This is a genomic window from Sphingomonas sp. 28-62-11, from assembly GCF_002278865.1.
Lineage (GTDB): Bacteria > Pseudomonadota > Alphaproteobacteria > Sphingomonadales > Sphingomonadaceae > Sphingomonas.
In genome coordinates this window covers 1-45,667 of the sequence record NZ_NCGB01000021.1, presented here as the reverse complement: position 1 = coordinate 45,667, position 45,667 = coordinate 1, and the positions used below count along the sequence as shown (strand labels likewise).

Sequence of the window (45,667 nt, the reverse complement as noted above, 5' to 3'; positions counted from 1 at the left end):
AAGACTTTCAATCTAGAATGCTCGCCAAAACCTAATTTCATAGAAAAAATAGCTGCGTTGAGTTCTTGCTGGATTTCAGCCTGTTCATCAAAACTGCGGCCTGCGTCCAGGTTATCACGCAAAAACCTCAAGGTAGGTAGCGCCACTTGTTTCATATATATTTCGTAGCATGAAGCTCTATACGACAATAAGAATGCTGCTAACTTTGTGGGATTGTTGATAATCTCAGCCGCTCTGAAAGTGATTGTATCATGAAATGAGCAAAATCCTCGAAAGGTAGATGCAGAATTTATACCGATTAATTGCAAATCATCTGTGTTAGTTCGTGGATTTGAATTACGTCCCGATAGAACGTGACCATTTTCGGCTATTTCTAAAAGGCCGGTACGTTTTTGAATTGTGTGGGCACGAATTGCACCTCCTGAGCATTTTTCGGGAGCATCTGGGTGAAAGCAGATGCCCGTTACCTTTGCCTCATTATAAAACTTTGAATGAAGGACTGGTAGCGGCAGTTGAACTTGATGCTCGCGAATTGCGTGGCATCTTTTCCATTTCTTGCCCGATGTACACCAGCAAAATTCGTTGCGCCTCATTTCTCGAACCGGCTGCAAAGGCTTATATTCTCGAAAAGGCGATCCGCTAACATACATGACTTATAGCTGCGACCCGATCTACGTTAAGTCAATGAAGACAACGTTGGGGTTACGATAACAGTTCTATAAATGCCCAAATTCAGATCGGTATCGGTCTGGGCTTCAATAATGATACCGGCACTGCGCCACCTGCAGCGTCTGCGCGTCCCCACTACCCGCCACCCGGTACACCAACCGGTGCTCCTGACTGATCCGCCGCGACCACCAGCCCGACAGGTTTCCGCCGAGCGGTTCCGGCTTGCCGGTGCCTTTGAACGGGTGACGGCGGCATTCCTCGATTAGCGTGTGGAGCTTGTCGAGCATTTTGGCGTCATGCGCTTGCCAATGGCGGTAATCCTCCCACGCCGTCGGCCAGAACGTCACGTTCACGGGAACGCGATAGCCTCGGACTCGCCGCCAGCTTCGAACCCACGTACCGCTTCCAGCAGGCGCTCAGCGTTTTTCGGCGAAGACAGCAGATAGAGCGTTTCCTCGATCGACGCCCATTCGCTTGCCGAGATCAGCACCGCGCCCTCGCCGCGCTGGCGCGTGATGGCCAAGGGTGCACGATCGGCGACGACCTTGTCGATCATCGCCTTCAAATTCTCACGCGCTTCGGAATAGGAGACAGCTTGCATCGAATTGATATGTACAAAGTTCTGTCCAATGTCAATGTATAGGCCACGCCCCATCTCGCCCACATCGCCCTTCTCGTCCGCGATTATGACGAGGCGCTCGCCTTTTACATCGGCAAGCTCGGTTTCACCCTCGTCGAGGACACCGATCAGCCCGAACAGGCGGCAGCAATAGGCAACCAAAGCAGCGGCCGCGTCTTCCTGTTCCTCGCCACCGATGATTTCGCGCGCGATCATGCCGCCTTCACGGCCGCCGGGGTGCACTTCACCAAAAGCCCCCGCCACGAACCGTACGGCACGGTCGCGGTGTTCGAAGATCTCTACGGTAATTTGTGGGATTTGATTGAGTACGCAAGGCCCGATTAATCGTGGTCCTATAAATGTCGCGCGGCATCCATCGCGCTGTGCAGGATGCGGCGGATCACCACCGCGTCCCCCTCGATCACATAGAATATCCGGTGCCGCTGGCATGCCATCGACCGAACCGACGGCGTGAGCGTCGGATGCAGGCTGCCCGTCTTGGGAAAATCGATGAGCAGACGAAATGCATCCTCGATGCCGTCCAGATACAAAATTGCCCGATCGATCCCGAACTGATCGACGCTGTAATCCCGGATATCAAGCAGATCGGCTTCGGCGCGGCGGCTGAGCTCGAGCCGCATCGGCGCTCTCGCCACGCTCCCTCAAGCCCGCGCGCAATTCGTCCAGGTACACAAAGGGGTCGCGCTCACTCACCCCAGAAGCCAACCCCTCATCGATTGCCGCCTGCAGCGCTTTCAGCTTCCGGTCATAGTCCCGGTCGCGCCGCACCAGATCGCGGACATAATCGCTGGTGCTGCTGTAGCTTCCCTCCGCCACGCGCGCTTCTGCCCAGCTTTTCAGCGCTTCGGGGATCGAGATGTTCATCTGTGCCATGTGCGCCTTATACGATTCTGCGCTAAATTTGGCAACGGCAGCGCGCCGCGTCACCCCGCCATCTTCTCCGCCAATATCGCCACCCACACCGCCAGCGTCATCGTGCCCCCAATCGCAGACGTCATCACCGCGCGGCGGAGCAAATGGCTTTGCGCATCGATCGAGTGGACAAAGGCGGCGAACAGGCGGCGTTGCAGCCGTGCCGCGTCGCCAGCGGTCGGATCGGCATCGGTGCTGGCACCCTCCAGCCCCTCGGTATCGAACTCCTCGCCCAGCAGCAGTGCGCGCAGGCACAAAGCGCTGGAGAAGATCAATGGCGCAATGCCCACCAGACTCGCGATCGTCAGGCCCGGCTGGGTCGCCGCATCCACGCTCAGCGGCGCGCCGGGGCTCGCGGAAATCGGGTGCGTGCCGATCGTCACCATCAGCGCATTGAACGCCAGCATCCCGCCGATCCGCACCGACAAGTCGAGATCGCGATTCTCCAGAAACTCCAGATCGGCAATGAAGCCGGGAGCGGGATTGTCACCCCGCATTGCCTGGAACGCGCGGAGGCGAGAGCGAAAGGAAGAGTTCAGCATGAAGGGGTGATATCGCGAGGCATGGGCAATCGCCAAGCGGCGATCGCCGGGCCTTGTCACCCGTTACGCATGACTTTCCTACAGCTACGGCCTTGTGCGATAACCCGCCGATGCAGTTTCGCCGATCCTCGCCGCCGATGTCCTGCGCTTATGGCCGCACCTTATGGGCTGCAGCCATAACGGCACCTGTCGTCCGGTATCAGCACAAGCTATTGGCTTTGCATGTTTTTAGATCTCGCCAATATAGCGCGAGACCCGCAACTTCCGCAACTTCGCCGCGCGCGACGGTGCGGTCAGATCGTCGCATCGCTCCCTCAGCTTGACGTTACCTCGTTCAGCGTCTCTGCTTCTGCGCATCCAGCCGGGGGAGAATCGGTGATGCGCCTGTCCATTCGTGCCGTCGCTACCCGGTTCGCTATTCTATCCGCTATCCTGCTGCTGGCCGCCTGCGCCGGCCATGTCCTGCCCGCGAGCGACCAGTTCATTGTGCCGCAACAGGCCGATCCGGCAACGGCGCGCGATGCGGCAGTGTTTGTCGATGCCAATGGCAGCTTCTATCCCAGCGGTTGGTGCAGCCAGGTGCTGAGCCCCAAGAAATGCGCCGCCACGCCGTTCAAGCCGCCGCGCCAATTGCCGGGGGCCAGCCTGCTCAACTTTGCCGATGGCCGCTGGATAAAGGGCGGCGGCGCTGCATTCCGCGCCCGGATCGACGCTGACGAGACCCGCCAGCTCGATGCGATTGCCGCCTTTGCCGCGAACAAGCAGCGCATTTACGTCTTGGTGCATGGGTTCAACAGCACCGTGGCGGAAACCGACCCGTCCTTTCAGGCGATCGAAGACCGGCTGGCGATCGGGCCCGGCGATGGCGTGATCCGATTTTACTGGGACGGGCTGACCGGGTCGGGGCTGGGGGCGCTGAAAATCTGGTTCAACGCGGCCGGCTATAGCCAGGTCGCGGGCTCGCGTGGTCTGCGGCGGGTGCTTGATCGGCTTCCGGGCAAATCGGTCTATCTGATCGCGCATAGCCGGGGGGCGTCGGTGATCCTCTCCGCGCTCGGCAACCCGGTCTATGATCGCCAGTTCAAGGCGGATACCAATGCCGTCTCCGCCGGGTGGAAGCTGCCGATTACCCGCCTGCTCGAACCCGATCCGCTGAAGGAACAGGGCAGCAAAATCCATGTGCTGTTAATGGCCGCGGCCGTCGGGCGGATCGATTTTTGTGATGCGCGCGAGCAGGAACGGTTCGATGTCGCGACGATCGTGCCGCGCAGGCGCCTGCTCGCCAAGGCGCCCGTGATCAAGGATGATGATGAACGCCCCTGGATTGGCTGTGTCGAACTGCGGCGGTTCAGCGATCAGCTGAAATCGATCCGCTATGTCGTCAACATCGCTGATCCGGTGCTGAAAAAGGGGGTCGGCTTCCAGTATCGCTTCAATCCCACCACGCTGGGGCTGGAGCCCGAAGTTGGCCGGGCTATTGCGCAGGAGGGTGGTTACCCGATGACGCCCTATTTCACCGATCCGCCGCGCAGCAAGCATGATTTCCTCGATTATGTGCGGGATCCGAGCTTTTTTCGCATGCTGTGCGATGCCGGCATTCTGCGACAGAACCTGAAGGGGCGGGCAGGGCGTTGTGAACAGCGGACGGAGCCGTGATCGCCTTGTCGTTGGGCAAGCAACAGTCGAATAGGGAAGGCAGCGGAGGCCGCATGGACGGTATGGAGCATCGAATGTCACGAAAAGCGGCAGGCATCGCCCTGGTATCGAGCGTGTTGGCGATTGGCGGCTGTGTACCAATGCCGCGCATCGAGCGACAGGCCCCGGCTCCGCGCTTTGCCGCGACCGAATTCTTCAATGGCCGCACCGAAGGGCGCGCGACGTTGAAAGTGATCATGCGCCAGGCCAAGCCCGTGGCGGTGCACGGCATGGGCCGGATGGAGCGCGATGGGACGTTGGTGCTCGATCAGATCGTCGAGGAAGGCGGCAAGCCGCCCAAGAAGCGCCAATGGCGGATCCGCGAGACGACGCCCGATCATTATGTCGGCACACTCAGCGATGCGACCGGCGGGGTTACTGGGGTCACCAAAGGAGATCGCCTGGTGCTGCGCTTCACCATGAAGGGCGGTTTTCGGGCAAAACAGTTCCTGACGCTCCGGCCGGACGGCAAATCGGCGCATAATGTGATGGTCGTGCGGAAACTGGGGATGAATGTGGCCGTGCTCGATGAGGTGATCACGCGCGAGCCGATCGTCCTGGAATCGGTCACGCGAGAGGCGGTAACGGGGGAAGCGATCAGCCAGGCTAAGCCCTAACGCCCCGCCATGCGCCGTTTTGCCGATCTGCTCGATGCGCTCATCTACACAAGGTCGCGCAACGCCAAGCTGAAGCTGATCGCCGATTATGTCCGCGCCGTACCGGATCCCGATCGGGGCTGGGCAATGGCGGCGCTGACCGGTGATCTCGATATTCCGGCGGTGAAACCGGCGATCATCCGCGCGCTGATCGAGGCGCGGGTCGACCCGGTGCTGTTCCGTATGAGCCGCGATTATGTGGGGGATACCGCCGAGACGGTGGCCTTGCTCTGGCCGGTTTCGTCGGGGGACAGAGCCGATCTGCCCCCACTGACGCTGGGCGAGGTGGTCGATACGCTGGCACGGGCGAGCCGGGCGGAAGGGCCGGTGGTGCTCGCCGCAATGCTCGACCGGCTCGATGCAAGCGAGCGCTTTGCCTTGCTCAAGATGGCGACCGGGGCGCTGCGGATCGGCGTTTCGGCCCGCCTCGCCAAGACCGCGCTGGCGCAGGCTTTCGCGCTCGATGTCGATGCGGTGGAGGAAGTCTGGCACGGGCTTGCACCACCCTATGCGTCGTTGTTCGTCTGGGGAGAGGGGCGTGGTCCCCAGCCGATCGCCACCGACATGCCGGTGTTCCGATCCTTCATGCTCGCCCATCCGCTGGAGGATCTGCGCGTCAGTCTCGACGATTATGTGGCCGAATGGAAATGGGATGGCATCCGCGTCCAGATCGTCCATGTCGGCGGCGAAACGCGGCTCTACAGTCGGGCCGGCGACGATATCACCGCGAGTTTTCCGGACGTCGCACGCGCCTTTGTCACCCCGGGCGTGGTCGACGGCGAACTGATGGTAAAGGGCGATGAGCAGGGCAGCGCCGTTGAGGGCGGGGCGGCGGCGAGCTTCAACGCGTTGCAGCAACGCTTGGGGCGCAAGGTCGTGTCGGCCAAGATGCTGGCAGAGTATCCGGCCTTCGTTCGGCTCTACGATATCCTGTTCGATGGCGTGCAGGATGTGCGCGAGCTGCCATGGCATGCGCGCCGTGCCCGGCTGGAGGCGTTCGTTCCGGCACTCGACTCCGACAGGTTCGACATCAGTCGGATTATCGACGCGCCCGATTTTGATGCGCTTGAGGCGATTCGCGGTGGAGCACGCGATGCCGCGATCGAAGGCGTTATGCTCAAACGCCGCGATTCGCCCTATGTTACGGGGCGCCGGACGGGGCTGTGGTATAAATGGAAACGCAACCCGCTCTCAGCCGATTGTGTGATGATGTACGCCCAGCGCGGCAGCGGCCGCCGCTCATCCTTTTATTCCGATTACACCTTTGGCTGCTGGACGGGGGATCCGGCGGCAGGGGGCGAATTGCTGCCCGTAGGGAAAGCCTATTCTGGGATTACCGACGAGGAGCTGAAGGTGCTCGACAAGTTCGTGCGCGATCACACGACGGCGCGCTTCGGCCCGGTGCGCGAGGTGGAAAAGACGCTCGTGCTGGAGATCGCGTTCGATTCGATCCACGCCTCAAAACGCCACAAATCGGGCGTCGCGATGCGCTTTCCCCGGATCGCGCGGATCAGGATCGACAAACCGGCGGCCGAGGCGGATACGATCGAGGCGGTGAAACGGTTGATCAGCTAAGCGAGCGCGCGAGTACGACGAAGCCGAGCACGTCGGTCCGCGGCAGGCCGAACCGCTCGTCACCATAGGGAAACGGGCGTTCTTCACCGGTCAGCCGGTAACCGCGCCGCTCGTAATAAGCGATCAGTTCGGTGCGCTGGCGAATCACCGTCATTTCCATCCGGGTTGCCCCCAAATGATCGCGCGCAAAGGCCTCTGCAGCGGCGATCAACTGCCTGCCGAGCCCTTTTGCCTGACCCTGGGGTGCCACCGACAACAGTCCTAGATAGGCAAGCCCTTCACCGTGATCGGCAATCTCGACACAGCCGAGTAGCGCGCCATCGGCGCCTTCGGCAACCAGCAGATGTTGGTCGGGATCGACAAGGATATCGGCAAGTCCGGCTGGGTCGATTCGTTGCCCGTCCAGCAAATCAGCCTCATGCGTCCAACCGCGGCGGGCCGTATCGCCGCGATAGGCGCTTTGGATCAGGGCATTTAGCGCGGCGATATCGCCGGCGACGGCGGGACGGATCAGGATCTGGCTCATCGCTGAAGGCCTTACATTATCAAGCGAGGTTGCAACGAAAAAGCCCGGCACGCAGGCTGCGTACCGGGCTTTTCGAACATCCCAGGCAAGTGCCGGGATGAATTACTGCATCGGCGCCAGATTGACGGCCGCGAACTTGCCGCGACGATCGACCTCAAGCTCGAACTCAAGCCGGTCGCCTTCGTTCAACGTTGGCATCCCGGCACGCTCGACGGCACTGATGTGCACGAACGCATCGGGCTGGCCATCATCGCGCTGAATGAAGCCGAAGCCCTTCATGGCGTTGAAGAACTTGACCGTCCCGGTTGCCTTTTCGCCGGTCAGCTGACGCTGCGGGCCACCCGCACCACCGCGCGGTGCGCCGGGGCCGGCGTCGCGGTCACGCGGCGGGCCACGGTCTTCGACTGGCAGTGGTTCGCCGTCGATTTTCAGGTCGGTCGCCGAAATGCGGCCGCCACGATCGACCAGCGTGAAGCCGAGCGGCTGACCTTCGGCCAAACCGGTCAGGCCAGCCTGCTCAACGGCACTGATGTGAACAAACACGTCTTCGCCGCCGTCATCGCGAACGACGAAGCCGAAGCCCTTTTGACCGTTGAAAAACTTGACGACGCCGGTGCCTTCACCAACGACCTGGGGCGGCATGCCGCGCCCGCCGCCACCCGAAGGTGCACCGCCAAAGCCGCCGCCGCTGCGGAAACCGCCGCCGCCGCCGCCACCGCCACCGAAGCGGTCACCGCCGCCACCAAACCGGTCGCCGCCGCCGCCGAAGCGGTCCCCACCGCCACCGAAGCGATCACCACCGCCAAAGCCGCTATCGAAACCGCCTTCGCCAAAACCATCGCGCTTGTCTTTGCCGCGCCCGCCGCGATCCCCGCGGCGCCCTTTATCGAAACTCATGCCCTGTTCGTCTTCCTGGTTCGCCCGTCATAGATGCTAGAATCCGAGCGTCGGACGACAAACGCAGGTTTCCGGGCGCTCCTCTGCTCGCGCCTCCCCTTGTGCATAACTCAAAAACTGCCTTGCTGCGAACAAATTCGTCGCGGCACGACTTCTGCTTGCCGCCAGCCGTAGAATCGCCATTGGCGGCAACAACGGGCTGTTGAAAAAGCGTGCAAAGCATTGAGCGTCGCCGCGTTCAGGTCTAGGCGACGCTGATGACCGTTTATCTCCACGAAGAAGATCTGCCCGCCAACGTCTTTGCGCCGGGCCAGTCGATTGCCGTCGATACCGAAACAATGGGTTTGATCACCCCGCGAGACCGGCTTTGCGTGGTCCAGCTATCCGATGGCGGGCCGGACGAGCATCTGGTGCGCTTTGCCCCTGGCAGCAATTATGCGGCGCCGAACCTGCGCGCGCTGCTTGCCGATCCTGACCGATTGAAGCTGTTTCATTTTGCCCGATTCGATCTCGCAGCGATCAGCCATTACCTTCAGGTAACCGCGACGCCGGTGTATTGCACCAAGATCGCGTCGCGGTTGGTGCGCACCTATACCGATCGGCACGGGCTGAAGGAGCTGGTGCGAGAGCTGCTCGGCCAGGAAGTATCGAAGGCGCAACAGTCGTCGGACTGGGGATCGCCAATATTGTCCGATGCGCAAAAGGATTATGCTGCCTCTGATGTGCGCTATCTTCATGCGATGAAGATCGAGCTCGACCTGCGGCTGGAGCGCGAAGGCCGGATGGCGCTGGCGCAATCATGCTTCGATTTCCTGCCCGCTCGGGCCGAACTCGATCTGGCTGGCTGGCCCGAAATCGATATTTTTGCGCATGCCTGATACTGATGACTAATCCGATCCCCCGCGCGCGCACCGATCGGCAGCGCTGGGCTGCGCCCGGCAGTCCGCATGATCGTGTGGTCGCCACATCCCGGTTCGTGTTGCCGGTATTGATTGGCGTGCTCGCGGCCTTCCTTGTCACCGCACCATTGACGATGAGCGGGGACGTGAGCTTCCTGCTCGACAAGAACAAGGTTGAGGTGGCCAAGGAACGGCTCCGGCTCCAGTCAGCGCGCTACCGCGGCGTCGATGCACAGGGCCGTCCATTTTCGCTGCGCGCGGGCTCTGCGGTGCAACAGAGTTCCGCCGAGCCGGTCGTCAAGCTGACGACGCTGGCGGCGGATATGACGCTGGCCGACGGCCGGGCAACGCTGCGCGCCAATAGCGGGCGCTATGATCTCGGAACCGAAAAGGTAAAGGTTGACGGGCCGATCCGTTTTACCGCTGCCAACGGTTATGATTTGAAGACGAGCGATGCGACGCTCGATCTGAAGACCCGCAAGCTCAACAGCGGCGGGGCTGTCACGGGCCAGGTACCGCAGGGGAAGTTCAGCGCAGCACGCATGTCGGCCGATCTCGATTCGCATGTCGTTACCCTGGACGGTGATGCCCGCTTGCGGATTGCGCCGCGAAAGACGAGATAGGCGCGCATGGATATGATCCGCCTTGCCGTCGTGCTGGCCGCCAGCACCCTTGTCGTCGCCGCCGCGCCACTGATCGCGCAGACGCGGCATGATTCGGGCGCCCCGATCGATTTCGGTGCTGATCGCATCGAGCTTCAGGATAAGGCCAATCGCGCCGTTTTGTCTGGCAGTGTGTCGGTAAAGCAGGCCGAAATGACGCTGAACGCGGCACGGATGACCGTCGCCTATACCGGTCAGGTCGTCGATGGCAGCCCGCAGGTGTCGCGGCTTGATGCATCGGGTGGCGTCTCCGTTACCCGGCCTGATCAATCAGCGCGCAGCCAGTTTGCCGTTTATGATCTGCAGCGGCGCGAAATCATCATGATCGGTAACGTCATGCTTGTGCAGGGCGGCAACCCGGTTAGCGGCGGGCGGCTACGAATCGATCTCGATTCGGGCAAGGCGTATCTTGATGGCGGCGGCGCGGTGGGCGGTGCTGGCGGCACGACATCGAACAGCGGTGGCAGGGTAACGGGGCGCTTCACGGTGCCCAAGCGCGACAAATAGCATTGATTTCGCGTGGGGTGCCCGGTGCCGGGCTTCCCCCGGCGATGGCGATCGTGCAAAAGCCATGCACGAAGCTTGCCAATTGCCTTTCTTCAACACGCCATTAACCATTTCCTGCAAGCATTGAGGCTGCATTATGGACGATGTCACCACCCTTTCGGCGAAGCCCGCCCCTGCCAGCGTTGCCACGACGGCGACGATGGGCAGCGGCTTGTCCGTCGTCTCAATCGCCAAGGCGTATGACAAAAGGCCGGTGCTGTCCGATGTATCGGTGTCGGTTGGGCGTGGCGAGGTGGTCGGGCTGCTCGGCCCCAATGGTGCGGGCAAGACGACCTGTTTTTATTCGGTGATGGGGCTGGTGAAGCCCGATTCGGGCCGGATCATGCTCGATGGCGACGACATTACCGGCTTGCCGATGTATCGCCGCGCGATTCTGGGGCTTGGCTATCTGCCCCAGGAAACATCGATTTTCCGGGGACTTTCGGTTGAAAAGAACATCCTGACCGTGCTCGAACTTGCCGAGCCTGATGCTGCCAAGCGGCAGGTTCGGCTCGATCAGCTGCTCGATGATTTCGGCCTGACGAAGTTGCGCGACGCCCCCGCCATGGCGCTGTCGGGCGGTGAACGTCGCCGTGCGGAGATTGCCCGTGCGCTTGCCGCCGATCCGTCGATCATGCTGCTCGATGAGCCCTTTGCGGGGATTGACCCGATATCGATCGCCGATATTCGCGATCTCGTCCGCGAACTGAAAAAGCGCGGGATCGGCGTGCTGATCACTGATCATAATGTGCGCGAGACACTCGAAATCGTCGATCGCGCCTATATCATCTATGACGGCCGGGTGCTGTTCACCGGATCGCCCGACGAACTGGTGGCCGACGCCAATGTCCGCCGCCTGTATCTGGGCGAGGGCTTTTCGCTCTAGCTGCGATGGGGTTAGGCCCGCGCCTCGATCTGCGCCAGTCGCAATCGCTGGTGATGACCCCCCAGCTGCAGCAGGCCATCCGGCTGCTGGCGCTGTCCAACCTCGAGGTTGAGGGTTTCATCGCGGAAGAGATTGAGCGCAACCCGCTGCTGGATGCCAGCGCGCCCGATGATGATGGACCGACGATCGACCGGGAGCCAGCACCTGAACTGCCAAGCGAACCGGCCAGCGCTGATGAGCTGATCCTGGGCGGTGACCATGCCGGCGAAGCGTCGCTCGATGTCGATTTCACGGCCGAGACTTTCCACCATGACAGCGCTTCCGATGGCGCCGGGATGGATGGGTCGCTCGGGCTGAACGGCGCGAGCGGCAGCGGCATGGCGGGGGAGGACGGCCCCGACTTCGACAGCTTCGCGGCCGCCGACATCAACCTGGCCGACCATCTGCTCGCCCAGGCCGGGCCAGTGCTTAGCGGTACCGATTCGTTCATCGCCGCCCACCTGATCGATCAGATCGATGAATGCGGGTATCTGACAGTGCCGTTGCTGGAGGTTGCCAATCGGCTCGGCGTGCCGCTCGCGCGGGTGGAGGCGGTGCTCGGCGTGATCCAGACTTTCGATCCGACCGGGGTGGGTGCGCGTAATCTTGCCGAATGCCTCGCGCTGCAGGCCAAGGAAGCCGATCGCTATGATCCGGCGATGGCGCGGCTGATCGACAATCTCGATCTGCTGGCCCGCGGCGAATTGGGGCGGCTCAAGCGGCTCTGCGGCGTCGATGACGAGGACATGGCCGACATGATCCGCGAGCTGCGCGATTATGATCCCAAACCCGGCTGTCGCTATGGCGGGGAACCCGCCCAGGCGGTGGTGCCCGATATCTTCATCGCGCGGCGCAAGGGCGGCTGGGCGATCGAGATCAACGCCGCGACCCTCCCGCGGCTGCTTGTCAACCGCAGCTATTATACCGAGCTGGCCACCGGCGCGCAGGACAAGAACAGCAAGGCCTGGCTGTCGGATATGCTCGCCAGCGCCAAATGGCTGGTCAAGGCGCTCGACCAGCGCCAGCGCACGATCATCAAGGTCGCGACCGAGATCGTGAAGCAGCAGGAGCCGTTTTTCATCCACGGTGTCGCCCACCTTCGGCCGATGACGCTGCGCCAGGTCGCCGATGCAATCGAGATGCACGAATCGACCGTCAGTCGGGTAACCAGCAACAAATATCTGAGCTGCGATCGGGGGCTGTACGAACTCAAATATTTCTTCACCAGCGCGATCCAGTCCGCTGATGGCGGTGATGCGGTGTCGGCAGAGGCGGTGAAGAACGCGATCAAATCACTGATTGCGCAGGAGGATGCCAAGTCGATCCTCTCCGACGATACTCTTGTCGATCTGCTGAAAGAGAAGGGGTTCGATATCGCCCGGCGGACTGTGGCCAAATACCGAGAGGCGCTGGGCATCGGCAGTTCAGTGCAGCGTCGCCGCGCAAAGGCGCTTGAAGGCGCCTGATAACGGTGCCCCCTTTTGCGATTTGGCAACAAATTGGCCTTATCTGGCACCGCATGAACGCTTTCTTTTCTATCCAGGCTGATCCCGCCCGTGATCTCGTGAAGATCAAACTCAAGGGATTCTTCACCCCCGCTGCGCTTCAGGCCTTCAAGGATGAGCGGCGGATTGTGCACCAGCAGTTGCGCTGCGGGCCCAACCAGCATCTGTCGCTCGCAGATACCCGCGAAATCGGTATCCAGTCGCAGGAGATGGTGGCGCAGTTTCACGGGATGCTTGCTGATCCCTCCTATCGCTCGCGCAAGCTTGCCTTTGTCGTCGCCTCGTCGCTTGCGCGGATGCAGTTGATGCGGGCGATCGGGTCGCGCACCGCGCAATGCTTCACCGATCCCGTGGAAGCTGAAGAGTGGCTGCTCGCCGAGGATGATCAGCGGATCGCATCGGTCGCCTGAGTCTTCGGCCGCCACGCCAGCGGATCAACCCCCGCCTGCGCGCCTGCCACAATCTTGGCGATCCGCGCCGCGCGCGTTTCCGCCCGCCGGGCAGACCCCAAAAATTCCAGGCAGCGCTTACGTGTCGCGAGCGACAGCGCCGTAAAGCCCTTGTCTGCGCCGGCCGCTGCTAGTGCCGCCGCCAGATCGGCGGGTGGATCGCCGGTTTCGGGCGCCCTTAACCGATCCCAGGAGCCGTCCGCCCGCGCCGCCACCACGATCGCCAGCCCCGCTGCTGCCATCTGCCCATCTGCAATCAGCCGTTCGGCCCGTTCGCGATTGGCGGCAGACCAACCGCTCCCCGGCTTGCGGGGACTGAGCAACAGCATCGTGCGCAGATCATCGAGCTTGCGCGGCAGGCTGTCGATCCAGCCGAAACACAGTGCCTCCTCAACGATCGCTCCATAGGGCAGGTACCGATCGCCCGCCGCCTGCTTGTAGGTGACGAGCCAGATCGGCGTTGCCTGGCCGTGGTTGGCGGCAAGCCAGGCGCGCCAGTCGGCCCGACTGGTCACCTCCACGCGTTCATAGTCGTCCTTCAATCGTCCTCGTCCTCATAGCCGCTGAGCGCCAGCGCGCGGGCCTTGATCTGGCGGGTCATGCACCAGTGCACCAGTGCCTCCTCGCGGCCATGCGTTACCCAGACTTCCTTGGGCGCAATCTCGGTCAGGGTGTCGGTCAGCTCATCCCAATCGGCATGATCGGAGAGGATCAGCGGTAGTTCCACCCCGCGCTGCACCGCGCGCTGGCGCACCCGCATCCAGCCGCTCGCCATCGCGGTGATCGGATCGGGCAGGCGACGCGACCAGCGATCCTGCAGCGCGGAAGGGGGAGCGACGATGATGTGGCCCGCCATTTCCGCCTTGTTCGCCACCGTGGCGGGGCGCAACTCGCCCAGGTCGACGCCGTGCGCGACATACAGGTCGCACAGCTTCTGCATCGCGCCGTGGATATAAATGGGGTCTTGGTGCCCCGCATCACGCAGCTCGCGGATCACGCGCTGCGCCTTGCCGAGCGCATAGGCCCCCACCAGTACGCAGCGTTCGGGGTTGGCGTGGAGTGCGGCGAGTAGTTTCGCGATCTCGCCTGGCGTGTCGGGGTGGCGAAAGACGGGCAGGCCAAAGGTCGCTTCGGTGATGAAGACATCGCATTTAACCGGTTCGAACGGGGCGCAGGTGGGGTCAGCGCGGCGCTTGTAGTCGCCCGAAACGATTACGGTTTCGCCGCGATGGGTGAGCACGATCTGCGCCGAGCCGAGCACATGGCCTGCGGGTACAAAGCGCACGCCGACATCGCCAAACACTAGCTGCTCGCCATACGCCACCGCGGTGCCCGCCTGCGGGCCGTAGCGTACGCCCATGATCGCCAGCGTCGCGGGCGTCGCCCACACCGCGCCGTGGCCGCCGCGCGCATGATCGGCATGGCCATGCGTGACGAGGGCGCGGGGCGAGGGGCGCGACGGATCGATCCACACATCGGCGGCGGGCACGTAGATGCCGTGGGCGTGCGGTTCGATCCAGTCGCCGAGTTTGGTCATGACAGCGATATGGGGCGGGATGGCGGATGGTTACAACCGCCACCGACCGCGAATCAGCGATCGACCAAATCTTCAGTGAACTGCGCGATCAGACCCACCTGCGACTTTACCCCGGCCTTGGCGTACACGTTGGTCAACTGCGCGCGAACGGTGCCGGCTGCGGTTGCCCTGAGCGCGGCAATTTCGGCAATGTCGCAGCCTTTCAACGCAAACAATGCGACATCGGCTTCGGCAGCCGTCAGCCGCCACTCGGCAAAACGCAGTCGGATCAAATTGGCCATCGCGCCGCGCGCCGTCGCCACAGCGGTTTCGTCATGGCGGGCTTGCCGGATCAGCCAGCGTATTTGCAGTGCGCCGAACACGACCCCGGCGAGCAGCGCGATCGAAACCGCTGCTTCGATGATCAGGTGCGCGCTGATCCGCTCCCCGCGCCAGTCGCCGACAACATCACCCAGGAAAAACAATGTGGCGAGCAGCTGCAGGACCACGACAACCACCGTTATCATGGTCCTGCGTTTTAGCGCGCGCCGTCGGTCGATCATCGCCAACGCTTAGCGTGGCCCCGGTATCATCGCCATCACGATATGGCGTCCGCTCCGCCGACTTTCGAAGATGACGCCGGCGATGTGGAGAAGGATCAACAGGTAAAGCACGTTGACCGCCATTTCATGAACCTCTTCCAGCAGCTCTTCCTGGTCTTCGCCCTGTTCGCTGCCTTCGCGCTCGCCTGCTTCATCGCCCGACTCGGTTGCGACCATTGCGCTGGGTGACGCAATCGTCCGCAGCGTAGCAGTGTCGGGAAGCCCGGCCATCGCGATGCCGCTTGCGATTACCACCCCAAGCGTGCCCCAGATCGCGTAGACCATCAGCGCCCCCAACGGGTTGTGCGAAGCATGGACGGGCTTTCGGCCCGCGACGATATCCCCGATATGCGCCACCGCCCGCCCGGGGCTGGGCGGAAAGGCAGTAAAGCGCGCTGGCTTGGGCCCGATGAACCCCCAGATCAGCCGCACCGCCAGAACAGCAACCAGCGCATAGCCGACCCAGACATGCGCGCCCGATCCTTCCTCGACGATCAGCGCATTGACCAGAATCGCCGCCGCGATCGACCAGTGGGTTACTTGAACGACCGCGTCCCACCGCCGGGGGCGGGCTTCAATCGCGGTCATCGTTATCGCTCCCCAACCGATCATCGGTCTGACCTTCGGAACGCTCGTGGTGCCGCTCGTTGCGTTCATGCTCGTGGCGCTTCCGCTGTTGCTTTGCGTGCCGCGGGGGCTTGGCGCGGTTTACCGTGGCGGCAGTGGCAGTGGCACTGGACGGCTTGGCTGTCGGCGTCGATTTTGCTTCTTCGGCCGCCGCTGGCACGGCGATCATGATGGCGAAAAAGCTGGTCGCGCGCGTGGTGAACGTTGGTGTGAACATGAAACATCTCCCTTGCTTGAGGTGCACGGGAGATGTCGGCGATGGCATGGCCATACCATTGGCGATTGGCTTAGGTGCGGCGAGACAAGCAGATGCTTATGGCGGAAACAAACGGCATTCCCGGTTGATCAGTCGTTCGCCGACGCCAATCGCGCTGAAGCTCTGCCGCCTGCCGCCGCTGCGGCGATCTTCGTGCCGTAGGACAGCGCGACATAGCCCCAGGGAATCGCCCCGCCTGCCAGTACCGCGATCAGCGGAAGATCGATCACGGCATAAGCGATGCCCACCGCCGCGCCTGCTTGCCAGCCCGGCAGCTCTCCGCGACGTCGCGCCGCCAGCCAGCCGCCGATAAACAGCAACGGCATACCGCTGGCGATGCCGATGACCGGCGCGATACGCATGGCATAGGCCTGATAAAAACTTTCCCCCCGGCCTGGATCGATCATCTCGGAATAGATCGTCACCCAGATGACAACGAAGATAACACCGAGCGCTAGCGCGAGTAGCGCGAGGCCGATCGCGCGGATCAGGAAACGTCCGGTCATTGAAATGCCCCCAGGTCTTGCACCGCAGCCAGTGGTACGCCGCCGCCAGCTGCCTATACAAGCCGGATGATGCCGCCGCTGCCCCAACCCTTGACTGACTGGTTCGCGGACAAAGGTTGGGCGCCCCGGCGGCACCAGCTCGACATGCTCGCGGCGGGGCGTGCCGGTCGGCATGCGCTGCTCGTCGCGCCGACGGGGGCGGGGAAGACGCTGGCGGGGTTTTTGCCGACCCTGGCCGAACTGATCGAATCGCCCGCTGAGGGGCTGCACACGCTTTACGTCTCGCCGCTGAAAGCGCTGGCGGTGGATGTGCAGCGCAACCTGATCACGCCGATTGCGGAGATGGGCCTCGATATCCGGGTCGAAACGCGCACCGGTGATACCCCAAGCGATCGCAAGCTGCGCCAGCGGATTAAGCCGCCGCAGATCCTGCTGACCACCCCTGAATCGCTGTCTCTGCTGATCAGCTATCCCGACTCGTTCCTGATGTTTGCCAATCTGAAGACGATCGTGATCGATGAGGTGCACGCCTTTGCCACGCAGAAGCGCGGTGATCTGCTGTCGCTCGCTATGGCGCGACTGCAGGCGATATCGCCAGGGATGCGGCGCGTGGCGCTATCGGCGACCGTGGCCGATCCCGATGGCTATCGTGCCTGGCTCGCGCCCGATGGCGATATCGATTTGGTGACGACGGTGCAGGGGGAGCCGGGGGCGGACCCCGATATCTCGATCCTGTTGCCGCAAGGGCGCGTGCCCTGGTCGGGCCATTCGGGGCGCTATGCCGCCGAACAGGTGATCGCCGAAATCGAGACGCATCGGACCACGCTCGTCTTTTGCAACACCCGCGCGCTCGCCGAGCTGATCTTTCAGGATCTGTGGAAGGCGAATGACCTGCAGCTGCCGATCGGAATCCACCACGGATCGCTGTCGCTTGAGGCGCGGCGTAAGGTGGAAAGTGCGATGGCCGACGGCAAATTGCGAGGTCTCGTCTGCACCGCCAGCCTCGATATGGGCATCGACTGGGGGGACGTCGATTGCGTCATCCAGATGGGCGCGCCCAAGGGGGCATCACGGCTGCTCCAGCGGATCGGTCGCGCCAATCACCGGCTCGACGAGGCGAGCGAGGCGATCGTCGTGCCGGGCAATCGCTTCGAATATCTCGAGGCACGCGCGGCGCTCGATGCGGTGGCTGACCGCGAGCTCGACGCCGATGATTTTCGGGCAGGCGGTCTCGATGTGCTGGCGCAGCATATCATGGCCTGCGCCTGTGCAGCACCCTTCGACGAGGCGGCGATGCTGGCCGAGGTGCGATCCGCGCTCCCCTATTCGGCGCTGACCGATGATCAGTTCGCCCGGGTGCTGGGGTTCATCAGCGACGGCGGCTATGCGCTGAAAGCCTATGACAAGTTCAAGCGGCTGGTGCGGGATCCCGATGGCACCTGGCGCATCAGCCATCCCAAATTCATAGCGCAGCACCGGCTGAACGCCGGGATCATCGTCGAGGCGACGATGCTGAGCGTGCGGTTCCGCAATGGGCGGCAATTGGGGCGGGTGGAGGAAGGGTTCGCGGCGACCTTGTCAGTCCGCGACACGTTCTTTTTTGCCGGGATGAGCCTTGAGGTCGAGAAGATCGACAATGAGGACCTGATCGTCCGCGCCACCTCCCGACCAGCGCGTATCCCCAGCTATGGCGGCGCGCGGATGCCGCTGACCACCAATCTGGCGAACCGGGTGCGAGGTTTCCTCGCCGATCCCGGCGGCTGGCACCGCTTTCCCGATGATGTCCGCGAATGGCTCGACATCCAGTCGAAACGATCGATCATGCCGCAGCCGGGGCAATTGCTGGTCGAAACCTTCCCGCATGAGGGGCGGCATTACATGGTCGCTTATTGTTTCGAAGGGTGGAACGCGCACCAGTCGCTCGGCATGTTGCTGACCCGGCGAATGGAGACCTTGGGGCTGAAGCCACTGGGGTTCGTGGCGAATGATTATGCGCTGGCCTGTTATTCGCTCGATCCGGTGATGGAGCCCGCCGCACTGTTCTCCGCCGACATCCTGGAGGATGAGTTCGTCGACTGGGTGCAAGGCTCGCACCTGTTGAAGCGCGCCTTTCGCGAAGTCGCGGTGATCGGTGGGCTGGTCGAGCGGCAACAGCCGGGCAAACGCAAGACCGGCAAACAGGTGACCTTTTCGACCGACCTGATTTATGACGTGCTGCGCCGGTATGAGCCTGAACATCTATTGCTAAAGGCCGCCTGGGCCGATGCGCGCGCGAAGATGACCGATGTCGGGCGGCTTGCCGATCTGCTCGATCGCGCGGCGGGGACGATGTTGCACGTGGCGCTCGACCGCGTGTCACCGCTCGCGGTGCCAGTGCTGGTGATGATCGGACGGGAAAGCGTGCCCCAGGGGCTGGCCGATGATGCGTTGCTGATCGAGGCCGAGGCGCTGGCGGTGGAGGCGATGCGGCTCGATTGATTCCTTGTCGAAACGAAGGCGCAGGCATATTCCGTGCGGCATGCGTAACGTGATCGGCCCGATGTTCCTGCTATTGCTGCTGATATCCAGCCCGGCATGGGCCCAGCCTGTGCCGAGCGATGTGCGAGCACAGGGACCCGCCCCCCTCACCACCGAAAGCGTGATCGCACTGGGCAGCGACATTCCGGGGCGAATGACGGTGCCGGTAACGATCGGCGGCGAAGGGCCCTATCCGTTCACGATCGATACCGGGGCCGAACGATCGGTGATTTCGAGCGAACTGGCCGCGCTGTTGAAACTCGCGCGCGGCAAGACGGTGCGGGTGACGACGATTACCGGTGCGGTCAACGCCACCACGGCAGTGATGCCCCAACTCCGGGTGAGCAACGTCGAGATCGCGCGGATCGAGGCGCCGACCTTTGGTGGCTATGATCTCGGCGCACCGGGGTTGCTGGGGCTTGATCTGCTTGCCGGGCATGCGATTCGGATCGATTTTGAAGCGAACGAGATGCGATTGGTCGGTGCGTCGGCCCGGCCCGCCAATTTCGGCGACACCCCCGACGAAATCGTTATCCGGGCGCGCAGCCAGTTCCGCCAGCTGGTTGTCACCGACGCCTATTTTCGGGGCAAGCGGATCCGGGTGATTGTCGATACCGGTACAGCGGTGTCGCTGGGCAATCTGGCGATGCTTCAACTGGTCGGCGGCAAGCGCGAGCAATCGGCGATGATCACGCTGACCAGCGTGACGGGCGCCAAGCTGGAGGCCGAATATGCGGTGGTGAAAGATGTGACGATCGGCGGGGTGGTGTTCCAGACGCTGCCGGTCGCATTTCGCGATGCCGCGCCGTTTTCCGTATTCGGCCTGCGCAAGCGACCGGCATTGTTGCTCGGCATGGATGCGCTGCGCCAGTTCCGCCGGGTCGACATCGATTTCGCCAATCGCGAAGTGCGCGTGTCGCTGCCGCGCCGCCGCCGCTGATCGGTTATTGCCAATCGTCGGCAAAACCGATCTACATCGGGCTTGGTCACCAGACAGGATGGGTATGGCGATGCGCGGCACGAACGGCGGAATGAAGTTGGTCAAGGCAGCGTTTGCTGGCGGGGTGGCGCTGGCGACGCTTGCCGTGCCGGTTGTCGCGCAGGCCCAGTCGCGCCCCGATCAGCAGGCATTTTTCGGTCTGTACAAGGAACTGGTTGAGACCAACACGACGCTGTCATCGGGCAGCTGCACCCAGGCCGCGGCGCAGATCGGCGCGCGGATGAAGGCAGCGGGCTATGCGGATAGCGATATCACCTATTTCAGCGTGCCCGATCATCCCAAGGACGGTGGCCTGGTCGCGGTGCTGCCGGGTACCGACAAGAAGCTCAAGCCCATGTTGCTGCTCGGTCATCTCGACGTGGTTGAGGCCAAGCGTGAGGATTGGGTGCGCGATCCGTTCACGCTGATCGAGGAAAACGGCTATCATTATGGCCGCGGGACGATGGACGACAAGGCGCAGGCCGCCGTCTGGGCGGACAGCATGATCCGCTTCAAAAAGGATGGCTATAAGCCCAAGCGCACGATCAAGCTCGCGCTGACCTGTGGCGAGGAAACGACGTTCGCGTGGAACGGCGCGCAGTGGCTCGCGCAGAACAAGCCCGATCTGATTGCCGCCGAATTCGCGCTCAACGAGGGCGGGGGCGGGCGCTATGACGCCAGCGGCAAACGCCAGTTGCTCGCGATGCAGGTCGGGGAGAAGGCGTCGCAAAACTACACCTTCCTCGCCACCAATCCCGGCGGGCACAGTTCGCAGCCGGTGCCCAAGAACGCGATCTATGAGCTAGCCGATGCGATCAAGGCGGTGCAGGGCTATGAATTTCCGGTGAAGTTCACCGATACGACGCGCGCCTTTTTCACTGCGACGGCAGCGGCCACTGGCGGCGCGATCGGCGGGGCGATCACCCGTTTGCTCGCCAACCCCCTTGATACCGAGGCTGACGCGCTGATCAGCCGAGACAAGGCGATGCATTCGACGCTGCGCACGACCTGCGTGACGACCATCCTGACGGCGGGCCATGCCGAAAATGCGCTGCCCCAGCGCGCGACCGCCAATGTGAATTGCCGGATCTTCCCCGGTGAAACGGTCGAGCAGACCCGGCTGAAGCTGCAGGAACTGGCGGGACCATTGGTGACGGTAACGGCGAATGCGCCGGTTCGCCCGACCGCCATCCCGACCAAGCTCGATCCCAAGATCATGGATCCCGCGCGAAAACTGGCGGCGAAGCATTTTCCCGGCGTGCCGTTGCTGCCGCTGATGTCGACGGGTGCCACCGATGGCATCTTCCTGCAGGCGATCGGCATTCCGGTATACGGCGCCCCGGGCATCTTCATCGATCCGGACGGCAATGGCACTCACGGCCTGAACGAGCGGCTGAAGATCGAATCACTCTATGCCGGCCGCGATTACCTGTTCGATCTGGTGAAGCTGTACGCGGGGTAAGGCGGGTCAGGCGCGCTTTGTCCGTCGCCACCGTGCAATCCAGCCAAGCCGTTCGGGGATCAGGACGATGCCCGATACCAGCAAGATCAGGCTCGATCCGACCGCAAGCACGAGCAGCCAGCTGTTGAAGTTTTCGTGCTCCTTGATGTCGAGGATATGCAGGCCCCACAGGAAATCATACGCGCGCCACAGGTCGGATCGGCGCGCAGTGACAAGACCGGTATCGGCGGCCACATAGATCGACAGGCCGGTATCGCCTTTCAGACGGACTTCCCAGGCGGGCAATGCGCCGCGATATTCGGGCGAGTTTTGCGTGATGGCCACGACGCGGTCGACCGCAAAAGCCCCGCGATAATCCTGCCGCGCGATGGCTGTTGCCGTGGCCGAAGACACGGGGTTGATCTGCACACCCGAGGCGAGATCGAAAAGCTTGGGTCGATCTTTGCCATGGCTCACCAGCGCCACGGGCTTGCCAAGCAGCATCCGGAGCTCGATCCTGTCGGCTGTGCCGATGCCTTGATCGGCGAGCCGTTTGAGGCCCGAGGCGGCGGTGGCAACCGCCATCGACTGGACGGGTTGGCGCGCCATCAGATGCTCGCTGCGGACCTGCTCGATCGGTGACAGGGCAAAGAACAAGCCGCTGCCGAACCAGAAAAGGATCGGCAGCAGCAACACCAGAGCAAGCCATTTATGAACCGTGCCGGCAAGGCTGGTGATCGACATATCGCTCTTTCTGCTCCGGAATCGGCCACAGCCACGCAACGCGTTACGTCAGACTGTCACCTGCTCGCCCAGTTCGAGCACCTTGCCGGGCGGGATGCGCAGGAAATCGGTGGGGTCGCTCGCGTTCCGTTGCAGGAACATGAAGATGCGGTCCTGCCATAACGGCATGCCGACTTGGCCCGATGCCTTCAGCGTGTTGCGGCCGATGAAATAGCTCGTCTTCATCGGGGTGATCGCCAGCTGCACGGTCAAGTCGTGCGGCACATCGGGGGTTTCCATAAAGCCGTATTTCAGCACGACGCTGGTGAAATTATCGTCGATCCGCGCCACGGTTGCCCGCTCCTCGACCGGGATGACCGGGCGATCGGCGGTGCGCACGCTGACGATGAGGTTGCGTTCGTGCAGCACCTTGTTGTGCTTCAAATTATGCAGCAGCGCGCCCGGTGTATTGTCTGGATTTGCCGTCAGGAATACAGCCGTCCCCTCGACGCGCTCAGGCGGGCGCTTGGCAAGCGCGGCGGCGAGATCGGCAAGCGGAATGCTCTGGCGGGCCTCAAACGCATTGACGATCGCCTTGCCGCGCCGCCAGGTCGCGATGATCAGGCCGATCGCCGCCGCCACGACCAAAGGTACCCAGCCGCCTTCGATCACGCGCAGGATGTTCGATCCGAAAAAGATAAGGTCGAGCGCCAGAAACGGCACGATCAGCAGAGTTGCCTGCACGCGGCCCCAGTGCCAGTGATGCCGCACCACCAGATAGGCAAGGCACGTCGTGACCACCATCGTTCCCGTCACCGCGATGCCGTAAGCCGCGGCCATCGCGGACGAGCTGCGAAACTGGGTGACAAGCACCAGCACACCGATCAGGAGCAGCCAGTTGATCGCTGGCAGATAAATCTGGCCCGAATTGTCCGCCGATGTCTGGCGGATGCGCAGGCGGGGTAAAAGCCCCAGCTGGATCGCCTGTTGCGTGAGCGAAAACGCGCCGGTGATGACCGCCTGGCTCGCGATGATCGTCGCCAGCATCGCCAGCAGCACCATCGGGATGCGCAGCGCCCCCGGGACCATCAGAAAGAACCAGTCCTGATTGGCAAAGGGCTGGCCCGCAGCCGTCGCCGCGTGGAGCGCGGTCAATGCGAACGCGCCTTGCCCGAGATAGTTGAGCACCAGTGCCGGGAACACCAAGGCGAACCAGCCGAGCTGGATCGGGAAGCGCCCGAAATGGCCCATATCGGCGGTCAACGCCTCCGCCCCGGTCACCGCCAGAAACACGGCGCCGAGCACGAACAGCCCGATCACTCCGTGCTGGAGGAGGAAGGCGATGCCATAAAAGGGGGAGAGCGCTGCCAATATGCCCGGCTGGCTGGCGATATGATACGCGCCAAGCCCGCCGATCGATACGAACCACAGCACGCAGACCGGGCCGAACAGCTTCGATACACTGGCCGTGCCGCGTGACTGGATAAAAAACAGGCCGACCAGAATGGCGATGGTCACCCCCAGGATGACCGGCTCGGTAATGAGCTGGCCGACACCGGGAATGGTCTTCAACCCTTCGACCGCCGATAGCACCGACAGGGCAGGGGTGAGGATGGCATCGCCGTAAAACAGCGCCGCGCCCGCCGCCCCCAGCACCAGTGCGATCGTGGCGCGCGTGCCGATGGATCGCCGCGCCAGTGCCGTCAGCGCGAGCACGCCGCCCTCGCCCTGGTTATCGGCGCGCATCAGGAACAGCACGTATTTGAAGGTGACGACGATAATCAACGCCCATATCGCCAGGGACAAGACGCCCAGAATCTCGCTTGCATCAATGCCGCCCGCCGCCGATTGGCCGAGCGCTTCGCGAAACGCGTAAAGCGGGCTGGTACCGATATCGCCGAACACCACGCCGATCGCGCCGATCGCCAACATCAACGTGGCGCGGCTGGTTTGGCGGGTATCCTCAGGCACAGTGTCAACAGCGGACATAGATTGGGTGCTCTTTGCGGAACGGCGCGCTTTACGCCTGTGGTTGGCTGGCGCAACCGATTTGTTGCAGTCGCGAAGGTTGCAGGGCAATCCGCCATTGCTCGCCTCGCTTGATCACGGCATAGCAGGGCCATGGTTCCCTTTTCGTTCGCCGACCATGCGCTGTTTGCGCTGCCGCAGGGCGCGCTCTTCTGGCCTGCCCGGCGCGCGCTGCTCGTGGCTGATCTGCATTTCGAAAAGGCGAGCTGGTTCGCATCGTTCGGGCAGATGCTGCCGCCCTATGACAGCATCGCCACGCTGAGCGATCTGGCGGCAATCGTCGACGCCGTGGAACCAGCGGAAATCTGGTGCCTGGGGGATAGTTTCCACGATTCGGCAGGATCGGCGCGCTTGCCGCCGCGCGCCCAGGCGTTGTTAAGGGCGCTCACGGCACGCACACGCTGGACTTGGGTGACGGGCAATCACGATCCTGCGCCTGCCGATCATCATGGCGGTGCGGTGGTGGACGAAGCACTGGTCGATGGCATGGTGCTGCGCCATGAAGCCGATCCGGCCGAGCCACGCCCTGAGCTATCGGGACATTTCCACCCCAAATTGCGGGTGCAGGTGCGCGGGCGTCACGTCTCGCGCCGGTGTTTCGTGGCGAGTGCGACCAAGATCGTGCTGCCCGCCTTTGGGGCGCTCACGGGCGGGCTCGATGCAGCGCATCCGGAAATTACGCGGGCGATGGGATGTGCGGGCGAAGCGCTGGTGCCGGTGGAGGATCGGTTGTTACGGTTTGCGCTGGCGGCGTGAGGGTTCCTGCCGCCGTGGTGATCATTCTTTGAGTCAGCACATCCGTTCGGGCTGAGCGAAGTCGAAGCCCTGCCTTGTTCTTTGGGCGGCATACGCTGTGGCACGAAGAAAAAGCAGCCCCCTTCGACTGCCTGCTTGCAGCAGTCGCTCAGGACAGGCTTCGACTTCGCTCAGGGCAAACGGGATAGAGAGGGAAAACGTAAGGCGAACGGAAGCGGTGGCGTAGGTTGATCCGACCTACAGACCCTAGCGCGCTATCCCGGGAAACGCCGCCTTGAACGCCGCGACCTTGGGCTTGTCGAAGCGCACGATATAGGGGTGATAGGGGTTCTGGCGGAAGAAATCCTGGTGATAGTCTTCGGCCGGGAAGAATTTGCCCGTCTCGATCCGCGTCACGATCGGCTGGCCGAACGCGCGGGTTTTCTGCAATTGCGCGATATAGGCGGCAGCGACCGCCTTTTGCTGGGCATTTTGCGGAAAGATCGCCGAACGATAGCTGGGGCCGGTATCGGGGCCCTGCCGGTTGAGTTCGGTCGGGTTGTGCGCGACCGAGAAATAGACCCGCAGCAGCGTGGCATAGCTCACCACGCGAGGATCATAGACGATCTTGATCGCCTCGGCATGGCGAGTCGTTTCCGAACTGACGATCTCATACCGCGCGGTTTCTGCCGTGCCGCCGGCATAGCCCGACGTGACTGATTGCACGCCCTTGATCCCTTCGAACACGGCTTCCATGCCCCAGAAGCAACCGCCGGCAAGCACCGCGGTTTGCATGCCCGCTGTCTTGGGCACGTCCTTCAATGCGGCCGGAATAATGACGGCACGTTCGGCATTGGCGCTGCCGCCGGCAAAGGCGATCAGGGCAAGACCGGCGAAACCGGCAGCGGCGATGATCATTCGGGTCATGAGAGTCCTCTTGGTGGTCATGCGCTGATTACGTGGCGCGACCCGCCATGGTTACACATCGAGACGGATCAGCCGTTGAAAGGCGAAATTGCCGCAACCTGACTGGTCAGCGTACGTGTAGCCTCGGCCGGCTGAAATGTAATGATGCCGAGCGTGCCGAGCACAAAGCCGCCCAACACTTGCCACAGCAGCGACGATTTCAAAACCTTGGTCATCAACCTGATCCTTATGGGTTCGGCGCAGGGAAGGAGCGCCGGAACGAGCCGTTCAGATCGGGGCGATCCGTGCTCGATCAACCCCAAGATTTACTTGGGGGCGATGAACCCGTGCTGGCCGATCCGTTCAAGATACGGCGGCGCAGGCGGTTTGGATACGTTCGCAGGCTTCAATCAGCACAGATTCTGATGTCGCATAGCTGATCCGCATCGCGGGCGAGAGGCCGAACGCCGCCCCCTGCACCGCAGCGACTCGTGCTTCGTCGAGCAAATACGCCACAAATGCTTCGTCGGTATCGATCACGACGCCCTTGGGCGTGCGCTTACCGATCAGCGCCGAAATCTCCGGATAAACGTAAAAAGCGCCGTCTGGACGCGGGCAGGTGATGCCGTTTGCCTGGTTGAGCATAGCAACAACGAGATCGCGGCGCACTTGGAAGGCAGCAGCGCGATCTTTTAGGAAGCCCTGATCCCCGTTCAGCGCGGCAACCGCAGCGGCCTGCGCGATCGAACAGGGGTTGGAGGTCGATTGCGACTGGAGCTTGCCCATCGCCTTGATCAGCCAGGCAGGTCCGCCTGCAAAGCCGATCCGCCAGCCGGTCATCGCATAGGCCTTTGAACAGCCATTCACGGTCAGCGTGCGATCATAGAGATCGGGGCAGACCTGCGCGATCGTGGCGAATTCGAAGCCGTCATAGAGGATATGTTCGTACATATCGTCGGCAAACACCCAGACATGCGGGTGACGCCGCACCACTTCACCCAGCGCGCGCAGTTCATCGGCGGTGTACGCGGCGCCGGTGGGGTTGGACGGCGAATTGAGGATCACCCATTTGGTGCGCGGCGTTATCGCTGCTTCGAGTTGCTCTGGCGTGATCTTGTACCCCTGGTCCGCACCTGCCGCGACGATCACGGGCACGCCGCCGGCGAAGAGCACGACATCGGGATAGCTGACCCAATAGGGCGCGGGGATGATCACCTCGTCCCCTGCATCCACGGTCGCGACCATCGCGTTGAACAAGGTGTGCTTGCCGCCGACATTCGCGGTGACCTGATTGGTTGCGTAATCGAGCCCATTGTCGCGCTTGAACTTGGCGACGATCGCGGCCTTCAGCTCGGCGGTGCCGTCGACAACGGTGTACTTGGTTTTGCCGTCGCGAATCGCCTTGATCGCGGCTTCCTTGACGAAATCGGGGGTGTCGAAATCGGGTTCGCCCGCGCCGAGGCCGATCACGTCGATCCCCTGCGCTTTCAGCTCGAACACGCGCGCGGTGATGGCGAGCGTGGGTGACGGGCTGATCCGGTCGAGCGCGGCTGATGGATGCATGATTTGCCCCCTGATGCGTGAATGCCGAAAGGCTATAGGCGCGCGCCTTGCTGCGGTGCAACCGGAACGGTGGCCAGACGCGCCGGAATTAGTCCGCGCAGCGCATTGCCGATGAAGAAACCGTCGGTGAGATCATCGATGGTCAGCGCGCCTTCCACCGCCTCGCCGCGCGCGAGCAATTCGGCCCGCAGCACGCCGGGCAGCAGCCCGGTGTCCGACAACGCGGGGGTTATGAGCGTGTCGCCGCGCTTGATGAAGATTGAGGTGAAGCTTCCCTCGGTCAGCAGGCCATGGGCATCGACGAAGATAACCTCGAACGATCCCGCCGCCTGCCGCGCCGCGTCGTAAAAGGCCCGGTCGCTCGTTTTGTGGCGCAACCGGAAATCAGCCGAATCGACCGGCAGCGGCGTAACCGCGACCGTGACAGGACCGGCGGGCACATCCGGCATGGGTGCCGACTCGATCGCAATCGCGCCGCTGGGGGCGAGCAACAGCCGCACCCGGCTGGGGTCTTTCAAGCGAAAGGTCGCGGCCTGCAGCTCGTTGCGCGCGGCGTGCCGATCGAACGCAAAGCCGAACCGGTTGGCGCTAGCCTTCATCCGCACCAGGTGCCGGTCGAGCAGCGCGATGCCGGTTTGCGGGTGAAACGCCATCGTCTCGATCAGATCGAAACCGGGCTGGCGGTCGTTCAGAAACGCACCCTTGGCGCGCGCTTCATCCCATTCCTCGTCGGCGCGCGAATCCGCGACGATCCCGCCACCGGCGCCGAACAGCGCGCTATCGTCGCTGCCCCGAATCGAGAGCGTGCGGATCGCGACGTTGAACATCGCATTGCCAGACGGGTCGAACCGCCCGATCGCGCCGGTATAGGGCCCGCGCGCACTCTGTTCGATGGCAGCAATCGCCTGCATCGCGCGAATCTTGGGGGCGCCAGTTATCGAACCGCAGGGGAAGAGCGCGGCCATCACGTCGACAGCGTCCTTGCCGGGCGCCAGATCCGCAGTAACGGTGGAGACCATCTGGTGGATTGTCGGATAGGTTTCGACCGCGAACAGTTGCGGCACCGATACGCTACCCGCCACCGCGACCCGCGACAGATCATTGCGCATCAGATCGACGATCATCAGATTTTCGGCGCGCTGCTTGGGATCGGCGGCGAGGGCAATGGCAATCGCTTCGTCCTGCGCTTGCGAATCGCCACGCCGGGCGGTGCCCTTCATCGGCTGGCACCGCAACCTGCCGCCTTCCAGCGCGAAGAACAGCTCGGGTGATAAGGAAAGCAGGATGTCGTGCCCGGTGCTCACCACCGCGCCATAGCCCGCGCCAGCGCGGGCCCGCAGCTGGGCATAGATGGCGAGCGGGTTGCCCTCGACCGGCACGGTTGCGGGGAAGGTGAGGTTCGTCTGGTACAGATCCCCAGCGGTGATCAGTGCGAGTATCTCAGCCAGTTTCGCATCATACGCGGCGCGATCAATCAACGGGTCGGGCGCGCCGATCCACGCCCCGGCCGGATCGGGCAGCAGCGCAGGCACATCTGCGCTCGCGATCTCGGTTAAGCCGTCGAATAGGCCGAACCATAGCAGCGGGCCGATCATGCCGTGCGGTTTGCCCAGCGCCGGTTCGAACGCGGCTGCGGCCTCATAAGCGAGATACCCGGCGGCGTGCTGGCCGGCCTGGGTTGCGCCGCGAATTTCGGTGAGTGCGGGGATGACGCCCGCAATGTCGTACACCTCGATCACCCGCGTTGGCGCCTGATACAGGCGTGCAGGCGCGCCACCCGGCCGGGCATCGTCGAGCAGAACAAAGGGTGCGGTGAAATCGGGCATCGGCTCTGTGCCAAATGCATCGCGCGACAAGGCGGGGCAACCCCGTGCGTTCAACCGCTGCGCTTGTCTGTCTGCGCAAGCCGACATATTTGCCGGGGATGACCAACTCTGCCACTCCGCCGCTGCGCGCCGCGACCGTGCCCGTCACGCCGCTCCAGCAGAATTGCACCTTGTTGTGGTGCACCGCGACGATGCGCGGCGCGTTCGTCGATCCGGGCGGCGATCTGCCCAAATTGCGCGCGGCGATGGCGCATCACGGCGTGACGATTGAAAAGATCATCCTGACCCACGGTCATATCGACCATTGCGGTGAAGCGGGCGTGTTGGCGAAGGAACTCGGCGTGCCGATCGAAGGGCCTCATGAGGCTGACCGGTTCTGGATTGCGCGGCTCGCCGATGATGGCCGGGCCTATGGCATCAACGGCGTGGTGTTCGAACCTGATCGCTGGCTGGTCGAGGGGGATCGAGTGACTGTCGGCAATCTGGTGCTCGACGTGTACCACTGCCCCGGCCACACGCCGGGTCATGTCGTATTCCATCACGCGCCATCGAAGCTTGCGCTGGTGGGGGATGTGCTGTTCCAAGGCTCGATTGGCCGCACCGATTTCCCGATGGGCAATCACCAGGATCTGCTCGACGCGATCGTCGCCAAGCTATGGCCGCTGGGGGACGATACCAGCTTTGTCCCCGGTCACGGCCCGATGAGCAATTTTGGACATGAACGCCGCCACAACCCGTTCGTAGGGGATGCCGCGCTGGCGGCTTAATTCAGCGCGAACGGGTCAGATGTTGTGGTGAGCCAATTCGTGGCCGCCCATCACCCTGTCGGCTGCTGGACCGTGACCGGCACGACTTTCACTGGATCAGCGAAGGTCAGGAACGGGATCGTCAGCGCATAAATGCCGAGCCCCAGCATGGTGAACAGCGAGATCAGCGTGCCGCCCATCCGCCCCGGCAGCCATCCATCCATCCCGAGCCCGTGGCCAACCCGGCCGAGCAGGTAGAGCACGGCCACAACCCAGAGCCACGCCGAGCTGCCCTGGCTCAATTCAATCGCGCCAATCAGCACGAGGACGATGGGGGTATATTCGATGAAGTTCGCCTGTGCGCGCATCCGGGCGATCAGGGTCATATCGCCGCCGTCGCCAATGCTAACCTTGGCCGCACGGCGGACATTGCCGACGCGCATGGCCAGCCAGAAGTTGACAAGGGCCGCGCCGCCGGCGGCCACCAGGGTGATCGGTAAGGTAACCAACATGTGAATTCCTCTGGCTTACGGGACGTGCAACGCGCCTTGGCAGGCGCATTTGCGTCTGACAATGCGCTGCCTTGTTTTGCTACGCTTGCAAGCGGCGGCGAATCCGCTATAGCGCCACGCTTCGCGATGCGTCTGGCCGCTGGTGGCTTCGGCGGCCCCGTGGCCGTTGATTTGTGCTCCAATTGCCCGGTTTATCGTCGTCATTCACGATTTTCATAGCTTAAGGTGCCGAAATGGCCGTCCCCAAAAGAAAGACTTCGCCGTCCAAACGCGGCATGCGCCGCAGCCATGATTCGCTGGCAGTAGAGGCGTATCAGGAATGCCCGAACTGTGGCGAACTGAAGCGCCCGCACATCATGTGCGGATCATGCGGCCATTATAATGGCCGTGAGATTCTGTCGGTCGAAGGCTGACAAAAGCACCGAGCCCAGAACGTCAAGGGGGCCTTCAGCACGTGCCGATCAATTCGTGCATCGCCATCGACGCGATGGGTGGCGATGAAGGTTTATCGGTGATGCTGGCAGGCGTTGCGCATGCGCGCCAACGCTTCGATACTCTCCGCTTTTTGCTGGTAGGCGACGAATCGGCGATCAGGGCCGAGCTGCAACGCTATCCGTTGCTCGCCGATTGCACCGAAATCGTCCACGCGCCTGACATCGTCACCGCGAGCGAAAAGCCCAGCCAGGCGCTGCGCCGCGCCAAGACGACGTCGATGGGAATCGCGATCGATCTTGTGAAACAGGGGCGGGCAGGCGTTGCCGTTTCATCGGGCAATACCGGCGCGCTGATGGCGATGGCCAAAATCGCGCTGCGCACATTGCCGGGCATCGACCGGCCCGCACTCGCCGCGCTGATGCCAACGCTCGGCAAGAACGATGTCGTGATGCTCGATCTGGGCGCGAATACCGAATGCGACGCCAGCAATCTGGTGCAATTCGCGGTGATGGGCGCCGCCTATGCGCGCACCACCTTTGATCTGGCAGCGCCGCGAGTCGCGTTGCTGAACATCGGCACTGAAGACATGAAGGGTACCGACAGCATCCGCGATGCCGCAGCGATGCTGAAGGCGGCAACGCATCTGCCAATGGTGTTTTCGGGTTTTGTCGAGGGCAACCGCCTGTCGCAGGGTGATCTCGACGTGATTGTCTGCGATGGCTTCACTGGCAATATCGCGCTCAAAACGGCTGAAGGCACGGCGAAGTTTGTTGGTGATCTGCTCAAACGCGCCTTTCGAAGCTCGTTCCGGTCAAAAGTGGGCTTTCTGATCTCGCGCCCCGCTACTCAGTTGTTGCGCGATCATCTCGATCCCAACAATCATAATGGCGGCGTGTTTCTGGGGCTGAACGGCCTGGTGGTGAAAAGTCATGGCAGCGCGAACGCGATTGGCGTGGCGCACGCGATTGAGGTTGCGGCCAAGATGCTGCGGGACGATCTGACTCGCCGGATCAGTGACGATTTGCGCAATGTCGAGGATAAGGCCGCGTGATTCGTGCGGTGATCACCGGCACGGGATCGGCGCTGCCGGTACGGCGGGTTTCAAACGCCGAACTCGCGCAGACGGTTGATACGACCGATGAATGGATCGTCGAGCGCACCGGTATCCGCTTTCGCCATCTGGCCGGGGCGGGCGAGACGACGTCTTCGTTGGCGACCGAGGCCTGCCGCAAGGCGCTCGCGGCAGCCGGGCGCGATGCGCGCGACATCGATTTGATCATCGTGGCTACGGCCACTCCCGATCAGACCTTTCCTGCCACCGCGACCATCGTCCAGGCAGCGCTTGGCATCGATGATTGCGTCGCCTTTGATGTGGCGGCGGTGTGCTCGGGCTTTCTCTATGCGCTGCAGGTGGCGGACAGCATGATTCGCACGGGCAACGCACGGTGCGCGCTGGTGATTGGCGCGGAAACCTTCAGCCGCATTCTCGATTGGGACGATCGCACCACCTGTGTGCTGTTTGGCGACGGAGCCGGCGCCATCGTGCTTGAGGCTGAACAGGATGGCGATCGGGGCATCCTTTACAGCCGCCTGCACGCCGATGGGCGTCACAACCAGCTGCTCTATGTCGATGGCGGCCCCTCCACCACGGGTACTGTTGGCAAGTTGCGGATGAAGGGGCGCGAGGTGTTCCGCCATGCCGTCGTCAATCTGGCCGCGGTGATGGAGGAAGTGCTGGCAAGCGCCGGCTTTACGGCCGCGGATGTCGACTGGGTCGTGCCGCACCAGGCAAACGCACGGATTCTGGACGCCACCGCACGCAAGCTGGGCCTGCCCGGCGAAAAGGTGATCATGACGGTTGATCAGCATGCCAACACATCGGCGGCGTCGGTGCCGCTCGCGCTTGATGTCGCCGTGCGCGATGGTCGCGTGAAGCGCGGTGACCTCGTCGTGCTGGAGGCAATGGGTGGCGGCTTCACTTGGGGTGCGGCACTTGTGCGCTTTTAGGGGTGTTTCCGGGGGTGCGTTGCATGTTTTGTGTTGATGGGGATTTTAGGCTGTAACAGTTTCGTTACATTCTGCTTTTGATCTTTCGGTTGCCTGTGATAGGCAAAGTTTCGGCCAAGCAAACGGGGAGGGGTGCATGGCAATTGCAGGTACGTTGACGAGAGCTGATCTGGCGGACGCGTTGCATCGCGAGGTCGGGTTATCTCGGATGGATTCAGCCAAGCTGGTTGAACAGATTCTCCATCACATGTGCGAATCACTCGCCAATGGCGAAAATGTGAAAATCTCTGGTTTCGGTACCTTCGTTTTGCGCAGCAAAGGCGAGCGGATCGGTCGCAATCCAAAGACTGGCGTCGAAGTGCCGATCGCGCCGCGCCGCGTGCTGACGTTCCGCGCCAGCCAGATGATGCGCGAACGCATTGTCGGGGCGGGCTGAACGCGATCATGCCGGTTCCGCTTGAAAAGGCGGCCGGGGCCTTCCGAACCATTGGCGAGTTATCGCAGGAACTCGGTATTGCCCGGCATATTCTTCGCTACTGGGAGACCCGCTTTACCCAGCTGCGGCCCCTGCAACGGGCAGGCAAGCGTCGATATTACCGGCCCGAAGACGTCGCGCTGGTCAGGCGGATCAACACGCTGCTGAACCATGAGGGTTACACGATTCGTGGTGTCCAAGCGCTGCTCGCCGCCGAACGCAAGCAGCCACCACCGCCCGCCGATTTGGCAACGGTGAGGGCTGTACGTGATATGCTGGTCGATGCCCTGGAGCATGATTCGGTGTGACGGGGCGGCGATGGAGCGATCGGGCCAAAGTCTTGACGCCTGATTCTTCAAGGCAATTCGTTGCTACCGGCCAATCCCGCGCGCGAGCAGTTGCGCTACCGCGTCGGCGACCAAATCAGGGCTGACATTGTCGTCCCACACGCCGTAGCGAAGGCCCAGAAACACGTTCATGCCCATAATCGCCCAGGCATGGACTTCAGAAACATCCCCGCGCACTTCGCCGCGCGCAGCGGCCGCCTGGAGCCGCTGGGTGATGCGTTCGGCGGTAGTGGCATAATGCGCGCGAAAACTCTCCGGATCGACGAATTCGGATTCATCGATGATCCGATAGATTTCCTTGTGGCCGCGCACAAACTCGATGAAGCTGTGCAGGCCTGCGCGTTCGGCGGCGATCTGGTTCGGTGCGGCGCGGATATGCGGTGTCACATGATCGCGCACTTGATCTGACATATCGCGCACCAGCGCCCGGAATACCGCGTCTTTGCTATCGAAATAGGTATAAAAACTGCCAAGCGCGACACCTGCACGGCGGGTGATGCCGCTGATCGAGGTTTCATGGAAACCCTGCTCGCCAAATTCGATTGCCGCCGCATCAAGAATCGCGCGCAACGTCTTTCGGCCGCGATCGGTACGCGGCGCCTTGCCAGCGCTCGCCGCCGACACTGTTGCAGAAGCGGCACGCTCACCCGCCATTATTTCGATTCCCCTCACGTCCCAAGTTGAATCCTGGTTCAGGTTTCAGTATAACGTCCTTCAACGGCGTTCAACCCGCAAGAGGGGCGCGCCAATTTTGGAGGGGAGAACACATCATGTCACCACGATTTTCAGCCGCCCGTGCCTTGCTTCAGTTGAGCGTTGCCGCGACGGCGCTGATCGCCGCTCCTGCTTTTGCCCAGACCGCTGATCCTGCGCCCGCGACCACGCAGGCCGATCGCCCAGTCGAGGAAGAAGGCGACATCCTGGTCACTGCCCGTCGGCGCGAAGAAAGCGCGATCAACGTGCCGATCGCGATCACCAGTTTTTCGGGCGCTCAGCTCGATCAGTCGGGCGCGGCCGACATTACCGATATCGGCAATTACACCCCCAACGTCACGCTCGAGGTATCCCGCGGTACGAGCTCGACGCTGACCGCCTTCATCCGCGGTGTCGGCCAGCAGGACCCGGTGGGCGGGTTCGAAGCGGGCGTCGGGATTTATCTTGACGATGTCTATCTCAACCGCCCGCAGGCGGCGGTTCTCGACATCTACGAAGTCGAGCGGATCGAAGTACTGCGCGGGCCGCAGGGCACGCTCTATGGTCGCAACACGATTGGCGGCGCGATCAAATATGTAACGAAGCGCCTGTCGGACGATCCTACCGCGACGCTTCGTGGCGTTTATGGCAGCTATAATCAGGCCGACGGCGTCCTTAGCGGTAGCGTGCCCTTTGTTGACGGCAAGGTGAAGGTCGGCGGCGCGCTTGCGCGGCTCAGCCGCGACGGCTTCGGCACCAATTTCACCACGGGTGAGGAAAACTACAACAAGGATATCTGGGCGGGCCGGGGCACGCTCGAGATCGAACCGAGCGCCGATGCGTTTTTCCGCGTTACGGGCGATTACACGCATGATCGCACCAATGCGCGCGGCGGGCACCGGTTGATTCCCGGCCTTGTGTCGCAGATCCCGGTCCTGCCCAATGTGTTTGACACGCGCGGCGGGCTGAACAGCCCGGCGCAGGACGTTGTGGCCTGGGGAATTAGCGGCTTTGGTGAGGTGCGCCCGGCCGATTGGCTCACGTTCCGCAGCATCACCGCCTATCGCCAGGACGATAGCGGCACCCCGATCGATTTCGATGCGCTGCCTGCGGTCGATGTCGATGTGCCGGCGTTTTATAACAACTACCAATTCAGTCAGGAAATTCAGTTCCTGGTTGAAAGCGGCGGCTTTAACGGGCTGGTCGGCGCTTATTATCTTGATGCCGGATCGCGCACGACTTTTGACGTGCGGCTGCCCGGCACCGTCACCGCCCTTACCTTTGGTAATGTCCGCACTGATACCGCCGCGATCTTCGGCGATTTCACCTATGATTTCAATGAAATGTTCAGCATTTCGGCCGGCGGTCGCTATACCTGGGACAATCGCCGGTCGCAGATTCAGCGCAACGTCTATCTCGGCGCGTCGCCCTTTTTCGGGGGCACGACCAACCCCATTGTTCGGCAAACCGATTTCCGTGGTCGGCTGAGCTTCAAGCAGTTCACGCCCAAAGTGTCGGTCAGCTTCAAGCCCAATGACAACAACACGCTATATGCAAGCTATGCAGAGGGCTTTAAGGGCGGCGGCTTTGATCCGCGCGGGGTGGGCACGGCAGCGCCCGATCTGAACGGCAATGGCCCGAATGGCGCGCAGGGCGATCAAGCCGACATCTTCAACTTCCTGTCGTTCGATCCCGAAGATGTGCGCACCTATGAAATCGGCTACAAGGCATCGCTGTTCGATCGTCGGTTGAATATCGCGCTTTCGGCTTTCCATTCGGACTACCAGAATGTGCAGATTCCGGGATCGGTCGGCGTCGTTGTCAACGGTATTCAGACTTTTGCGGGCATCACCACCAACGCCGGCAAGGCCCAGATCCGCGGTATCGAGCTTGAGGGCAGCGCAGTGCTGGCGCGCAACCTCGGCGTTAGCGGCGGGCGGCTGACGTTCGCCTGGACCGCCGGTTACCTCGATGCGCAGTACAAGTCGTACATCGATTCACGCGGGCTGCAGGTGGCGGATCGTCGTGCGGTTCAGAACACGCCCGATTGGACTGCCAGCGGATCGATCAGCTACAATGTGCCGATCAACGACGGGGCGCTGAACATGAGCGCCGCGGTTTCCTATCGTGGCGATTCGCAGCAGTTCGAAGTGCCTACAGCGATGCTCGACCAGCCCGGCTTCGCGCTGTTCGATGCCAATGCGGTGTGGACGGTCAACAAGACGTTCTCGATCGGGGTGCATGGCCGCAACCTGTTCGACAAGCGCTACATCGTTGCTGGCTATAACTTCCTCAGCCAGAATCCGGATACCGGGGCGTTCAATCGTAACCCAGTGACCGGGAACTTCATCTCGACGCTGGGCGCAGAGGGCATCCTGACCGCCTATTACGGCAATCCGCGCCAGGTGAACGTGACCGCCCAGGTCAAGTTCTGATCGGTTAGGGGGGTGGACGGCCCTGCTTCGGCGGGGTCGTCCAGTTTCCACCAGTTATCGCTCCCGCGTCGCCGCGAATTTCACCTTTGGGTAGCGATCGACGATATAGCCGACTTCCCAGTTGCTCTTGGCCATGAAGACGGGGTTGCCGTCGCGGTCCTTGGCCATCGCGCCGCGATTGAGGTCGATGAACGCCTTCAGGTCGGCAGGGTCGTCGGCGGAAATCCAACGCGCGGTTTCGAATGGTGCCATCTCGAGCCCGGCATCAACCTTATACTCGGCCTCGAGCCGGCTTAGCAGCACCTCGAGCTGCAATTGCCCGACCACACCGATGATCCAATTACTGCCGATGTCGGGATAGAAAACCTGCGTCACCCCTTCCTCGGCCATGTCGTCGAGTGCCTTGCGCAGCTGCTTGGTCTTGGTCGGGTCTTTGAGAGCCACCCGGCGCAGGATTTCGGGCGCGAAATTGGGCAGACCCGTAAAGCGCACATCGGCACGCTCGGAAAGCGTATCTCCCACCCGCAAGGTGCCATGGTTGGGGATGCCGATGATGTCGCCGGGAAACGCCTCATCCGCCAGTTCGCGGTTCTGCGCGAAGAAAAGGATCGGCGAATGAATCGCGATCGGCTTGCCGTGCCCGGTCGGCGTCAGTTTCATCCCGCGTTTGAACACGCCTGAACAGAGTCGCATGAACGCGATCCGGTCGCGGTGCTGCGGGTCCATATTGGCCTGCACCTTGAACACGAAGCCTGTCACATCGGCCCGATCGGGCGAGACCGGCGAAGGCTCTGCCGGTTGTGGGCGTGGACCCGGTGCATGGCGAGCGAGCGCGTCGATCAGCTCGCCGACCCCGAAATCCTTCAGCGCCGATCCGAAATAAACGGGCGTCTGGTCGCCCGCGCGGTAAGCCTCGGCATCAAACGCGCCGTACCCGCCCAGCGCCAGCTCGGCATCGTCACGCAACTTGGTCAGCCCGGTGGGGGAGAGCGTGGCGGCCAGCGCAGGATCATCGAGCCCGGTAAACTGCGCCGCTTTGCCCAGAAACTCGCGGCTGCCGCCCTCGGGCTGCATCAGCCGATTGGCGTAAAGATCGTAAATGCCCTCAAACTCACCGCCCATGCCGACCGGCCAGCTCATCGGCGTCACGTCGAGCGCGAGCATATCGGCAATCTCGTCGAGCAGGTCGAACGCATCGCGGCCCTCGCGATCGACCTTGTTGACGAAGGTGATGATCGGCACCGATCGCAACCGGCACACTTCGAACAATTTACGCGTCTGCGCCTCGATACCGCGCGCCGCGTCGATCACCATCACGGCAGAATCGACCGCGGTCAGCGTGCGATAGGTATCCTCGCTGAAATCCTCATGCCCCGGCGTATCAAGCAGGTTAAAGGTGATGCCGTCCTTCTCGAACGTCATCACCGATGACGTGACCGAGATGCCGCGCTGCTGCTCGATCTTCATCCAGTCCGACCGCGCCCGGCGATTTTGCCCGCGCGCTTTTACCTCGCCCGCCAGATGGATCGCGCCGCCGAAATAGAGCAGCTTTTCGGTCAGCGTGGTCTTGCCGGCGTCGGGGTGAGAAATGATCGCAAAGGTGCGGCGGTCGTTAAGCTGGGTCATCGCGGGCGGACTACGCGGGCCGGGCGTTCAAGTCGAGAGTCGGGTGACGTGCATCCATCCTCATCGGTCATCCCCGCGCAGGCGGGGACCCATGGTTGGCGGGACGTGTATTGTTGAGCGCGGCGCAATCCATAGGTTCCCGCCTTCGCGGGAATGACGATTGGGTTGAAGCACTACCGCTTCTTGCGGTCCTTCGATTTGCGCTGGTCCTGCTCCATCGCCACGACGCGGGCGAAACAGGCGAGCACGGTGCCGGGCGGGTGCCGCCGTGACAGCCGACGCAAGCGGAAGTTCACATGCGCCATCTGCTGGTAATAGCGCGTGAACGAGCTGTTGATCGACGCGCCCGCCACTGCACCCACCAGCGGTGCCGCGCGCGTCAGGATGCCCTCGCTCGCCGATTTGCCGAACTGCGGCACGATGGTGCGGATCGTGGCCGATACCGTTTGGTGGCTCAGTGCGATTCGCCCCGCCCATAGCCCGGTATCGAGGCTGTCGTCATCGACCAGGGGCCCACCCGTGCCGAACACAGCGATGCACTGGGTGCGAACATCGGGATCGTCAAGATCTTCGCCATAGCTTGCCGCGATCTGCTGGATCGAACGCAGGATGAGGGTGGTGGTGATCGCGAGATCGGCGAGTGTCGTGGCGATGCCGCCTGCACCCCCTATCGCACCCGCGACACCCGTCGCGATCCGGTGGAACCGTTCACGATTGGGGATTGATCGGCCGCCGCGCCGCTTTTTGCGGCCATGGGTGTTGGCGGCAATCGCATAGGACTGCCTTAGCGCAAGATCGACGACGCCCTGTAATTTGTCTTCAAAATTATCGGGCAACCAATCAATCAGCTTATCAGCGCCTTCGCCCGCATTGGCCGCCAGCGTCAGCAGCCAACCGCCCGCATCCTCATGGATTCGGGCGATTGCCAGCATTTCCTGAAGTTCGGATTCGGTAAAGGCCGCGCAGGCATTTCCCGATTCGCTATCGGCCATCTGCGGGTCCCTTCGCGCGGAACCTATCGACCTTGGGGCCGATGGCAAGCATTTGCGTTAACCATATCGGCGCGATCGCTGTAGTGCGCCTATTCGGCCACGGTCACCCGCATGATGGCGCTGTGCTGCGCGCCCGGAGCGATGGACATGATGCCGGGTTTGTCGCGGAATTCGCCCTGATAGCCAACCGGATCGGCAATGCCGTGCCAGGGCTCGATGCAAACATAGCGCGCGCCGGGTTTGGTCCAGATGCCCAGCCGCGGCGTATCGGGAAAAGCGATGTGGAGCTGGGGGCCGGAATCGCTGCCATAGGTCAGCCGCTGCGAGTTAATCGGGTTCCAGATCAGCGCATCACGCTCGAACAGCGCATCGGCCAGCGGCAGGCGATTGCCCATCACCGGGCTTGCGCGATCCTCGGCGATCAGGCCGTCCGTGTTCAGGCCACGAAGCGGCCCGGGTTCGTCTTGCTCGAACGCGATATAATGATCGTCGCGCGCACCACCGGGCAGTGGCCAGGCAAAAGCCGGGTGCCACCCAAAGCTGAATGGCATGGGCACGTCACCATCATTGCCGATTTTTGCCGTCATCGTCAGCGTCGCGCCCTCGATCGCAAAGCCAATCTCCAGCAGGAAGGCAAAGGGATATTGCGTCCGTGTTTCGACCGAATCGGTCATCCGGAATCGCGCCGAGCTTGCCGTCACATCGACCGCATCGAACAGCGATCGCCGCGCAAAGCCGTGTTTTTCCATGCGGTAGGATGTGCCATCGAGCCACAGCACATCGTCATTCAGCCGCCCGACGATGGGGAACAATATCGGCGCGCGCCCAGTCCAGTACGCCGGATCGGCATCGGTCATCAGCTCTCGCCCTTGCGAATCGCGCAGTGACGAGAGTTCTGCCCCGAACGGGTTGATCGATGCGCTGAGCGCTGGAGAGCCGATCTCGATCATGTCACCGGGCATGTCATCTCCTGCTCTACCCATCGCCACGCAGCGATGATGGCATCGACGCTTGTATCGGCCGCCGCCATCGTCGTCGCGACCGAACTGACCGAACAGCGCATCACCCAGTCACCTCGCCACTGCGCACCGCCCAGAAAGGCAATTGCATCATCCTGCACGCGCTTGATCGTCGCGAGGGTCAGTCGATCGGCATCGGCGCCGTCGCCAAAGCGCACCATGAACTGATTGAGCGAAACGGGCGCGACCAGGGTGATCCCGGTTTCGGCATCGAGCCGCTGGGCCATGTGCGCCGCAATTCGACAATGATGTTCGACCATGTCGGCAATGCCTGCGCGGCCCAGCTGCCGGATCATCGCCCAGGTCGCGAACCCGCGCGCCCGTCGCGACAATTCGGGGACAAAGGTTGACGGATCGCGCTCAGCGCCTTCGGCGGGTGGCAGATAGCTCGCCGAAATCGCCATCGCGCGGGCATGCGCCGCCGAGTCCCGCACAATCGCAAAGCCGCTATCATAGGGGGTCTGGAGCCATTTGTGCCCGTCAGTCGCCCAACTGTCTGCCAGCTCGACCCCAGCGGTCAGCGGCGCGCGATCAGGGGCTGCTTGTGCCCATAGCCCAAAGGCACCGTCGACATGCAGCCATGCCCCGGCCGCACGGGCCATCGGGGCGATCTCCGCAAAGGGATCACAGACGCCGGTATTGATCTGCCCGGCCTGCGCGATTGCGATCACGGGCCCGGTCGCGTCATTGAGCGCGCGTTGAAAGGCGTCCGGCAAGATCCGACCCAGCGAATCGCTTTCAACGGTCTGCACGCGTTTCGCGCCCAACCCCAGATATTTGAGACCCGAATAGACGGTCGCATGCGCGTCCGCACCGATCAGTACGGTGATGGGTGGCGCGCCGAACAGGCCGTCCGCCTCGACATCCCAGCCGACCTTTTCCAGCACCGCGCTTCGCGCCGCCGCCAGACAGACGAAATTGGCGACCGTCGCGCCGGTAACGAAGCCGACCGATGCATCACCGGGCAGGCCAAGCAGATCGAGCAGCCATCCGGCCGCGATATCCTCGATCGCTGATGCCGACGGTGCTGCAAGCGTGTTCGCGGCATTCTGTCCCCAGGCGCTGGCCAGCCAATCAGCGGCGACGCCAGTCGGGTGACTATTGCCGATCACCCAGCCAAAGAAGCGCGGCCCGGTCTGCGCGCGAATGCCCGGGCTCGCGCGCTCGATCAACTCGGCAATGATCTCCTGCGGATCGCCGCCCTCCTCAGGTGTGGGGGCGGCGAAGGCGGCACGGATCGTGGCGTAATCGGCGACGGGGGTATGTGCGGCCCCGGCAACGGCGTCACGATAGGCGATTGCCGCTGTTGCTGCGTCCGCCATGGCCTTCAGCGACTCGTTCATTGCTTGGTTCCTGTTCCGTGAGGCGGGTCTGGCGATTAGCGAAACTGTGCCTGCCAAACGTCTCATCGCTTGCGGCCAATCACCCCCGCAAGCTTGCGCCCAGCTTGGTTGCGGCGGCAACGACCTTGTCGGCGACTGCCTTCAGATCGTCGTCGGTGAAGCTTTTGTCGCCGGGTTGCAGGGTGATTTCGATCGCGAGGCTCTTCATCCCCGAATCGACCCCCGCACCGGTGAACAGGTCGAACAGTCGTGCCGATGTGATTGCCGCCTTGTCGGCACCCTTGACCGCCCGCACCAGCGAATCCGCGGCGAGCGTATCGGGCACGAGAAACGCGAAGTCGCGCGTCACCGCCTGCAGCGCCGGCGGGGTGAAAGCGGGGCGCATGAAGCCTGTCGATCGCTTGGACGGGATGGCGTCCAGATACAGTTCAACCGCTGCCACCGCCCCGTCAAGATCGAACGCTTTCAGCGTAAGCGGGTGGACCATCCCGAAGGCAGCGAGCACCGTTTTCGGCCCGAGCCGCAACGTGCCCGATTGGCCGGGGTGCCAAGCGTCACCAGCCTCGCCCATTACCTGCAGGTTATCGACCGGCGCACCCGCCTCCGAAAGCAGGGCGAGCGCTTCGGCTTTGGCATCGAACGCGTCGAAGGCTTGTGCCTTGCCGCTTTGCCAGCCGCGCGCGCGCTTGTTGCCCGCCAGCACGACGCCCAGCGTTGGCCGTTCGGCATCCGCCAGATAACGGCGGCCAATCTCAAACAAGCGTACGCTCGTCGCGCCGCGCTTCAGGTTACGCTCTGTCGCCGCGAGCAGCCCCGGCAAGAGCGATGGCCGCATTACCTTCAGCTCTTCGCTGATCGGGTTGGCGAGCGTCCATGCACCGCCGCCAAAGCTGTCGGCTTGCGCCTGCGACAGGAAGCTCCACGTCACCGCCTCGTTCAGCCCGCGCGCGGCGGCTGCACGGCGGACGCGGCGTTCAAGTTTCTGTTCCGGCGTCGCGGTCGGCACGGCAACGCCGGGTGCGCGCGGCAGCGGCGTGGCGGGTACCTTGTCGATCCCCTCGATCCGGATCACTTCCTCAACGAGATCAGCACTGCCATCGACATCGCGGCGCCAGCTCGGCGGGGTGACGTGCCAATCAGCGCTGACGGTGAAGCCAAGCGATTCGAGGATCTCGCGCTGCCGGTCGGCACCAATTGCCAGCCCGCCCAGCGTTTCGGCGCGCGCCGGATCATAAGCGACCGTGCGGGTGGCCAGCAGCGGCATGCCTGCCCGCGTGACGCCGCTCGGCGTGCCGCCGCAATGCTCGGTCACCAGCCAGGTCGCGATCGCCAGCCCTTCGTCGAGAAAGGCCGGATCGACACCGCGTTCGAAGCGGGTGCGCGCATCGCTGGTCAGCAGCAGCTTCTGGCCGGTGCGAGCGATGCTTTCGGGATCGAAATAGGCGCATTCGATCAGCACATCGGTGGTGGTTCTCGAAACGCCGGTTTCTTCGCCGCCCATGATGCCGCCGATATCGTGCACCTTCTCGTCATCGGCGATGATGGTCATCGTCTCATCGAGCGCATAGGTCTTGCCGTTCAGCGCGACGACGCTCTCGCCGGTAACCGCTTTGCGCGCCACCAGCCCGCCAACCAGCTTGGCCTGATCATAGACGTGCAGCGGCCGCCCCAGATCGAACATCACGAAATTGGTGATATCGACCAGCACCGAAATCGGCTTTTGCCCGATCGCGTTCAGCCGGGCCTGCATCCAGGGCGGGGACGCACCGTTGGTGACGCCCGATACCGTGCGTGCATAAAAAGCCGGGCAACCCGCTGCGTCGTCGGTGCGCACATCCGGCCCTGCCCCCTCACCGGGGATGTCGAGCATGGCACCGCGATAGGCCTCCGCCAGTGGCTTCAACCGCCCCAGCCCCGCCGCTGCGAGATCACGCGCGATGCCGCGCACGCCCATGCAATCCTGCTTGTTGGGGGTGATCGACACATCGATCACCGGATCGGTCAGCCCCGCATAATCGGGGTAGGCGGTGCCGATGGGTGCATCGTCGGGCAGCTCGATGATGCCGTCATGCTCGTCGCCCAGCTCGAGCTCGCGGCTCGAACACATCATCCCGTTCGATTCGACCCCGCGAATCGCGGCGACCTTCAGCACCATGCCATTGGCGGGCACCACGGCGCCCGGCGATCCGAACACGCCGACCAGCCCGGCGCGCGCATTGGGGGCGCCGCAGACGACCTGCAACGGGCCGTCACCCGCATCGACCTGCAGCACCTGCAGCTTGTCCGCCTGTGGATGGCGGTCGGCGCTCAGCACCTTTGCCACGCGAAATGCGGCAAGTTTGGCACCGGGGTTCTCGACACCCTCAACCTCCAACCCGACCCGGGTAAGCGCCAGGACGATCTCGTCGAGGCTCGCATCGGTATCGAGATGCTCCTTGAGCCAAGAAAGCGTGAACTTCATGCGCCTACTCCCCCTGATAGCGTGGGCACGTCGAGGCATGAGAAGCCGTAATGCTTCATCCAGCGCAGATCGCCGTCGAAGAAGGCGCGCAGATCGTCCATACCGTATTTCAGCATCGCCAGCCGATCGATCCCGCAGCCAAAGGCAAAGCCCTGCCACTGGTCGGGATCATAGCCACCGGCTTCGATTACCTTGCGGTGGACCATGCCGCTGCCCAGCACCTCCATCCAATGGTCGCTGCCGCCAATCACACGCTTGCCGTTTTGCAGCGTGTAACCGACATCGACTTCGGCCGAAGGCTCGGTGAAGGGGAAATAGCTGGGGCGCAGCCGCAGCACGATGTCGTCGCGTTCGAAAAACGCCTTCAGGAACGTCTCGAGCGTCCATTTCAAATGGCCGAGCGTGATCCCTTTGTCGATCACCAGCCCCTCGACCTGATGGAACATCGGCGTGTGCGTCGCGTCACTGTCGGAGCGATAGGTGCGCCCCGGCGCGATGATGTAAACCGGCTTGTCGCCACCGGACGCCTGCATCGCACGGATTTGCACGGGCGACGTGTGCGTGCGGAGTACCATCGGTGTCTCATGCTCACCCGCCAGATAAAACGTATCGTGCATGGCGCGCGCGGGATGCGTTTCGGGGATGTTGAGCGCGGTGAAATTATACCAGTCGGTCTCGATCTCCGGTCCCGTCGCCACCGCAAAGCCCATATCGGCGAAGATTTCGGCGAGTTCGTCCATCACCTGGCTCACCGGGTGAATGCTGCCGATCAAAGCGGGTTCAGCGGGGAGCGTCATGTCGATCGTCTCGCGAGCGAGGCGCGCATCGAGTTCGGCACGTTCCAGCGCGGCCTTTCGCGCGGCAATCGCGCTCGTCACCGCTTCGCGCAGCGCATGGATCCGCGGACCGGTGGTCAGGCGTTCCTCGGGCGTCATTGCGCCCAGCGACTTGAGCAGGCCCGTGATCGTGCCCGTTTTGCCGAGCCCGTGAATCCGCACCGCTTCAAGCGCATCAAGTCCGCTCGCCGCATCGATCGCGCTCAGCATATCGGTTTGCATCTGATCGAGTTCGGTGGTCATCGTTTTTCCGTCCAATTCTCGAAGTCCCGATAACGAAAAGGGCGCGAGTGGCAATCCACCCGCGCCCCTTGTTGGCGTGCTGCGCTTCAGGTCGCTCAGGCGGCCTGGGGCAGGGCCGCCTTTGCTTGCGCAATGATGCCGCTAAACGCTGCGCCTTCGTGCATGGCGATATCG

At 62.7% G+C, this 45,667-nt stretch carries 49 protein-coding genes and 1 pseudogene; 21 read left to right on the top strand and 29 right to left on the bottom strand.

What is annotated here, in order from left to right; translation table 11 throughout:
- The 3 genes from B7Y49_RS08765 to B7Y49_RS08755 all read right to left on the bottom strand — a co-directional run.
- The coding region (locus B7Y49_RS08765) for an SEC-C metal-binding domain-containing protein (RefSeq protein WP_374127206.1) at positions 1-650 on the bottom strand (650 nt) is incomplete at its 3' end.
- Between the two features lie 105 nt (positions 651-755).
- On the bottom strand, positions 756-1,022 hold the full coding sequence (locus B7Y49_RS08760) for a type II toxin-antitoxin system YoeB family toxin (RefSeq protein WP_374127205.1): 267 nt from the start codon (positions 1,020-1,022) through the stop codon (positions 756-758).
- A complete protein-coding gene (locus B7Y49_RS08755) occupies positions 1,019-1,270 on the bottom strand; it encodes a type II toxin-antitoxin system Phd/YefM family antitoxin (protein WP_374127209.1) in 252 nt (83 codons plus the stop codon). Before B7Y49_RS08755 ends, B7Y49_RS08760 begins: the two co-directional genes overlap by 4 nt.
- 63 nt (positions 1,271-1,333) lie before the next feature.
- On the opposite strand from B7Y49_RS08755, the gene B7Y49_RS08750 reads away from it, so the two are divergent.
- Complete coding sequence (locus B7Y49_RS08750) at positions 1,334-1,633, top strand: VOC family protein (protein ID WP_374127208.1); 300 nt, start codon at positions 1,334-1,336, stop codon at positions 1,631-1,633.
- 8 nt (positions 1,634-1,641) lie between these two features.
- Here B7Y49_RS08750 and B7Y49_RS08745 read toward each other — a convergent pair whose 3' ends face one another.
- The 3 genes from B7Y49_RS08745 to B7Y49_RS08735 are packed head-to-tail and all read right to left on the bottom strand — an operon-like array spanning position 1,642 to position 2,763.
- A complete protein-coding gene (locus tag B7Y49_RS08745) occupies positions 1,642-1,944 on the bottom strand; it encodes a type II toxin-antitoxin system RelE/ParE family toxin (RefSeq protein ID WP_374127204.1) in 303 nt (100 codons plus the stop codon).
- Positions 1,886-2,182 (bottom strand): type II toxin-antitoxin system ParD family antitoxin, encoded by a 297-nt coding sequence (locus B7Y49_RS08740; protein ID WP_374127203.1) that lies wholly within the window; start codon positions 2,180-2,182, stop codon positions 1,886-1,888. Before B7Y49_RS08740 ends, B7Y49_RS08745 begins: the two co-directional genes overlap by 59 nt.
- A gap of 50 nt (positions 2,183-2,232) precedes the next feature.
- Positions 2,233-2,763, bottom strand: a complete 531-nt coding sequence (locus B7Y49_RS08735; protein ID WP_374127202.1) for a hypothetical protein — start codon at positions 2,761-2,763, stop codon at positions 2,233-2,235.
- A gap of 378 nt (positions 2,764-3,141) precedes the next feature.
- On the opposite strand from B7Y49_RS08735, the gene B7Y49_RS08730 reads away from it, so the two are divergent.
- The 3 genes from B7Y49_RS08730 to B7Y49_RS08720 all read left to right on the top strand — a co-directional run bounded on the left by B7Y49_RS08730 (position 3,142) and on the right by B7Y49_RS08720 (position 6,689).
- Positions 3,142-4,419: an alpha/beta hydrolase gene (locus tag B7Y49_RS08730; RefSeq protein WP_374127201.1), complete on the top strand. Its 1,278-nt coding sequence runs from the start codon at positions 3,142-3,144 to the stop codon at positions 4,417-4,419.
- A 74-nt stretch (positions 4,420-4,493) separates the two neighbouring features.
- A complete protein-coding gene (locus tag B7Y49_RS08725) occupies positions 4,494-5,075 on the top strand; it encodes a DUF3833 family protein (protein ID WP_374127200.1) in 582 nt (193 codons plus the stop codon).
- Positions 5,076-5,084: 9 nt separating this feature from the next.
- Entirely contained in the window at positions 5,085-6,689 is a 1,605-nt protein-coding gene (locus B7Y49_RS08720) for an ATP-dependent DNA ligase (protein ID WP_374127199.1), read from the top strand.
- On the opposite strand, the gene B7Y49_RS08715 is transcribed toward B7Y49_RS08720, so the two are convergent.
- Positions 6,682-7,215: a GNAT family N-acetyltransferase gene (locus B7Y49_RS08715; RefSeq protein ID WP_374127198.1), complete on the bottom strand. Its 534-nt coding sequence runs from the start codon at positions 7,213-7,215 to the stop codon at positions 6,682-6,684. The two genes, B7Y49_RS08720 and B7Y49_RS08715, sit on opposite strands and share 8 nt — an antisense overlap.
- 102 nt (positions 7,216-7,317) lie before the next feature.
- On the bottom strand, positions 7,318-8,112 hold the full coding sequence (locus B7Y49_RS08710) for a cold-shock protein (RefSeq protein WP_374127197.1): 795 nt from the start codon (positions 8,110-8,112) through the stop codon (positions 7,318-7,320).
- A gap of 257 nt (positions 8,113-8,369) precedes the next feature.
- Between B7Y49_RS08710 and B7Y49_RS08705 the strand changes: the two genes are divergently transcribed.
- From B7Y49_RS08705 to B7Y49_RS08680, 6 genes are all read left to right on the top strand, one after another.
- Positions 8,370-8,990 carry a ribonuclease D gene (locus tag B7Y49_RS08705; RefSeq protein WP_374127196.1) on the top strand — a complete coding sequence of 207 codons (621 nt, stop codon included), beginning with the start codon at positions 8,370-8,372 and terminating at the stop codon, positions 8,988-8,990.
- Between the two features lie 5 nt (positions 8,991-8,995).
- Complete coding sequence (gene lptC / locus B7Y49_RS08700; protein WP_374127195.1) at positions 8,996-9,634, top strand: LPS export ABC transporter periplasmic protein LptC; 639 nt, start codon at positions 8,996-8,998, stop codon at positions 9,632-9,634.
- A gap of 12 nt (positions 9,635-9,646) precedes the next feature.
- A complete protein-coding gene (locus B7Y49_RS08695; protein WP_374127207.1) occupies positions 9,647-10,180 on the top strand; it encodes an LptA/OstA family protein in 534 nt (177 codons plus the stop codon).
- 136 nt (positions 10,181-10,316) lie between these two features.
- Positions 10,317-11,105, top strand: a complete 789-nt coding sequence (gene lptB / locus B7Y49_RS08690; RefSeq protein WP_374127194.1) for an ABC transporter ATP-binding protein — start codon at positions 10,317-10,319, stop codon at positions 11,103-11,105.
- Positions 11,106-11,110: 5 nt separating this feature from the next.
- Positions 11,111-12,610: an RNA polymerase sigma-54 factor gene (gene rpoN, locus B7Y49_RS08685; protein ID WP_374127193.1), complete on the top strand. Its 1,500-nt coding sequence runs from the start codon at positions 11,111-11,113 to the stop codon at positions 12,608-12,610.
- Positions 12,611-12,663: 53 nt separating this feature from the next.
- Positions 12,664-13,059: a hypothetical protein gene (locus B7Y49_RS08680; protein WP_374127192.1), complete on the top strand. Its 396-nt coding sequence runs from the start codon at positions 12,664-12,666 to the stop codon at positions 13,057-13,059.
- Here B7Y49_RS08680 and B7Y49_RS08675 read toward each other — a convergent pair.
- The 6 genes from B7Y49_RS08675 to B7Y49_RS08650 form a co-directional block, all read right to left on the bottom strand.
- Positions 13,035-13,640, bottom strand: coding sequence for a YdeI family protein (locus B7Y49_RS08675; RefSeq protein WP_374127191.1), 606 nt, complete (start codon positions 13,638-13,640; stop codon positions 13,035-13,037). The genes B7Y49_RS08680 and B7Y49_RS08675 overlap by 25 nt on opposite strands.
- Entirely contained in the window at positions 13,637-14,635 is a 999-nt protein-coding gene (locus B7Y49_RS08670; protein WP_374127190.1) for a ligase-associated DNA damage response exonuclease, read from the bottom strand. The genes B7Y49_RS08675 and B7Y49_RS08670 overlap by 4 nt, the downstream gene beginning before the upstream one ends.
- 53 nt (positions 14,636-14,688) lie before the next feature.
- Positions 14,689-15,141, bottom strand: a complete 453-nt coding sequence (locus tag B7Y49_RS08665) for a helix-turn-helix transcriptional regulator (protein WP_374127189.1) — start codon at positions 15,139-15,141, stop codon at positions 14,689-14,691.
- 45 nt (positions 15,142-15,186) lie between these two features.
- A complete protein-coding gene (locus B7Y49_RS08660; protein ID WP_374127188.1) occupies positions 15,187-15,804 on the bottom strand; it encodes a cytochrome b/b6 domain-containing protein in 618 nt (205 codons plus the stop codon).
- Positions 15,791-16,060 (bottom strand): hypothetical protein, encoded by a 270-nt coding sequence (locus B7Y49_RS08655; protein WP_374127187.1) that lies wholly within the window; start codon positions 16,058-16,060, stop codon positions 15,791-15,793. Before B7Y49_RS08655 ends, B7Y49_RS08660 begins: the two co-directional genes overlap by 14 nt.
- Positions 16,061-16,188: 128 nt before the next feature.
- The gene (locus tag B7Y49_RS08650) at positions 16,189-16,605 is read right to left on the bottom strand and encodes a hypothetical protein (protein WP_374127186.1); all 417 of its coding nucleotides are present in this window, start codon (positions 16,603-16,605) and stop codon (positions 16,189-16,191) included.
- Positions 16,606-16,671: 66 nt separating this feature from the next.
- Here B7Y49_RS08650 and B7Y49_RS08645 point away from each other — a divergent pair, with 66 nt between their 5' ends.
- The 3 genes from B7Y49_RS08645 (at position 16,672) to B7Y49_RS08635 (ending at position 21,563) form a co-directional block, all read left to right on the top strand.
- A complete protein-coding gene (locus tag B7Y49_RS08645; protein ID WP_374127185.1) occupies positions 16,672-19,083 on the top strand; it encodes a ligase-associated DNA damage response DEXH box helicase in 2,412 nt (803 codons plus the stop codon).
- 40 nt (positions 19,084-19,123) lie between these two features.
- Positions 19,124-20,062 (top strand): aspartyl protease family protein, encoded by a 939-nt coding sequence (locus tag B7Y49_RS08640; protein WP_374127184.1) that lies wholly within the window; start codon positions 19,124-19,126, stop codon positions 20,060-20,062.
- A 70-nt stretch (positions 20,063-20,132) separates the two neighbouring features.
- Entirely contained in the window at positions 20,133-21,563 is a 1,431-nt protein-coding gene (locus tag B7Y49_RS08635) for a M20/M25/M40 family metallo-hydrolase (RefSeq protein ID WP_374127183.1), read from the top strand.
- A gap of 6 nt (positions 21,564-21,569) precedes the next feature.
- Here the strand turns inward: B7Y49_RS08635 and B7Y49_RS08630 are convergent, their stop codons facing one another.
- Both B7Y49_RS08630 and B7Y49_RS08625 read right to left on the bottom strand, forming a co-directional pair.
- The gene (locus B7Y49_RS08630) at positions 21,570-22,286 is read right to left on the bottom strand and encodes a PepSY domain-containing protein (protein ID WP_374127182.1); all 717 of its coding nucleotides are present in this window, start codon (positions 22,284-22,286) and stop codon (positions 21,570-21,572) included.
- Positions 22,287-22,334: 48 nt separating this feature from the next.
- Positions 22,335-24,254 carry a potassium transporter Kup gene (locus tag B7Y49_RS08625; protein ID WP_374127181.1) on the bottom strand — a complete coding sequence of 640 codons (1,920 nt, stop codon included), beginning with the start codon at positions 24,252-24,254 and terminating at the stop codon, positions 22,335-22,337.
- 132 nt (positions 24,255-24,386) lie between these two features.
- On the opposite strand from B7Y49_RS08625, the gene pdeM reads away from it, so the two are divergent.
- Positions 24,387-25,049: a ligase-associated DNA damage response endonuclease PdeM gene (pdeM, locus tag B7Y49_RS08620; RefSeq protein ID WP_374127180.1), complete on the top strand. Its 663-nt coding sequence runs from the start codon at positions 24,387-24,389 to the stop codon at positions 25,047-25,049.
- A 246-nt stretch (positions 25,050-25,295) separates the two neighbouring features.
- Here pdeM and msrA read toward each other — a convergent pair whose 3' ends face one another.
- From msrA to pabB, 4 genes are all read right to left on the bottom strand, one after another.
- Positions 25,296-25,955, bottom strand: a complete 660-nt coding sequence (gene msrA, locus B7Y49_RS08615; protein ID WP_374127179.1) for a peptide-methionine (S)-S-oxide reductase MsrA — start codon at positions 25,953-25,955, stop codon at positions 25,296-25,298.
- A 68-nt stretch (positions 25,956-26,023) separates the two neighbouring features.
- Positions 26,024-26,170: a hypothetical protein gene (locus B7Y49_RS08610; RefSeq protein WP_374127178.1), complete on the bottom strand. Its 147-nt coding sequence runs from the start codon at positions 26,168-26,170 to the stop codon at positions 26,024-26,026.
- Between the two features lie 127 nt (positions 26,171-26,297).
- On the bottom strand, positions 26,298-27,497 hold the full coding sequence (locus B7Y49_RS08605; protein ID WP_374127177.1) for a pyridoxal phosphate-dependent aminotransferase: 1,200 nt from the start codon (positions 27,495-27,497) through the stop codon (positions 26,298-26,300).
- Positions 27,498-27,529: 32 nt separating this feature from the next.
- Entirely contained in the window at positions 27,530-29,323 is a 1,794-nt protein-coding gene (pabB, locus tag B7Y49_RS08600; RefSeq protein ID WP_374127176.1) for an aminodeoxychorismate synthase component I, read from the bottom strand.
- A gap of 98 nt (positions 29,324-29,421) precedes the next feature.
- Between pabB and B7Y49_RS08595 the strand changes: the two genes are divergently transcribed.
- Positions 29,422-30,090 (top strand): MBL fold metallo-hydrolase, encoded by a 669-nt coding sequence (locus B7Y49_RS08595; RefSeq protein WP_374127175.1) that lies wholly within the window; start codon positions 29,422-29,424, stop codon positions 30,088-30,090.
- 50 nt (positions 30,091-30,140) lie between these two features.
- Here the strand turns inward: B7Y49_RS08595 and B7Y49_RS08590 are convergent, their stop codons facing one another.
- A complete protein-coding gene (locus B7Y49_RS08590) occupies positions 30,141-30,581 on the bottom strand; it encodes an MAPEG family protein (protein ID WP_374127174.1) in 441 nt (146 codons plus the stop codon).
- Between the two features lie 233 nt (positions 30,582-30,814).
- On the opposite strand from B7Y49_RS08590, the gene rpmF reads away from it, so the two are divergent.
- The 5 genes from rpmF (at position 30,815) to B7Y49_RS08565 (ending at position 33,806) form a co-directional block, all read left to right on the top strand.
- Positions 30,815-30,994: a bL32 family ribosomal protein gene (rpmF, locus tag B7Y49_RS08585; protein ID WP_374127173.1), complete on the top strand. Its 180-nt coding sequence runs from the start codon at positions 30,815-30,817 to the stop codon at positions 30,992-30,994.
- Between the two features lie 41 nt (positions 30,995-31,035).
- Complete coding sequence (gene plsX, locus B7Y49_RS08580; protein WP_374127172.1) at positions 31,036-32,067, top strand: phosphate acyltransferase; 1,032 nt, start codon at positions 31,036-31,038, stop codon at positions 32,065-32,067.
- Entirely contained in the window at positions 32,064-33,023 is a 960-nt protein-coding gene (locus tag B7Y49_RS08575) for a beta-ketoacyl-ACP synthase III (RefSeq protein ID WP_374127171.1), read from the top strand. Before plsX ends, B7Y49_RS08575 begins: the two co-directional genes overlap by 4 nt.
- 136 nt (positions 33,024-33,159) lie before the next feature.
- Positions 33,160-33,459 (top strand): integration host factor subunit alpha, encoded by a 300-nt coding sequence (locus tag B7Y49_RS08570; protein ID WP_374127170.1) that lies wholly within the window; start codon positions 33,160-33,162, stop codon positions 33,457-33,459.
- 8 nt (positions 33,460-33,467) lie between these two features.
- Positions 33,468-33,806, top strand: coding sequence for a MerR family transcriptional regulator (locus B7Y49_RS08565; RefSeq protein ID WP_374127169.1), 339 nt, complete (start codon positions 33,468-33,470; stop codon positions 33,804-33,806).
- Between the two features lie 63 nt (positions 33,807-33,869).
- Here B7Y49_RS08565 and B7Y49_RS08560 read toward each other — a convergent pair whose 3' ends face one another.
- Entirely contained in the window at positions 33,870-34,499 is a 630-nt protein-coding gene (locus tag B7Y49_RS08560) for a TetR/AcrR family transcriptional regulator (RefSeq protein ID WP_374127168.1), read from the bottom strand.
- A 116-nt stretch (positions 34,500-34,615) separates the two neighbouring features.
- Between B7Y49_RS08560 and B7Y49_RS08555 the strand changes: the two genes are divergently transcribed.
- A complete protein-coding gene (locus tag B7Y49_RS08555) occupies positions 34,616-36,973 on the top strand; it encodes a TonB-dependent receptor (protein WP_374127167.1) in 2,358 nt (785 codons plus the stop codon).
- A gap of 54 nt (positions 36,974-37,027) precedes the next feature.
- Here B7Y49_RS08555 and B7Y49_RS08550 read toward each other — a convergent pair whose 3' ends face one another.
- The 7 genes and pseudogenes from B7Y49_RS08550 to B7Y49_RS08520 form a co-directional block, all read right to left on the bottom strand.
- On the bottom strand, positions 37,028-38,599 hold the full coding sequence (locus tag B7Y49_RS08550; RefSeq protein WP_374127166.1) for a peptide chain release factor 3: 1,572 nt from the start codon (positions 38,597-38,599) through the stop codon (positions 37,028-37,030).
- A gap of 173 nt (positions 38,600-38,772) precedes the next feature.
- Entirely contained in the window at positions 38,773-39,591 is an 819-nt protein-coding gene (locus tag B7Y49_RS08545; RefSeq protein WP_374127165.1) for an EcsC family protein, read from the bottom strand.
- A gap of 89 nt (positions 39,592-39,680) precedes the next feature.
- Positions 39,681-40,553: an aldose 1-epimerase family protein gene (locus B7Y49_RS08540; RefSeq protein WP_374127164.1), complete on the bottom strand. Its 873-nt coding sequence runs from the start codon at positions 40,551-40,553 to the stop codon at positions 39,681-39,683.
- A complete protein-coding gene (locus tag B7Y49_RS08535; protein ID WP_374127163.1) occupies positions 40,538-41,953 on the bottom strand; it encodes an aspartate aminotransferase family protein in 1,416 nt (471 codons plus the stop codon). The genes B7Y49_RS08540 and B7Y49_RS08535 overlap by 16 nt, the downstream gene beginning before the upstream one ends.
- Positions 41,954-42,032: 79 nt before the next feature.
- Entirely contained in the window at positions 42,033-44,414 is a 2,382-nt protein-coding gene (pheT, locus tag B7Y49_RS08530; RefSeq protein ID WP_374127162.1) for a phenylalanine--tRNA ligase subunit beta, read from the bottom strand.
- Positions 44,411-45,493, bottom strand: coding sequence for a phenylalanine--tRNA ligase subunit alpha (gene pheS, locus B7Y49_RS08525; protein ID WP_374127161.1), 1,083 nt, complete (start codon positions 45,491-45,493; stop codon positions 44,411-44,413). Before pheS ends, pheT begins: the two co-directional genes overlap by 4 nt.
- Positions 45,494-45,588: 95 nt before the next feature.
- Positions 45,589-45,667: pseudogene (locus tag B7Y49_RS08520) on the bottom strand (50S ribosomal protein L20); the annotation flags it as partial.

Excerpts from the sequence above, each read along its gene's own strand:
- B7Y49_RS08755 (WP_374127209.1), bottom strand. The coding sequence starts at position 1,270 with ATGCAAGCTGTCTCCTATTCCGAAGCGCGTGAGAATTTGAAGGCGATG.
- B7Y49_RS08740 (WP_374127203.1), bottom strand. The coding sequence starts at position 2,182 with ATGGCACAGATGAACATCTCGATCCCCGAAGCGCTGAAAAGCTGGGCA.
- B7Y49_RS08735 (WP_374127202.1), bottom strand. The coding sequence starts at position 2,763 with ATGCTGAACTCTTCCTTTCGCTCTCGCCTCCGCGCGTTCCAGGCAATG.
- B7Y49_RS08730 (WP_374127201.1), top strand. The coding sequence starts at position 3,142 with ATGCGCCTGTCCATTCGTGCCGTCGCTACCCGGTTCGCTATTCTATCC.
- B7Y49_RS08725 (WP_374127200.1), top strand. The coding sequence starts at position 4,494 with ATGTCACGAAAAGCGGCAGGCATCGCCCTGGTATCGAGCGTGTTGGCG.
- B7Y49_RS08720 (WP_374127199.1), top strand. The coding sequence starts at position 5,085 with ATGCGCCGTTTTGCCGATCTGCTCGATGCGCTCATCTACACAAGGTCG.
- B7Y49_RS08715 (WP_374127198.1), bottom strand. The coding sequence starts at position 7,215 with ATGAGCCAGATCCTGATCCGTCCCGCCGTCGCCGGCGATATCGCCGCG.
- B7Y49_RS08710 (WP_374127197.1), bottom strand. The coding sequence starts at position 8,112 with ATGAGTTTCGATAAAGGGCGCCGCGGGGATCGCGGCGGGCGCGGCAAA.
- B7Y49_RS08705 (WP_374127196.1), top strand. The coding sequence starts at position 8,370 with ATGACCGTTTATCTCCACGAAGAAGATCTGCCCGCCAACGTCTTTGCG.
- lptC (WP_374127195.1), top strand. The coding sequence starts at position 8,996 with ATGACTAATCCGATCCCCCGCGCGCGCACCGATCGGCAGCGCTGGGCT.
- B7Y49_RS08695 (WP_374127207.1), top strand. The coding sequence starts at position 9,647 with ATGATCCGCCTTGCCGTCGTGCTGGCCGCCAGCACCCTTGTCGTCGCC.
- lptB (WP_374127194.1), top strand. The coding sequence starts at position 10,317 with ATGGACGATGTCACCACCCTTTCGGCGAAGCCCGCCCCTGCCAGCGTT.
- rpoN (WP_374127193.1), top strand. The coding sequence starts at position 11,111 with ATGGGGTTAGGCCCGCGCCTCGATCTGCGCCAGTCGCAATCGCTGGTG.
- B7Y49_RS08680 (WP_374127192.1), top strand. The coding sequence starts at position 12,664 with ATGAACGCTTTCTTTTCTATCCAGGCTGATCCCGCCCGTGATCTCGTG.
- B7Y49_RS08670 (WP_374127190.1), bottom strand. The coding sequence starts at position 14,635 with ATGACCAAACTCGGCGACTGGATCGAACCGCACGCCCACGGCATCTAC.
- B7Y49_RS08665 (WP_374127189.1), bottom strand. The coding sequence starts at position 15,141 with ATGATAACGGTGGTTGTCGTGGTCCTGCAGCTGCTCGCCACATTGTTT.
- B7Y49_RS08660 (WP_374127188.1), bottom strand. The coding sequence starts at position 15,804 with ATGACCGCGATTGAAGCCCGCCCCCGGCGGTGGGACGCGGTCGTTCAA.
- B7Y49_RS08655 (WP_374127187.1), bottom strand. The coding sequence starts at position 16,060 with ATGTTCACACCAACGTTCACCACGCGCGCGACCAGCTTTTTCGCCATC.
- B7Y49_RS08650 (WP_374127186.1), bottom strand. The coding sequence starts at position 16,605 with ATGACCGGACGTTTCCTGATCCGCGCGATCGGCCTCGCGCTACTCGCG.
- B7Y49_RS08645 (WP_374127185.1), top strand. The coding sequence starts at position 16,672 with ATGATGCCGCCGCTGCCCCAACCCTTGACTGACTGGTTCGCGGACAAA.
- B7Y49_RS08640 (WP_374127184.1), top strand. The coding sequence starts at position 19,124 with ATGCGTAACGTGATCGGCCCGATGTTCCTGCTATTGCTGCTGATATCC.
- B7Y49_RS08635 (WP_374127183.1), top strand. The coding sequence starts at position 20,133 with ATGCGCGGCACGAACGGCGGAATGAAGTTGGTCAAGGCAGCGTTTGCT.
- B7Y49_RS08630 (WP_374127182.1), bottom strand. The coding sequence starts at position 22,286 with ATGTCGATCACCAGCCTTGCCGGCACGGTTCATAAATGGCTTGCTCTG.
- B7Y49_RS08625 (WP_374127181.1), bottom strand. The coding sequence starts at position 24,254 with ATGTCCGCTGTTGACACTGTGCCTGAGGATACCCGCCAAACCAGCCGC.
- pdeM (WP_374127180.1), top strand. The coding sequence starts at position 24,387 with ATGGTTCCCTTTTCGTTCGCCGACCATGCGCTGTTTGCGCTGCCGCAG.
- msrA (WP_374127179.1), bottom strand. The coding sequence starts at position 25,955 with ATGACCCGAATGATCATCGCCGCTGCCGGTTTCGCCGGTCTTGCCCTG.
- B7Y49_RS08610 (WP_374127178.1), bottom strand. The coding sequence starts at position 26,170 with ATGACCAAGGTTTTGAAATCGTCGCTGCTGTGGCAAGTGTTGGGCGGC.
- B7Y49_RS08605 (WP_374127177.1), bottom strand. The coding sequence starts at position 27,497 with ATGCATCCATCAGCCGCGCTCGACCGGATCAGCCCGTCACCCACGCTC.
- pabB (WP_374127176.1), bottom strand. The coding sequence starts at position 29,323 with ATGCCCGATTTCACCGCACCCTTTGTTCTGCTCGACGATGCCCGGCCG.
- B7Y49_RS08595 (WP_374127175.1), top strand. The coding sequence starts at position 29,422 with ATGACCAACTCTGCCACTCCGCCGCTGCGCGCCGCGACCGTGCCCGTC.
- B7Y49_RS08590 (WP_374127174.1), bottom strand. The coding sequence starts at position 30,581 with ATGTTGGTTACCTTACCGATCACCCTGGTGGCCGCCGGCGGCGCGGCC.
- rpmF (WP_374127173.1), top strand. The coding sequence starts at position 30,815 with ATGGCCGTCCCCAAAAGAAAGACTTCGCCGTCCAAACGCGGCATGCGC.
- B7Y49_RS08570 (WP_374127170.1), top strand. The coding sequence starts at position 33,160 with ATGGCAATTGCAGGTACGTTGACGAGAGCTGATCTGGCGGACGCGTTG.
- B7Y49_RS08565 (WP_374127169.1), top strand. The coding sequence starts at position 33,468 with ATGCCGGTTCCGCTTGAAAAGGCGGCCGGGGCCTTCCGAACCATTGGC.
- B7Y49_RS08560 (WP_374127168.1), bottom strand. The coding sequence starts at position 34,499 with ATGGCGGGTGAGCGTGCCGCTTCTGCAACAGTGTCGGCGGCGAGCGCT.
- B7Y49_RS08555 (WP_374127167.1), top strand. The coding sequence starts at position 34,616 with ATGTCACCACGATTTTCAGCCGCCCGTGCCTTGCTTCAGTTGAGCGTT.
- B7Y49_RS08550 (WP_374127166.1), bottom strand. The coding sequence starts at position 38,599 with ATGACCCAGCTTAACGACCGCCGCACCTTTGCGATCATTTCTCACCCC.
- B7Y49_RS08545 (WP_374127165.1), bottom strand. The coding sequence starts at position 39,591 with ATGGCCGATAGCGAATCGGGAAATGCCTGCGCGGCCTTTACCGAATCC.
- B7Y49_RS08540 (WP_374127164.1), bottom strand. The coding sequence starts at position 40,553 with ATGCCCGGTGACATGATCGAGATCGGCTCTCCAGCGCTCAGCGCATCG.
- B7Y49_RS08535 (WP_374127163.1), bottom strand. The coding sequence starts at position 41,953 with ATGAACGAGTCGCTGAAGGCCATGGCGGACGCAGCAACAGCGGCAATC.
- pheT (WP_374127162.1), bottom strand. The coding sequence starts at position 44,414 with ATGAAGTTCACGCTTTCTTGGCTCAAGGAGCATCTCGATACCGATGCG.
- pheS (WP_374127161.1), bottom strand. The coding sequence starts at position 45,493 with ATGACCACCGAACTCGATCAGATGCAAACCGATATGCTGAGCGCGATC.